The following is a 57,671-nucleotide window of genomic DNA, read 5'->3' on the forward strand; positions in this document are numbered from 1 at the left end:
AGCCGGCCGAGCTCGGGGTCGAACAGGATGTGCCCGGGATTTTCGGGCCGCCGCCAGGTCGGGCTGCCCGAGCCGTTGTCGCGCGTCTCGAGGTTGCAGCTGTGGAGCCGCTCGGGCGGGACCTCCGCGCCGCCGAGGCGCAGCCGCACCACCGGCGTATCGTCGAACCACTGGCCGCCGCCGGGCGTGCCGTCGCGCAGCCGGTTGAGGTCGCGGTGGAGCAGCCGGCGGTCGAGCGGTGCCGGGACCATCCGCATGTCGACCCGGCCGGCGATCGAGCGGTCGGCCTTGGGGCGGTTGAACAGCGCGCGGTCGGCGCCGAGCGGATCGAAGGTGCGGAACCCCGGCCCGATCGCGGAGACGCGCGGCATCAGTCCGCCGAGATAGCCTGCCGGCTCGCTCAGCACATAGCCGAGCGGCTGGGCGTCGAGCCGCCAGACGAACAGGCCGACATTGGGAATGGCGTAGCGCCCCTGCGTGCCGCCGGCGGCCCCGGAGCCGGGGGAGAAGCCGCCGGCGCCGAAGGCGCTGCCCGCGAGCCGGGCCGCCTCGGCATCGCGGATCGACACCGTGCCCACCGCGCCGGGGCGGACATGGTTGACGTTCTGCGTCCAGGCGAGCTGCTGGAAGAACTCGACCGCGACCACCGGCCAGCCGGTCACGTCGCGCGCGATCTGCTCGAGCGCCGCCGCCGTGCCCTTGGCCTGGCGATAGCCGAGCGTGTTGGCGATATAGCTGCGCAGGCCGACTTCGTTGCCGCCGAACGGCCGCATCGGCCGCGCCCCGATCAGCGCGCCGATATAGGGGATCACCCAGGGCTCGCAGCTCTCGATGAACCAATTGTCGTAAAGCTGGTCGAGGTCGCGCTCGACGATGCCGAGCTCGCCGGCGAGCACGCCCATCAGCGCCTCGAGCGCATGGCCTTCGGTGGCATCGCGGGTGCGCAGATATTGCGGCAGCAGCGCGAGCAGCGAGACGTCGGGGCGGTTATGCATGCGCGACCTCCACCGTGAGCGTGATGCCGGCATCGAACAAAGTGAGCAGCTCGGCGGGGGCGAATTCGTCGGGCGCGCCGGGCGGGGCGAGCGCGGCGGGCAGGGCGGGGAGCACGGTCGCCACCGTCGCGCCCGAGGGCGCGCCGCTGCCGTCGAGCAGCGCGAGCTGGTCGAGATCGACGCCGACGACGCCGGGCACCGCCTGCAGCGCGGCGATCACTTCGGCGGCGCTGACCGGCTGGCCGATCGACCGCGCCGCGAAGCCGAAGGCGGCGAGCAATGCGGCGCGCGCGGCGAGCTCGACATCCTTGGCGCGATAGTCGGGATCGTGGAACAGCCGCGCCGCCAGGCTGAAGAAGCGCCGGCTGGCGGCGCGCACGGCAAGCCGGCTGCCACGGTCGCGCACGGCATCGGCGGCGGCCTGGAGGTTGGCGATCACCGGGGCCGAGGGCGGCAGGATGGTGTCGCTGGTGCCGGTGATGCTGAGCAGCACCAGCCGGTGCTCGCCCGACCACAGCGCCGCCGCCTGCGCCTTGCCGACCCCGGCGAAGTTGGCGGCGAAGTCGCGATAGTCGATCAGCGAGACGATGCGGCCGAGCGTCTTCACGTCGCGGGGCGCATTGGTGCGGATATCGACCAGGCTCTCGGGCTCGGCGCTGCCGCTCGCGCGGCTGGGATTGACCGTCGAGCGGATGCCGAGCGGGCGCGTCTTAAGCTGGATGATCGCGCCCTCGGCCACTTCGCCGGCGATGCCGATCCCGGCGCGATAGGCGGCGGTGACGTTGAGCTGGCCGGTGGGCAGGCGGCTGCCGCGGATGCCGTCGCCGAACTGGACCCAGCAGCTGCCGTCATCCTCGCCGCGCACCATGTAGACGCGATCGTGCGGGCCGGCTTGGTAGAGCGTCGGGACTTCGTGCCACAGCAGCCCGTCGACGCGGATCGCCAGCGTCGTCGCGCGCCCGGTCCCGCTCTGCGCGCTGACATAGGTGAGCGGGCGCTTGGTCAGCTTGAAGCGCTGGAAGATCTGCGCGGCGTCGCCCGAGCCGAGCTGCTCCTCATAGGCCTCGCCATGCGTCGCCGGCGCCATGTTGGCGTTCACCTTCACGCTGGCGCGGCGATAGCTGTGCTCGGGGCCGCTCAGCAGCATCAGCCGGGTGAAGCCGCCGATATGGACGACGTCGCTCACCGTCAGCGTCTCGCTCGCGGCAAGCCCGTCGGCATCGCTGCGATCCCCGGCGACCGAGATGGTCTGGCCGTCGACCAGGTCGAGATAGAGCGATTCCAGGTCGATCGCATCGGCGCCCGCTGCCAGATCCTCGCGGATCGGCGTCCCCGCCAGCGGCAGCGGCACGCTCGCGGCGAAGATATGCGCGGAGCGGAAGCGGAAATCGTGGAGCGGCGACGTGACGCTATCGTCCGGGACCGTCAGCGCGCTGCCATCGGGCTTGCGGAATGCCAGTCCCGTGGCCTTGCCGGTCAGCGCGAAGTCGGCGCGCGACTGGGTTGCGGCGCCGGCGACGCGGAACACCATTGCCTCGCCCTCGGCGGTCTCGATCGCCGCCCAGCTGTCGGGCACGATCTCCTTGACCTCGCGCTCGAGAAAGGCGTGGACGCTGGCCGGCAGCGCGGCCTTCTGGCTGCTCTCCCAGATCGTCACGCCCTCGTTCGCGTCCCAGTCGACGCCGTACTTGGCCTTGAAATCGGCCCCCAGCGTCGCGTGCGCCGGCGCGCTGCTGCCAAGGAAGCCGCAATCCTCGCGCAGGATGTAGAGCCCAGGCTGCGCCGCCGAGGTCTCGGGCGCGTCGACCGTGCGCGGCCGGCGGATCAGGTGCATCAGCTTCTCGCGCGGCCAGGCCTGGCTGCGCACCAGCGCGGTGAGGGCAGGGCCGCTCCACACGGTCTGGCGGACGAAGGAGTTGATCGTCGGGCTGTCGAACGCCAGCCGGATCGTCGGCATGGGCAGGCGCTTGAGCCGCGGCAGCCGGCGCGCGGGCGGCCCGCGCACCGCGTCGGGCGTGCCGCCGCCGCGGGTCGCGACCAGCCGGGTGACGCCGAACGCGCGGTCGTCCTCGGCGCGGATCACCCGCAAGGTCGACGCGGCGACGTGGCGCGCGCCGTCGGAGCCGATCCGCACCCCGACGCTGACGATGCGCTGGCCGGGGCGCAGCCCGAGCCCGGTGCCGGCCAGGTAGATCTCGTCGACGGGCACCGCGCGCAGCAGCGGCTCGACCTCGGGATTGAGCGCGTGATCGGCGATCCGCTGCTCGAGCGCGGCGGCGAGGTCGGTCTCGGTATCGAGCGGGAGATAGTTCGCCAGCGCGCTTGTCGCGGTGAAGGTCACCAGGTGGGGATCGGCGAGCACTGCGTCGGCGAAGCTGTTGTCGAGGTCGAACAGGAAGATCCGGCCATTGTCGGCGTCCGCATCGCTCGCGGCGTTGTGGAACAGCGCGAGCGGCTGGTCGTAGAGCGTGCGCGCCGGCATCGCGTTCCACTCGGCCCGCGCGACGATCGGGGCGATCGTCTCGAAGACCTGGGGCAGCTCGCCCTTGCGCGTCGGCACCGACATCGCCTGCACGCCGGCCGGCACGTCGACCGCGCGATAGGGATCGTCGGATGCCTCGACGGTGAACGACAGCGCGACCGACGCCGCGACGCCCGGCGCGGGCTCGTAGCCGATGGTGCGCGCCAGCTCGACGAGCGAGCGCCGCTGCGTCGCGGTGCCGACATAGCCTTCGTTGGCGACGCGCTCGCTGTAGAAGCTGAGCACGTCGAGCGTCGCCGCGAACCCGTCGAGCAGCGCGATCGTCGGATCCTCGAGCGCGCGGGCGCGCAACGCGGCGAGCGGATAGAGCGTGTCGCCCGTCTCGGCGTCGGTGACCTTCTGGAGCGGCAGCTGCCATTGGAGCCTGCCGAAGAACTCGGGATAGGTGCCGATGCGATAGGCGAGCTGCGGCAGGCCAGGCCGGTTGTCGGGCCGCTTGGCCGCATCGTCGCGCGCGCCGCAGACATCGGCGGGGGGCTTGTGCGGCATCAGCGTCCTCCGCCCATGATGAAGGCGATCCGGCCATGATCGGGATAGGTCGGGCTGTTATCGAGCCGCGCGACCTCGTTCGGCGCGATCGGGATCTCGGCGTTGTCGGAATAGTCGACATTGGGCTGGTCGAGCCGGCCGAAGCGCCCGCGCAGCACGCCCGCGCCGTCGCGCACGCCGAGCCATTGCACCCCGGTCACCTGCATCGCGCGCGCGACGATCGGCGAGAGCATGACGTTGTCGCCGAAGCTGAAATTGTCGGGGTTGAAGAAGCCCGGCCGCCCGTCGCGCGTGGTGTGCGACGAGAACAGGTCGAGCAGATCGCGCTCGACATCGCCGGCATAATGATCGGGGCAGACGCAGACGAAGAGCTGGATGTCGAGCGGCACATAGCGTGGCGGCACCACTTCCAGGTCGTGGCCGGCGAGCCGGTAGCTTGCCAGATGCCCGCGCAGGCCGGTCTCGAACGCATCGTCGACCGCGCCGCCGCCGCGACGATCGATCGCCAGGAAGATCGTGCTCCAGCTGCCCGTCCAGCGGCGCTCGCCATAGGCGCGCTGGACGTCGCCATAGGCCTGGGCGGCGGCAACATAGTCGGCCGGAGTGACGGCGCGGCGCTGCTGGCGGAAGGCCTGGGGCGCCGCGACGCGGATCGCCGCCGCCGGCTCGCGGTCACGGCCGCCCGATGCGGGCAGCGGGTTGCGCAGCCCCGCGATCATCGCCCCGTCCGCGGTCACGACATGCGCGATCGTGCCAGCGGCGACATTGCCGCGCCGCCCGCCGCCCTGGCGGATCCGCGCCCGCATGTCGGTGATGTCGGTCGGCATGCGCCCGGCCGAGCCGTCCCCGAAGCGCGCATAATGCGCGATGTCGGTCGCCTCGACGCAGAATTCGGCGGCGAACGGGTCCGATGCGAGCAGGTCGGGCACCGGCCGCCAGGTGTCGCCGCCGCCCTCCAGCGTCACCGCGGCGAGCGGCTGACCCAGCGGCGCCAGCGCGGCGCGGGCCGATTGCCCGCGCGCCGCCGCCGCATCATAGGCCGGGGCGTGGACGATCTGGTCGACCGCCAGTCGGCAGCGCAGCAGCACGCCCGGGCCGTCATCGGGCAACAGTCCGGTACGGACGGGCACCGGGGCGCTGGGCTCCTTGCCGCCCACCGCGATATCGTCTTCGAGCTGCTGAAGTGGCCAGGACCGGTAGTCGACCGTCCGGCCCTCGTCGGCGAGCACGATGTTGCCGATCGCGACCGATCCGTCGACGATCCCGTCGCGCGCAAGGTTCAGCGGGAAGGCGAGCGCGTCGTCGGGATACCAGTCGATCCGCACCAGCGACACGCCCATCACCGGATCGTCGAGGTCGGCCGGATCGAGCGCGATCCGCACGAGCTGGCGATGCGCCGGATCGGGCGGCTCGAGCGCGGTGCCGCCGAACGGGATGCGCTCCTCGAACAGGACGAGGTCCCCGCGCGCCAGCCCGAGATTGGCGACGGTGCCGATCAGGAAGGCAGTCGTCGATCCCGCCGGCAGGCAGCAGGCTGCGTCCCCCCAATCGTGCAGGCGCATCTGGTTGCGCGCCACGCGCAGCGAGCGGAGCTCGTGCAGCGTCTCGAACACGATCGCGCCGGCGCCGACGAAATCCTCGAACACCACCGGATCGTGCGGCTGGACGACTTTTGGCATGCCCGCCATGCGTGGCGGGCGGGTGAGTAGCCGCGCGCCGGCGGGGAGGATCGGCGGTTGCGCCGGCGCCCGCTCGACGTTGAGCGCCGCGGCGACCGCGACTGCGACGCGGGCGTTGCACCCTTCCGACGTCGCATAGCCGAGCAGCCGCGCGTGCCGCACGATCGACTGGCGCAGCCGCGCGCGGCCGAAGAACGCCTCGGTCCCCACGGCGTCCTGGAACCAGCTGGTCTGGTCGGCCGCGAAGGCCAGCGCCTCGACCAGCGTGATGCCGAGATCCGCCGGGCTGCGCTCGGTCCAGCCCGGCAGGCTGACCGCCATGCGATCGAGCATCAGCTGGCGGAAGCTGTCATAGTCCTTGGCGAGATAGTCGATCGGCGGGCCGAAATCGCGCGGCGCCGGCGGCGCGTCCGGGTCGGCGCAGTCGAACGGCGAGGGGCATTCCGCCTTGAAGCTGAACTCGAGCGCGGCCAGCATCGGATCGAGAAAGGGCGGGACGGTATCGTTGACCACGCCCAGCCGGATGATCAGCCGATAGGGTGAATAGTCCCCCGCCGCATCGACCGTCAGCTGCAGACTGTGCGGAACCGGGCCGGCGGCGACGCCGGTCACGCGGATCCCGGTGACGCGGGTGCCGCCCTCGATCCGGAAATTGTCGGGGCCGAGCAGCGGCGTGGTGCCCGACAGCACGCCGTCGTCGCGCAGGAAGGCGAGCGTCAGCAGGCGCTGGCGCAGGGCCGGCGTCGGCGCGTCGCGGTCGATCACCTCGACATAGTCGATGCCGTTGAGCAGCACGCCGCCGCCGGTGTCGATCGCTGCCTCGGCGACCCGCTGTCGGCGCCGTTCGGTGCCGCAATATTGCAGAGCCCCGGTCAAAACGGCTGCTCCACGATGACGGTCTGTTCCTGCGTCTCGTCGAGCAGGCGGTAGCGCACCGCGATCGCCAGCCGGCTGTCCTGCGCCTGCGTCTCGACGCCGCGCACCTCGATGATGTCGGAGAGGAATTGTTGCAGCGCCGCCATCACCATGTGCTGCGCCGCCGCCGCGACTTCGGGCGCATTCTCGGAGAAGATCAGCTCGCCCACGCCGCCGCCGAATTCGGGGCGGTTCACGCGCTCGCCGCGGCGGGTGAACAGCAATTGCGCGATCAGCTCGCGGACATGGTCCTCGCGCTCGGCACCCGCGGTGACGCCGCCGGGGGCGATGCGATAGGGGAAGCCGAAATTGGTCATGCGATCACCTTCATCTGCACGCTGGCCCAGATGACGGGGCCCTGCGGCGCCTGCGTCGCGGCCTGGCCCATGTCGGACGGGTTCATCGTCAGCACCGGCTTGTTCTCGACCATCACCTTGGGCGAGGCGCCGGTGAGCATCAGCGTCACGCAGGGCGACGGGGTCGGCCCCGCCGGCAGCTGGAAGGGGCAGCCGGCGACCGTGCCCTTGTCGCCCATCACCAGCGCCGGCGCGCCCATCACCAGCACCTTGGTGGCGGACGAGATCAGCGTGCCGGGGATCGCATGCGGGCACTGCGCGACCGAGGCGATGGTGACGATCGGCGCGGTCATGGCAGCACCTTCAAATTGGTGCCGTTGATCGACACACCGTCCAGCGCCAGCTTCACGCTGCTGGCGCCGTGGGTGAGCGTCATCCCGTCGGGCCCGGCCTCGATCTTCGCGGCGCCGGTGGCGGTGGTCAGCTCGAGCTTCAGCGTCGGCGCGCCGGGGATGTCCATGATCTCGAGGCTGAAATTGTCGCCCTTCCAGGCCTTGGTCAGGAAGCCGGTCGGCCCCGGCGGGGCCGGGGTGTCGCCCAGGTCCCAGAAGCCGCCCGACCAGATCGGATAGTCGGGGTCGCCGGCCTCGAACTCGACCCAGACCTTCCCGTCCTTCGGGGGGATGGCGTAGAAGCCGACGCCGCTTCCGGCGCCCGGCAGGCAGGGCATCGCCCAGGCGAGCGTGCCGTCGCCGAGCACCGAGGGGACGCTGACCTGGATGCGGCCCAGCCCCTGCGGATCGGCGGGGTTCTGCACGATGCCGCGATACTTGCCGTAGAAGGTCGGGCTGGTCATGGCATCACCAGCGGGGTCATCGGCCCGCGCTCGCCGCGGCGCAGCTTGAAGCCCTGCTCATAGCCGCCGGGCTTGATGCGGTGGCGCACCTCCGACACGGTGTAGAGCCCGTCCTGCATCAGCCCGGTGCCGCGCAGGAAGACCATGTCGCGCGCCTTGAGCGCGGCGTTGTAGGCCGTCGAGTTGAGCGTGCCGGACACGGTGAAGGCATCGCGCGCGCCGCGATCGACCTCCGCCTGGGCGCGCCCCATCGCCTGGGCGGCGTTGAGCCCGGTGGTGGTGATCGGCACCTTGCGCGTCTGCCCGAACCGCGCGACGGTCTCCGGCACCGCGCCGAGCGGCGGATTGCTTCCGACCAGCGCGATCACGGGCATTTCCTGCCCGGTGAAGCGGTCCACCACGCTGGTCTCCACCGTGGTCAGCCCGGTGTCGCTCTCCGACGCAGTGACGTTGAACGCGTCGCTCGCGGGCCCCATGTCGACCGTTATCGTCCGCTGCGGGACGCCGGGCCTGTTCGGCGGGCCCCAATAGAGCGTGTTCACCCCCGGCACCGGGCCGGCATCGATATAGGTCTCGTAGCCGTGGCGCTGCGCCATCTGCTGGAGATAGCCCCAGTCGGAGGCGTTCTGCTGCGGCACCCGGTCGATCGGGATCGGCGGATCGACGAACAGCGGCGGCAGCACCATCGGGATCATCCCGAACTGCGGATAGGAGGCGGCGATCAGCATCGCGATCATCGTCTCGTCCATCGCCGGGTGCTCGGTCTGCCTGACTTCCTTGTCGAGCTCCCAGCTCAGGTCGCGGGCGAGCAGGGTCAGCGTGCCCGAGCGCGGCTCGCTGCCCGGCGCGATATCGCGGGTGGTGACGATGCCGTCGAAGATGACATAGGGCGTGATGTCGAACACCATCGTCACGATCACCCGCGCGCCCTTCTGCAGCTGCGGATGGGCGATGAAGGGGGACATGAGGAAGTCGAGCGGCCCCGATCGGGCGGCGTTGATCACCAGCCGCAGCCCGGAATCCTCGCTGTCCGACAGCTTGATCTCGAGCTCGACGATCGCGTTCAGCACATCGGCAGGCGCCGGCAGCGCGACCGGGCTGGGCCCGATCAGCAGGTTCATCCGAACCCCCAGCATGTTGCCGAGCAGGCTCATCCCGCCACCTTGCCCAGGCCCGGCACCGGGATGATCGTCACGTCGCCTGCCTTGCCCGGCAGCGCGGCGGGGTGGGTGACGCGGTTGGCATCGGCGATCATCCACCAGGCGGTGGGGCTGGCGAGGTTGCGCCAGGCGAGCAGGTCGATCCGCTCGCCATCGATCGCGCGGTGGCGCGTCGCGACGATCTGGTCGCCGGGATCGGGCAGCATCCGCGGCAGGACGTAGCGCACCACCTGCCCGTCGCCGCGGTCGGCGGCGAGCACCGGCTGGGTGGCATAGCGGCTGGCGAGCGTGAACATTGCCGGTCCCTCCCTCAGAACAATTTCGTGCTGCCGCCGAACACCCCCGCGGCATTTTCGACGCTGGCGACGGTGGCGAGCACTTCCTTGATCACCTGGTGCGCCATGAAGGCCCAGTAGCCGGGGTTGGTGATCGCCAGGTCGTTGTAGGTGAGCACCTTCATCCCCACCGACACCTCGGCGCGGATCGGGTTGAGGTCCGGGTCGTGCATCGTCTCGGTGATCGACAGGCTCTGGATCTTGACCGGGACGACGCGCTTCCAGCCATAGATGAACAGCGTCAGCGGGGCGACCGGCGGGATCACCTCCATCGTGCCGAGCTGCATCAGGATCTGGTTCGCGGCGACGAGCAGCGACTTGGGATAGACCAGCATCTCGAGCGCGGCGAGATAGCCGGTGATGCCCGCGCCGAGCGGCCCGGAATCGCCCTGTTCCATCTGGTCGATCAGGTCGATCGTCAGGTTCGCGCTGATCGTCTCGGCGGGCGGCCCCGCCAGCCGCAGCGCCTCGGCGCGCCCACCGCCGGCTTCCGAATATTGCGGGGCGAGGCTGCGCGAGATCTGTTCCGGATTGTACTGGAAGATCGCCACCGACGAGAGCGGGTTGAACAGGTCCAGCCCGACGATCGCGCCCTTCAGCACCTTGGGGGAGCCCGGGAAGCTGCTCATGTGCGCGCTCCGTCACGGTCGGGCGCGGCCCAGAAGCGGTCGAGCGCCTCGCGCGGCCCGAAGACCGGGAAGTCGCGGCCATGGGCTTCGTCGAGATGCTGCAGATAGGCGCGCACCGCATCGCGCTCCGGACCGGTCAGCAGCGCGACGCGTTGTTCGAACGCTTCGTCCGCCCCCTCGTCGCGGGCAAAAACCCAGCTCGCCGAGTCTTCGTCCAGGAAGCCCGGCTCGAGTTCTTCGAAGTCGCGCTCGAGTTGGGCCATGGTTTCGATGTCGCTGTCGTCCTGCGGCGTCAGGCAGGTCAGCAGCATCGAGGTAAGCGCGCCGCATTTGGCATAATGCGCCAGCGACGCGCACATGCAGGCGGGCAGGAGATAGGCGAACGCCGCCGGAGTCGCGAAGGCCAGCGCCGCCGAATTGGCGCACAGCGCGTTCCAGGGCAGCACCTGCCAGCCGCCCTGCTGCGCCAGCGCGGCCAGGCCCGCGGCGTCCAGATCCGGCGCGCCGCCCGCGAACATCGGTTCGTCCGGCGGGAGCCCCCGTTCCGCAAAGGCATCCGCGATGCGGGCCAGGATATCCTTTTGCCGATCGGCCATCATGGTGCCCTCGCCGCTGCGGCCAGGGCGGGCGGCCCGAAGATCAGCGCCCGCACGGCTACCCATTCCAGCGCGGCGATGATCGGAACCAGGACGTCGTCGGCAATGCCGATGATCGTCGCATCGTCGGCGATGAGGCCGATGATCGCGCCCACGCCCGCGCCCGCGATGAACGCCGTCAGATTGGGGTTCTCGGCGATGAACCGCTCCGCAGCGGCGATGGCGCCCTCGCCGCTGGTGGCGACCCGCCGCGCCCAATCCGAGATGATCTGGCGGGTCGATCGGGGCGGAGCCGAGGTGATCGGCGGCGCCATGACGGGCGGAGCGATAACGGGCGGGGCGATGACTGGAGGTGCCACGACCGGCGGGGCCACGACTGGAGGTGCCACTACCGGCGGTGCTACCGGCACCCGCACCGGGCTGCGCTCGCGGCGCCCCTCCGGCACGGTGACAGGCGGTGCCACCGGCACGCGCACGCGCTCGCGCTCCCGGCGGCGTTGGCACTTGCTGCGATAGATCTCCATGCAGTTCGCCTGCCCGCGCCGCACGCTTCGCACTTGGTCCCGATGCCCCTGGTCGCCGCCGCCAAAGCAGATATCGCCAAGCTCCTGCCGCACGCGCGCGCACATCTGGAACTGCCGTATTTTCAGGCGAAGCTGGCCGCAGGAATCGCTCTCCTCACATCGGTCCAGCCCCTCGGGTTCCTTGCACCAGAACACGACCGCCGCCCGCAACGGGATATATTGGGATTGCGTACAATCGCCGGGCGGCGTCATTCCCACCCGCCTGATCGTCGGCGCGGCGGCGTGGGCGTGCGCACCCCTGGCCAACCGGCGCTGCGGACCGACCGGCCCTGGCGCGGTCTGCTGCATCACGTGCGCGAGCTCGTGCGCCATGGTGAAGCCGGGACCGGCGGTCTCACTGGCGCCGAGCCAGACATGGTTCTTGTAGGTGAAGGCGCGCGCCGAGATGCTGGCGTTCTTCGCGCTGGCGTCGCCACCCTGATGGACGCGGACCCCCGAAAGGTCGCGGCCCATCCGCCCCTCGAAATAGCTGCGCGTCGCCGCCGGAAGCGGCGCGCCGCCGCGCGTCAGCTCGGCATCGGAGGCCGCCAGCGTCTCGGGCCCGGCATCGCGGCGCGCACGCGGCTCGGCCGGCGACGCCCCGCAACTGCAGGCGCGCTGCACCGCGCCGCCCGCGGGCGGCGTCGTCGTCGCACCCAGCGCCGCCCCCGGATCGGGCATCGCCATCACGCGCGCCGCGATGCTGTCGGCTTCCCGCTCGAAGCGATCCCCGGCCGGGCCGACCGCGAGCCGCGGCTGGATCGGGTGGCTGCGGTCCTTCTCCTCGCACGCCGCGCATTTGCGCTGCACCGCCGGCACCGCCGACAGCGAGGCGACCGGCGGCAGCACATGGCGGCTTGGCAGGGACTCGATGCTACGCATCACCGGCGGTGCGGCCCGCTGCGCTGCGTGTCCGCGGACGGCGGTGGCATGCTGCCCACTCATTTGACCAGGTCCTCGATGCCCTTGCGGAATTCGCCGGCCTTTTCCTTGGCGTCGTCGAGCAGCTGGCCGGGCGAGGAGATCGCCGCGGCGCCCAGCGCCATCAGGCAGGTTCCGGAGGATGCGCGCGGCGTCGGCGTCGGGGCCGGCCCCTTCACCGCCAGCGTCGCGGCCGGCTTCTTCGTGCAGTCGACCAGCGCATCGACGAACATGCTGCCGATTTCCTGCGAGGCGCCGACGATGAAGTGCGAGGCCTCCTTCGCGGTCTTCAGGTTGATGCCGCCATTCTGCCGCATGAAATTGACCATGTACCAGCAGGCGAAGCTCTCGATCTCCTTGGAGACGAAGGTTTTCACCGCGGCGGTGTTGGTCAGCCCGCTCGCGCCGAAGCTGCCGCCCATGGCGGTGAGGAAGTCCGTGCACCGCGTGTTGCGGCCGGCGGCGGAGCCCTTGGCGCCGATCAGATAGTCGCTGACGGCATCGGCGACGCCCTTGCCCGGCGCGATGTTGAGCGACGGGACGGATCCCGAGCTGACGGTTCCCGCGCCCACCGCATAGCCGGCGACGTCGCCCTCCAGGTTGATCGGGCCGCCATAATCGGTGCCCTTGAAATAGGTGAGCGCGCTTGCGGTCGGCTTCTTGACCCGGTCGACCGACAGGCGCGCGGCGCCGCCGCCCAGGTCACCGACCCAGGTCGAGGCCTCGACGCCGGGCACCGCGCCGACCGGCTGGGGAGCGGTGCGCGCAAGGAAGCTCCGCCGCGCATCCATCCCGATGAGCATGTGCCCGACATCGACCTTGCCGGTCGGATCGGTGACGTCCTGGCTGGCGCCGATCGACAGGAACGTGCCGCAGTCGAGGCATTCCATCGCATATTTGGGCTGGGTCGTGCCGGCATAGACGTTGAACATCTGGTTGCGGACATGGCTCTGCTGCGAGGTCTCGAAGTCCTTGCTCCACGGGGTACCGTAAAAGATGCCGCGCAGCATGTTGAGCTGCTCGCCGACGGCGGTGACCCCGCATGCCGTCATCTGCTTCTCGGCGGTGCGCAGCAGCGCGACCAGTTCCTTGAAATTGGCGGCCTTCTTCACCGGCTTCGAGCATTTCGTGCTGCCGGCGGTGCGCGCGACGCGCGGCGGCTTGGCGCGGTCGCCCGGATTGGAGAGGTAGAAGCCCCAGCCCAGTGCTCCCGCCGGGGTCGAGATCGAACTCGTGCCGATCCCGGCGCGGTCGAGGATCCATTCGGCGAAGCTGTTGCTGTTCGGCCCCGGCGGCGCGTTGTAGACGACATCCAGCGCCTCATATTCGCTCGCAGCCTTGTTGACCGCGCTCACCTGGGCGCAGGTCGCGGGGATGGTGATGCAGGTCGATCCCGTGCCGTGTCCGCCGGCATGTTCGACATGGCTGTGGGTGCCGGTGGTCCGCCCGCCGGCGCTGAGCGAAGCCGGATCCGCGACGCCGCTGTCGCTGCCCGGCTGCACTTCGACATGCGACTTGCCGCCGGCAGAGTCCGTCATGTTGACCTTGGCGTGCACGAAACCCGCCTTGCCCAGGCCGGCCACGCCGATCGGGGCGAAGCACAATTCGAGCGCGCAGGATTTCGCCTTGGTGGGCCCCGGCGGCGGGGCTGCTCCGCCCTTCTTTTTCTTCTTGGGCTTGCGCATCACCGTCGGCGCCTGGCTCGGCGTCGCGTCCAGCGATCGGCGCTGTGGTCCAATCGGCCCGGGCGCGGTCTGCTGCATCACATGGGCGAGCTCGTGCGCCATGGTGAAGCTGGGGCCGGCAGTTTCACGGGCGCCCAGCCAGACATGGTTCCTGTAGGTGAAGGCGCGTGCCGAGATGCTGGCGTTCATCGCGCTCGCATCGCTGCCCTGGTGGACGCGCACGCCCGACAGGTCGCGGCCCATCCGTCCTTCGAAATAGTCGCGCGTTCCCGCCGGCAGCGGCGCGCCGCCGGTGGTCAGCTCGGCATCCGAGGCCGCCAGGCTTTCGGCGCCGCCTTCGCGGTGCGCACGCACCTGCTCTTCCGATCCGGAGCAGGCACAGGCGCGCTGCACCGCCCCGCTCGCCGGGGTCGCCTCGCCCTGTGCGGCCGAAGCCGGGCCGGGCATCGCCATAACCTGCGCAGCGATGCTGTCGGCCTCGCGCTCGTAGCGGTCGCCGGCGGGGCCGACCTCGAGCCGGGGCTGGACCGGGTGGTGCCGTTCGGCCTCTCCACAGGCTGCGCATTTCCGCTGCACCGAGGGCACCGCGGACAGCGACGCGAAGACCCGCGAGGCCTGGCGGCTCGGCGGCGGCGCGCTTCTGCGCATCACCGTGCCCGGCCGCCCGGTCTGGCTGCGGACGGCGCTGGCCTGCCGCGCGCTCATCGGCGCGCTCCCGTGATCTGGCGCGCAAGCGCGCGGCCGGCGGACTGGCCGAGATCGGCGGCACCCGCGACCGGCGGCACGCTCAGCGACAAGCGGCCACGATCGCCGCCCAGCGCGGCCGGATCAGCGCTGGCGAGCTCGGCGGCGATCGCCCGGCTCAGCGCGCCGCGCACCGCTGCGGCATCGCCTGGCGCGACGCCGACCAGCGTCAGCCGGTCGATATGCACATGGATGCGCGCGGGCCCGCTCATGCTTCCCACCCGCGCAGCTCGGCCGCGGTCAGCGAGCGGCCGAGCTTCTCATATTCGAGCCGCGACGCCGCGCGCACATCCTCCATCGTCAGCCGGGCATCGCCGCCGCGATTGGCGGCGAGGAAGGCGGCCACCATCGCCACGTTGCGGATCGAACCGCCGGCGATGTTGAGCTGGGCAAGCTGGCCGAAGTCGAGCGCCTCGCGCGGCATGTCCTGGGGCAGCATCCGCTTCCAGATCTCGATCCGCTCGGCCGCATCGGGAAAGTCGAAATCGAGGATGAAGCGCAGCCGGCGCAGGAAGGCCGGATCGATATTGGCGCGGAAGTTGGTCGTCAGGATCGACAGGCCGCGATATTCCTCCAGCCGCTGGAGCAGATAGCTGACTTCGATATTGGCCATCCGGTCGCGGCTGTCGTTGACTTCGCCGCGCTTGCCGAACAGCGCGTCGGCCTCGTCGAACTGGAGGATCGCCGAGCCTTCCTCGGCCGCGTCGAACACCCGGCGCAAATTCTTCTCGGTCTCGCCCACCCATTTCGACACCATCGAGGCCAGGTCGATCCGGTAGACATCGAGCCCGAGCTCGGCGCCCAGCACTTCGCCGGCGAGCGTCTTGCCCGTGCCCGACGGCCCGGAGAACAGCACGCTGACCCCGAGCCCGCGGCCGCCCGCACGGTGCGCGAAGCCCCATTCCTCATAGACGGTGGCGCGGTTGCGCACCTGCGCGGCGATCGCCTCCAGCACCGCCTTTTGCCGCGGCGGCAGCACCAGGTCGTTCCAGGTCGCCTCGCTCTCGACCCGCCGTGCCAGGTCGTCCATGCGCGGCCGGGCGAACCGCCGCGCGGCGTCCCAGGCGATCCCGCCATAATCGGGCGCCGGCGCCTTCTTGCCCTTCTTCGCCGGCGCGGCCGGCTGGGCGAGGACGTCGAGTTCGGCGGCGACGCTGTCGGCCAGCTCGGGCGACACCGCGAACTGGCTGGCGAGCCGATCGAGCGTGCCGTTGAGCTTGCCGGCATAGCTCCCGAGCCGATCGCGCCACACCGGCAATTGCTCCCTGGCGGTCAGCCGCGGCATGTCGAGCCGCACGGTCGGTCCCGCGCCGAGCAGCAGCGCGTCGGGCGCGGCGATGATCAGCGGCAGGCGCACCAGCTCGGCGAACAGCACGAGCGGCGCCGGGTCGGCGATGCGCGAGGCGTCGACGAACAGCTCGCCCCCGGTCAGCAGCAGGTCGCGGTGCCAGGTCTGTGCCTGGCGCGCGATGTCCGACGGCGCATTCGGCAACATCGCCGCGTTGATCGCGAACATCGGCCGGTCGCCGCCGATCGCCGCCGCCGCCGCCTGCTCCTTGCCCGCGGGATCGAGGCCGCAGAGCTGGATCGTCGCGCGACTGTCTGCCGCGAGCCGCAGCGCGATTGCATCGGCCAGGCGCCGGCGCGACGGCGACAGGTCCTTGCGCGGCGCGACCGTGCGCGCCTCCATCGCCAGCTCCTCGGCGAGCGAGGGCGCGTCGAGCAGGGCGAGCAGCACCGGCTCGGCCAGCGCGAACGGCGCGCCGCCAAGCCCGTCGCGTGCGTCGATGCGGATGAGCGCCATCGCGCGCAACGGTGCGCCCGCGCCCAGCGCCGACCAATGCGCGTCGGGCAACTGGCTCAGCGCCAGCCCGACGCTGGGCGCGGTGCGGCGAGGGTCGCCATGCAGCGCCGCGATCCGCTCGCCCGCCTCGGGCTCGAGCGCGGCATAGGCGCCGAGCAGCAGCAGGTTGCGGCCGAAATTGTCGAGCCCGAACTGTGCCGCGATGTCGTCGGCGCGGGTTTGCGGCAGCTTTGGCGCACGCTTGCCGTCGAGCCAGGCGGCGACGGTCGGGAAGCCCGCGGCGAGCGGCTGGAGGGCCGGCGCGGCGTTCATGTCAGCGTCACTAGCGGGCCGGTGAGCTGGCCGAAATCGGGCTGGTTCGGATCGCTGCCGACCTCGGGCGCCGAGGCATAGCCGTCGACGTCGAGCCGGGCCAGGTACGATCCCGCGCCGAGCTGGCTGCAATCGAACACCAGGCTGCTCGCCGGGAAGGCGGCGGGCGGGATGGCGGCGATCGCGGCGCTGGCCGGGGAAGTGGTGCTCCGCGCGTTCAGCAGCAGCGTGGCCACCTGGCCCTCCTGCAGCGGCGGGGCGACCGTCACGCTGACCTGCCCGGCGCCCGGCCCCGGCGCGATCGCGGTCACGCTCGGCGCGATGACCAGCGCGACCATGTTCGAGCGGCGGCGCAGATGCGCGGGGGTTGCCGGATCGGCCGGCGCGGCGACGACCTGCAGCCGGTGCGCGCCGATCCGCGGGGTGATGCCGCCGAACAGCGCGGGCTTCATCGGCAGCGCCAGGTTGCCGCCGGCCACCCAATCGTCGGCGATCGGCTGCGCCGCGTCGTCGAGCCACAGGCCATTGCCGATCCGCGCGATGCCGGACCCCGATAGGTACAGCGTGCCGCCCCAGGCGACGGCGCCCATCTGCCGGGGCGCGGGCCCGGCGCTCTCGATCACGAACGGCCCCATCGGCGCGGCGTGGAAGGTCGGCGACGCCACTGGCGCGGCCCCGCCCGGCGCGTCCTGCGTCTCGATGACGACATTCTCGACGATGCATGCGGTGGAGAGCGTGTAGGGCACCTGGAAGAAGACCGACCACAGCTTCGACCAGTCGTCGAGCGAGGGCTGCTCGCGCCCGATGCGGATCGTGCGCCCCTCGGCCGCGAGGTCGGCATGGTCGAGCGCCGGCGAGTTGGCGGAATCGGTGCTGGCGGTCTCGATCGCCGCGACGGACAAGCCAGGCGCCGCGCCGAGCGCCAGCGCGCACGCGCCGTAGAGCCGCTCGGGCTCGAACTTGGCGGGGTTGCCATAGAAGCTGAGCAGATAATGGAGATCGAGCGCCAGCCGGGTGCGCGCGCGCGATTCCCCCGCGCCGTCGCGCGTCGCCACATAGGCGTTGCTGTGCGCGGCGTTGGGGACGATGCGGTACAGGCAGAGATTGACCAGCGGCTTGTTCTCTTCGGCCAGCTTGGCGGTCGGCGCCCCGATCCGGACATCGCCCTGGCTGACGGCCTGGTTCACCGCGTCCTGCAGGACGTGCTCGAGCGTGGCGGTGACCACGGCGACCGACCGGAAATTGCTCATCGCCCGTGCCGCCCGGCGAGAAAGTCGTCGAGCGTCCGGGCGGCCGGACCGGAGGGCGCGGGGGGAAGCGCTGCCGGCTGGGCGGCGCGGATCTCGACGCTGCCGATGTGCACCTCGACGATCGGCTGGACGATGGGCGGGGCGGGAGGGCTCGGGGCGCGCGGGTGCGGCGTCGCCGGATAGGTCGCGGCATGGATCGCGGAGGACGCGGGCACGGCGTCCGCGTGGTGCGGGCGGGACTGAGAGGCGCGTTCGGCTGGCGCGGCCTCGACGCGCACGCTCTCGACCTGGGTCGGGCTGGTGCCGGGTGCGGGGGATGCCGCTGTCGGCGTGGAGACAGGTGGGGCAGCGGCCGGTGCGACGGCGGAGGGCTGCGGTCCGCGTGGGTCGGCACGGTGCTCGATCGGGCCGGATGCGCCGACCGGATCGGGTGGAGATGCGACGAACGGGGCAGGCGCCGCTTCCACCGCTGACGCCGGTATCGCTACCTCGATCGCGGCGATGTGCGCCGCTTCAGGCCGCCGCGCACTTGGCGCGGGCGCGGATGCAGGCGCCGCGGCGGGCACGGGCGAAACCCGTCGATCGCTCTCGACGGGAGGCATGCTGGAAGGCGCTGCCGGCGGGGCCGACAGGGCGGGCGCCGGGGCGCTGTCACCGCCCGGCATCGACGGCGCATCGAGCGCGCGCCGCTGGATGACCGCGGGCTGTGCCGGCGGCGATGCGGCTGCCGGATGTGCGGCGAGCGGCGTTCCGGCAATCGCGGTCGACCAGCTCGGCACAACACCGCCCTGCGTCTCGCTAACTGGAGAAACGCGCGCCGGCTGGGCCGCTGCCGGTGGCGCGGAAAGCGACATGAGCGCCGATGCCTGGGGCGGAGAGGCCGCCGGCGCACGCGGCGGGCTCGCCATGTCGGGCTGGAGGGGCGCCCCGGCATCCGCTGGAACCGCGGGCGCCGGCTCGGCGAAGCCGGCTTCCTCGGGCAGGGGTTCGAAGCGCGTCGGCACGCGCGGCCAGGCGAGCCCGGGCGGGCTGCCGGCGACGCGCATCGCGAGGCGATCGAACAATCCCCTCATTGCCCCGCCGCCGCCAGGTAGAAGCGCCGCCGCGCGGGCGGGAGCAGCAGGATGTCGCGTTCCGACCAATGGTTGATCCGCGCGAGGTCGGCGACCTGCTGCAGCAGCCGCGGCACGCGAAACTCGATCTCGCGCCAGAAGAAGCTGGCGATATCGAGCAGGATCGACTGATCTGCGCCGCATTCGGGGCAGCGCGCAGCGATGGCCACCTCGGCATCCGGATCGAGCGTGTCGAGCGCGGCGTCGAGCGCGGCGGCATCCAGTGCGGCACCGTCCGGCGCGATCCGCTCGCGCAGGGCTGTCCGTGCGAGCGGGCCGAGGCCCTCGCACGCGGCGAGGTCGCCCGCGGTCACCGCGCGCACCGCGACGCCGTCTATGTCCAGCGAAGCCGGCGCGTCCGCGGCGGGCAAGGCGGCTCGGTCGATATCCGTGGCAGCGAGGGCGAACTCGAAACCCTCGCCGCAATCGCTGCAACGATGCGCGACTTCGATCCGCGCGCCGAACTGCATCGCGCGGAGCGCGAACAGCCAGCGGTCCCGCATGCCGAGCGGCAGCGAAGCCGCCGCGTCATAGGGCAGGCCGGCACCCGACACGAGCAGCAGCAAGGCGCGTGCCGCCGGTCCGAGCGCCGCACCGTGCTCCGCGATCTCGATCAGATCCAGGGCGCTGAATCGGCGCACGAGGCGAACCCCTACAGTGCCGGTTCGGTGAAGCTCGGCTCGTTGGGTTCGGGCACGTCATAGTCGCGCTCCCAGCCCTCATTCTCGAGCTTGAGCGTCTGGATCGCCACCGCGCTGGCGGAGGCGTCGAGATCGGGAAAGGCGGTGAACTCGGACGGCCAGCAGCGGAACAGCTTGTAGGCGAGTGCCAGCTGCCCCGCCTCGTTGTAGATTTCGAGGACCAGGTCCTTGCGGAAGTCCTTCAGCGAAACCTCGCTGCCCAGGCCGGAGCCATAGTTCCACACCTTGTTCGCCCATTGCTCGAACGTCGTGTCGTTGGTGACGCCGCGCTCGAGCGTGATCGCCTCATATTCGGTCTGGCCGGGCGACTTGCGGTGCGTCGAGGGATCGCCGCCCTCGCGGAACTTGACGACCTCGGTATGCCGCTTGAGCGCGCTCATCTTGCTCAGCCCGGCGACATAGTCGCCATTGGGATAGCGCAGGCGGAACTTGTAGGTCTTGTACGGATCGTGCCGGTCGGGATTGGCGGTGAACGGTGGTGCCATGATCGATCTCCCCTGAATCAGGCCGCGTTGCGGATTTGCTGGATCGACAGGATGACGAATTCGGCCGGCAGCAGCGGCGCGAACCCGACGACGATGTTGACGATGCCGCGGTTGCGGTCGTCCTGCGTGGTCGTGCTCCCGTCGCACTTGACGAAGAACGCGTCGCGCGGGCTCGATCCCTGGAAGGCACCCTGCGCGAACAGCCGCTGCATGAAGGTGCCGACCGACAGCCGGATCTGCGCCCAGAGCGCTTCGTCATTGCCTTCGAACACGACCCATTTGGTGCCGCGATACAGGCTCTCCTCGATGAACAGCGTCAGCCGCCGCACCGCGAGATACTTGTAGTCGTCGGACAATTGGTCCGATCCCTTCAGCGTGCGCGCCCCCCACACGGTCAGCCCGGTGCCGGGGAAGGCGCGCAGGCAGTTCACGCCGAGCGGATTGAGCAGGCCGTTCTCGTCGTCGGTCATCTTGACCGTGAGGCCCTCGGCGCCGGAGATCGTCGCCGACATGCCGGCCGGCGACTTCCACACGCCGCGATTGGTGTCGGTGCGCGCGATCACGCCGGCGATCGCGCCGCCGGGCGGGAACACGTCCATCTGGCCGGCCCGCAGCGGATCGCGGCGCAGCAGCCGCGGGAAGAACAGCGCGGCATAGTCGGCATAGGTCAGCGAGAGCACCTGGTCCGCGGCGCTCAGCTGCTTCGCCTTGACCAGCGCCGGCGCCTCGGCCGGGTTCTGGTCCCACAGCGCGGGCGGGTCGACCAGCAGCACCGCGCGCTTCTCCTTGCAGAACTGCGCCGCCGCTTCGTTCACCGTCCGCGGCAGGGTGCCGCCGCGCACATCGGGCGGGATGTTGAGCAGGTTGAAGATGTCGGCCTTCTTCAGCGCGTAGATCCCGGTCTTCTTGTCCGGATCGCCGATGAAGTCGGTATCGCCGAGCGCCGCGCCGTCATTGCCGCCGGTGGCCGTGCCGCTGACATTGTTGGCCGGGCGATTGCCGAGCTTGGGCGTGTTGTCCGCGTTGCGCTGGCAGCTGACCAGGTTGGATTGCTCGTCGAGCACGCGGTCGAAGCGGCGCTCGCCGCCATCGGCGCGCACGGTCAGGTTGCGGATCACCTCGACTGCGCCGGTCGCCGTGTCGGTGATCGTCAGGTCGAACAGGTCGTTGACCGCCAGCCCGTATTTCGCCGCTGCCGCCGCTGCCCCGCCCGGATCGATCGTGTCCGGATGTACTGCGGTGCCGGTCAGCTGGTTGCCCCAGGCGCCCGGGCTCGCGGCCTGGAGTGCCAGTGCGCCGATGTTCAGCGTAGCGATGCCGGTGTCGGTGGCGTCATTGGGCTCGAACAGGCGGACGATCTCGCACTGGCCGCCCCCGTTCGCGTAGAAATCGTCGACGGCATAGGAAAGCGGGCCGTTCGACCAGAGCCCGCCGAAGCGGCGCGTGAACTCGCCATAGTTGAAGCACGCGACCGGTTCGTTGACCGGCCCGCGCAGCGCGCGTCCGACAAAGGCCGCGATCGACGTCGCGACCCCGCTTACCGTGCGCACGCCCGAATCGATTTCCTGGATATAGACGCCCGGATAGGTCGGTGAGACAGGCATGGCGGCCTCCTTGTGCAATGGACGGGAATCGACGCAAGGGGCTCAGCCGAGCTTCAGCCCCATCAGGATCTGGATGTCGGCGACGTCGGTCGCGTTGGTGTTCTTGAGGCTGATCTTGTCGAGATCGCCTGCGAACAGCTTCACCGCCGCGCCGTGGAGAATGAGCGGGCCGGTGAGCTTGGTGCGCGTCGCGGTGTCAGCCTTCACTTCGACCGAGCCGTCGTACAGCGACGAGGCGAGGACGAAGAAGGCGAGCTTGTCGACATCGTCGATCTGCAACGCCAGATCGCGATCGACGGCCATGCCCTTGGCGAGCTGGACGCCGGCAGTAACGATTGCGTCGACATCGACGCTGCCGCCGACATTGACGCCGGCGCCGGCTGGCGAACCGCCGCTATAGGACCATGAATAGTTCTGAGGCATGACGACACTCCTCCTGCATCTGCTAGAAGCATGAGCTACGAAGTTGTGCGACCGAACTTTTTTGTTCGTATTACATGGATTTAGGTTACTGGACCGCCAGATATGGCGATAATCCCCCGCAAACAACGCGGACATCGTGCATGAGTCCGGATCGGCTGCTTGCAATGACTCTAGTGCAGCATGATTGCAGCGTAAAGCGGGAATAGCGCCAGAATCGTCCTGTAGGTAATTTTGGTGATTTACTGATAGTTAACTACATCTAATGGTTGTCTATATTTACGTGTCATCTTCCGTGTCCAGGGTGTCTGGTCCCGCCCGTCGGCGCGCAGCGAATTACCCGACCGGGTAGACTCTGGCGCCCGGCCCGGCATTGAGCTCGGGCCGTATTGGACGAACATTGGCGTCCGAAATCGACCGGAGCCTGCGGGCGGGAGAAGCACCAATGTTCAAGTCTCTACTCATGGCAGCGGCGGTCTGCGTCGCCGCGCCGGCAATGGCCCAGGTCGCGCCGTTCCCCGCCGGCTTCAAGTCGCAGGACATCGTCACCAACGGCACGACCATCCATGTGCGTGTGGGTGGGCATGGCCCCGCGGTGCTGCTGCTCCACGGCTATGGCGAGACCGGCGACATGTGGTCGCCGCTCGCCGCAGCGCTCGACGACGACCATACCGTCATCGTCCCCGATCTGCGCGGCATGGGCCTGTCGTCGCACCCGGCCGGCGGCTTCGACAAGATGACCCAGGGCCGCGACATGCAGGGCGTGCTCGCCAAGCTCGGCGTCGACAAGTTCGACCTCGTCACGCACGACATCGGCAACATGGTCGGCTTCGCGCTGGCAACCCAGGTGCCCGATCGCGTCACCCATTTCGTGCTGATCGACGCGCCGGTCCCGGGCGTCGGGCCGTGGGAAGAGATCCTCAAGAACCCGCTGCTCTGGCATTTCCGTTTCGGTGGCCCCGACATGGAACGCCTGGTCGCCGGGCGCGAGCGGATCTATCTCGACCGGTTCTGGAACGAGTTCTCGGCGCATCCCGCGCGCTTCGACGAGCTTTCCCGCCAGCATTATGCGGCGCTCTATGCGCGGCCCGGCGGGATGCACTCGGGCTTCGCCCAGTTCGCCGCCTTCGATCAGGACGCGGTCGACAACCGCGCCTGGCTCGCCACCGGCAAGAAGCTGGAGATGCCCATCCTCGCGCTCGGCGGCGAGAAGTCGTTCGGCTTGACGATGGCGGCGGTGATGCGCGCCGGCGCCACCCACGTGACCGAGGGCGTCGTCCCCGATTCGGGCCACTGGATCATGGAGGAGAACCCCGCCGCCGTGGTCGCGCTGGTCAAGCCGTTCCTGGCGACGGGCAAGTGAGGATGCGCACGCTAGTCGCCACCCTCGTGCCGCTCGCGCTCGCGATCGGCCTTCCCGCCCATGCGCAGCAGGTGCGGCTGACGCCGACGGAGATCGGCGCGCTGGCCAAGGGCGGTGCCGGCGCCGGCACCTCGGGGGTCGAGGGCATCCGCACCACGATCCTGCTCGGCGATCCGACCAGGCCCGGCCCGTACACGATCGAGATCCGCGTGCCGGCGCACACGCGCATCCAGGCGCATACCCACCGCGACGCCCGCAGCGCGGTGGTGGTCAGCGGCACCTGGTATTTCGGCTATGGCACGCTCGCCGAGGAAGCGAAGGTGAAGGCGCTGCCGCCGGGCAGCTTCTACACCGAACCCGCCAGCGATCCGCATTTCGCGCTCACCCGCGACGAGGCCGCCATCGTCTATATCAGCGGCTGGGGCCCCACCGACACGGTGTACACCGCCAAGCCGTGACCTCCGCGCCACGCCGCGAACAAGGACCTGCCATGACCTCGCCCGCCACCATCCGCGATCCGCTGACGGACGACCTGCTCACCCCGCAGAACGCGGCGCTGGTGATCATCGACTTCCAGCCGGTGCAGGTCGCTTCGATCGTCTCGATGGAGCGGCGCGAGCTGATCGCCAATGTCGTCGCGGTGGCGAAGGCGGCGAAGCTCTACGGGCTGCCGGTGGTGCTCTCCACCGTGAACGTCGCGACGGGCCGCAACACTCCGACCATCCACCAGCTCCAGGAGGTGCTAGAGGGCGTGGAGGCCATCGACCGCACCTCGATCAATGCCTGGGAGGATGACGACTTCGTCGCCGCGGTGCAGGCGACGGGGCGGCGCAAGCTGATCATGGTCGCGCTGTGGACCGAGGTCTGCCTGGCCTTCCCGGCACTCGACGCCTTGCGCGAGGGCTTCGAGGTCTATCCCGTTGTCGACGCGGTCGGCGGCACGTCGAAGCTGGCGCATGAGGCCGGGCTGCAGCGCATCGTCCAGGCAGGCGCGCGCCCGATCACCTGGATCCAGCTCGCCTGCGAGCTCCAGCGCGACTGGAACCGCGCGGCAACCGCGCCCGGCTTCGCCGAGATCGTCTTCTCGTCGATCCATCCCTGATATCGGGCGGCCGACGCCTTAGCGCTCGATATAGCCGCGGCGGCTCGCCACGGTCACGGCGTGGGTGCGATCGTGGACGCCCAGCTTCTCGAAGATTGTCTTGAGCTGTGCCTTGATCGTGTCGACCGACAGGCTGAGCCGCCAGGCGACCTGCTTGTTGGGATGCCCCTCCGCCACCAGCTTCAGGATGGCGATCTCGCGCTCGGTGAGGGGCTCGTCGAGCGCATGTTGCGCCAGCGCATGGGCGATGTCGGAACAGACCACGCGGCGGCCGGCATGGACGGCGCGGATCGCATCGAGCAGCTCGCTTCGGATGCAGTTCTTCAGCAGATAGCCCGAAGCGCCGGCGCGGATCGCCCGGATCGCGTTCGCGTCGCCCGCATAGGTGGTCAGCACCAGGATCCTGGCGTCGCGGGACAGGGCGCGAATCTCCTGGATCGCTTCGATCCCGCCGGTGCCCTCCATCTGCATGTCCATCAGGACGACATCGGGTGCCAGTTCGCGGAATCGCGTGACCGCCTCGGCGCCGTCCGACGCCTCGCCGATCGCTTCCATGTCAGGCTGGCGGACGAGGAGCCCGGTGATGCCGTCGCGCACCATCGGATGATCGTCGACGATCAGGACGCGGATGGGCGAGACACTGGTCGATGCAACCGTCATCACGAGCTCCGCAACCGCGCGAGCAATCCGCGCCGTTCTGCCTTGTACGCAAGGGTACCGGGCACCGTTAGCACCAATTCGGTACCGTGATCCCGCAGCGGCGCGATGACAAGGCTGGCGTGCAATTTGCGCGCACGTTCCCGCATCCCCGAAAGCCCGAAATGGCCCGCCTTGCCCCGCGTGGCGAGTTCGGGGTCGATGCCGATCCCGTCATCGGCAATGCGCAGGATGAAGCTCGCGCCGTGGCAAATCTCGACGGTGACGCGATTGGCGCAAGCATGGCGCCAGATGTTGAACAGCGCTTCGCCGGCGATGCGCGTGACTTCGTCCAGCGTCAGCGGGTCCATGCTGCGTGGTGTGCCGGTCGCGGTGATCGCGATCGCGACGTGCGGGGCAAATCCCTGCCGGGCGACCAGGTCGCGCACGATCTGCTCGATATCGCCGCCCTGACGCGCGCGCAGGTCGTGCACGCGGTCGCGCCCCTCCGCGATCACCCGGTCGGCCGTGTCGATCGCCTGGATCAGCGCGGGGCGGCCGGGTTGCTTCGCGGGCAGGTCGTCGACCGCCAGCTGGAAACGCAGCGTCAGCGACTGGACCGATTGCAGCAGCGTGTCGTGCAGCTCGCGGGCGATCCGCTCGCGCTCCTCGATCCGCTCGGCCATTCGCAGGCGGATGCGGCCCGCCACAACGCGCATCCGCATCGAATAGGCGAGCCAGAGCAAGCCGAGCAGCGCGGCGGCACACAGCAGCTTGAACGGCCAGCTTTGCAGGAAGGTGGGACGGATCTCGAAGGCGAGGGTGGCGCCCGCCTTGTTCCAGACGCCGTCGTTGTTGGCGGCGATCACCTGAAACCGATATTGGCCGGGCCCGAGATTGGCATAGGACGCCATGCGTCGGCTGCCCGCCTCGACCCAGCCGTCATCGACTCCTTCGAGACGATAGCGAAAGCGCACCCGCTGCGGCACGGCGAGGCTGAGGCCGGCATAGGCGATGTCGAGCGCGCGCGTGCCGACGGGCAGGACGAGGCTGCCGGGATCGCGCCAGACCTTGCCGCCGCTGGCGAGCGAGCGGATCGAGACGGGCGGGGCCTGGGTGTTCCGCTGGAGCGTGGCGGGATCGAAATAGGCGGCACCCTGGCGATTGAGAAACCAGACCCTGCCGTCGCCGCCGACGACGCTCTGCGTGCCGGTGAAGCCGCCATGCTGCGTCGCGCTGGCCAGCCCGTCCTGCCCGTTGAACAGCGTGCGCTCGAGCGGCGCGCGGGGATCGTCGAAGGCGCGATCGAGGTCTGCCGTGGCGACTCGCGATATCGCGTTGCGGCCGATCATCCAGGTCTCGCCGCGCGGGGTCTGCACCAGGCTGCGCTGCAGCGCGACCCAGGGGAAGCGGCTGTCGCTGATGCGCCGGACCTGGCCGTCGCGAATCCGCACCAGGCCGCGGCCATCGCTCAGGAAGATGTCCCGCGCGCCCGCGGCGATCATCGGCGTGCCGATATCCTTGGTCACGGTCAGCCGATCGCCGCGCAGGGTCACTAGGTTCGGTGGACTGGTGAAGGCGAGGTCTCCCGAGCCCGTGAGGATCATGTCCCAGGCTGGCCTGTGGGCGAGCGCCCCGCCGGCGGGATGCCACCCCCGGGCATCGCGCCAGACCAGGTCCCGGTCGAAGAGCGCGACCCATAGCCGCCCGAGCCGATCCTCGGCGCAGTTGGTCGGGATCTCCCCGCCCGGATAGCCCGGCACCGGCTCGGCGCGATCGCCGCGCACGCGCAGCATTCCCTTTGGCTGGACGATCCAGATGCCGCCATCCCGTGCGGCGCACATCGCCAGGTCGCCGGCTCCCAGCACGCGTATCTGGCGCGGTACCCGGTTCGGCTCGGCACGGAAGAGCGCCTGGCCGGATTCGATATAGACGCTGCCGTCATTGGCGGCGGTGATCGCCAGGCCGTGGATGGGATCGGCCGGAATCGCCGTTTCCTGGACCGCGCTCGTGCGCCGGAACTGGTCGATGCCGCCTTCGGTCGCGACCCAGACGCTGCCTTCGCGATCCACGAAGCTGCCATAGGCGAAGTCGGAGGTGAGGCCGTTCACCGCGCCGAACACCGGCGGCGGGTTAACGGCGCCGCCGGCCGCTATCGTGGCGGGAGGAATATGGACGACGCCGACCGACGCGGTCGTGCCCCAGAGTCCGCCGCTGCGATCGAAACTCAGCGTTGCGGAGCGGATGTTCGGCGGGGCGGCGAAGCGGATCGGGCGGGCGGGAGCCCTGCCGCGCGCATCGACGATCATGCGCGTGCCGGTCGTATCCGCAAGCCACAGCGCGCCGTTTCGATCGATCGCGATATCCGGCCTGCCGGAAACCTTGTCGGGCACAAGCTGGAAGCGGCTGGCCCCGGGCGCGAGATAGGCGAGGGCGCCGCTGTCGCCGCCCCGGTGCGTCAACGCGATCCACATCGTGCCGCCGGGCGCGAATGCCATCGCCATGATCGCCCCTTCGGGCCGTTTGAGGGCGTCGCCCACCGACTCCCAGTGGCCGCCGCGAAACCGCCATAGCTGCCCGTCGAATATGCCCGATGCGGCCCAGATCGTGCCGTCCGGCGCCTGGGATAGCTGGAAGATCGTACGCGGCGGATCGGGCATGCGCATGTCGCGCAGCTCGCCTCGGCGGTACACCGCAACGCCGCCACTGCCGCGCATGCCGACCCAGAGCTCGCCGCTGCGGCTCACCATCAGCCCGGTAGGCGAGGCGCGACGCTTGCCCGAGCCGGCGGGCCAGTCGATCCGCTCGAAGTTCGTGCCGTCGAACCGGTAGAGATATTCGCCCGCGAGCCATAGATAGCCGTCGGCCGTCTGGACGATCTGGTCGATGCCGTCCGGTGCGCCCTCGTCGGCGCCCCAGCGGACATGCTTGAATGCCTCGAAGCCCGGGGGCGAGAGCTGGGCGATGCCGGGCCCGGCGGCGAGCATGCCGGCAAGGCCGATGAAGAGCGACAGGGCGGCACGGATCATGGGCGCCGCGCGGGCAGCCCATTCACCCCGCTTCCGTCGACGCGAATATCCCATCGCTGCGTACCGCCCCCGGCTCCCCTATGCCCTTGTGGTAGCAGAGGAAGGAGGGGGTCTCCAGTTGCCAGGCGCGGACGAAATGTTTCAGCGGGCGGAGAGATTCTTCCGCACGATCGCGAACAGGATAAGCAGATAGGCGACGAGGCGGATCAGGTAGAGCCAGCTCCGCTCCTCGGCCGGTACCCCGCCGATCGACAGCAGGATGTGCCCGAAACCGAGCAGCCCGAAGGCGAGCGCGAAGAGCAGGAACAGCTCTTCCTCGGTGTTGCGCCAGAACCGCAGGAAGAACAGCGCGGCGACGAAGAACCCCATGGTAGTCGCGCCGGAGACGAAAGCGAGGATCACTGGTCGCCTCCCTGGTTCCATACGAAGCCGAACAGCAGGACCGCGACCGCGCCGAACGAGAGCGTTGTCCTGACCGGGGAAAGGTCGATGTCGTGGATGACGAGCATGTCGAGGATGAGGACGACGTTGTTGAGCGCGAGCAGTGCGAAGCACAGCGCGCTCCAGAACAGCATCGGCATGCGCGACCGCCGCCAGGTGCGCCCGAGCAGCCAAGCGCATGCAACGCTGGTCAGGAAGCACAGGCCATAGACAATCGTCGGCGCGATCTCGCCCAAGCCTCAGTCCTTTCGCACGCGAAACGCGTCGGCAAACGCGTTCAGCCCCCCGCTTGACGACGACACGATCAGGCGCCGGACCTTGTCCGGACTGCTGGCATATTGTGCTTCGGCCGCGCGCGCCAGCGCGTCCAGCGCCGCGCTCGCCGGCTGATAGTGCACACGATCGGGCAAATGCAGCACGACGAGGCCCGCGGCGACGAGCGCGTCGAGGCTCTGATCCACGACCAGTTCGCTGGCGCGGAGGCCGGCGACCAGCTCGGCGCGGCTCCAGTCACGCTCGGCGCCCTTTCGCAGGAAGCAGAGCAGCTCGAGCGCCCAGACGGATCGGAAGGTGGAACGGATGAAACCGGATAGGTCGTGCCGCGCGGGCATTGCCCTGCTTTTCTCCCTGGACGGCCCCCACCGGTCCGGGCTTCCTAACCCTTGATCTCGATTAGGCAACCCCTGGGACAGGTGGCTGCGACGGGCCGAGATTTTCTGCGCGCGAAAGCCGAAAGCTCTGCTATGTCAGGGGCTAGCGACCGGGGGGTCGTCTTTTTCAAGCGGGGTGGGAGATGCTTGGAGCTGTGAGTGCACGCAGAGAATTTCCCGGAGACGCTCGATCGCCGTCGCCTGGTATCGGCGCTCCGTAGCCTAAGGCGCGGAGATTTCTCGGTCCGGCTGCCGGAGGATCTCCCCGGGGCCGATGGCGAGATCGCCACGCTGTTCAACGAGGTCGTTGCCCTCGAGGAGCAGATGACCGGCGAGTTCGAGCGGCTGTCGCGAGTCGTCGGCAAGGAAGGCAAGATCAACCAGCGTGCCCATGTCCGCGGGGCGACCGGCGGCTGGGAAGTGAAGCTGCGCGCGCTGAACGAGCTCATCGAGGACATGGTGCAGCCGACCGCCGAGGTCGCCCGCGTGATCGGGGCGGTGGCGAAGGGCGACCTGAGCCAATCGATGACCGTGGAGATCGACGGGCGGCCGCTGCGTGGCGAGTTCCTGCGCATGGGCAAGGTGGTGAACACCATGGTCGAGCAGCTCGCTTCCTTCGCTGCGGAAGTGACGCGCGTGGCGCGTGAAGTGGGCACCGAGGGCAAGCTGGGCGGCCAGGCGCGCGTGAAGGGCGTCGCCGGCACCTGGAAGGATCTGACCGACAACGTCAACGCGATGGCGACCAACCTCACCGGCCAGGTGCGCAACATCGCCGAGGTGACGACCGCGGTGGCCTCGGGCGATCTCTCCAAGAAGATCACCGTGGAGGTGAAGGGCGAGATCCTCGAGCTCAAGAACACGATCAACACGATGGTCGATCAGCTCAACGGTTTTGCAAGCGAAGTGACGCGCGTGGCGCGCGAGGTGGGTACCGAGGGCAAGCTGGGCGGCCAGGCCCAGGTGCCGGGCGTGGGCGGCACCTGGAAGGACCTTACCGACAACGTCAACCTGATGGCGGCGAACCTCACCGGCCAGGTGCGCAACATCGCAGAAGTGACGACTGCGGTGGCACGCGGCGACTTGTCGAAGAAGATCACCGTCGACGTGAAGGGCGAGATCCTGGCGCTGAAGGACACGATCAACACGATGGTGGACCAGCTCAACGGCTTCGCCTCGGAAGTGACGCGCGTGGCCCGCGAGGTCGGTTCGGAAGGCAAGCTCGGCGGCCAGGCGCAGGTGGAAGGCGTCGCTGGCACCTGGAAGGACCTCACCGACAACGTCAACCTGATGGCCGGCAACCTGACCGGCCAGGTGCGCAACATCGCCGAGGTGACGACCGCGGTGGCACGCGGTGACTTGTCGAAGAAGATCACCGTCGACGTGAAGGGCGAGATCCTCGAGCTCAAGAACACGATCAACGTGATGGTCGATCAGCTCAACGGCTTCGCCTCGGAAGTGACGCGCGTGGCACGCGAGGTCGGCACCGAGGGCAAGCTCGGCGGCCAAGCGCAGGTGCCGGGCGTCGCGGGCACCTGGGCCGATCTTACCGACAATGTGAACCTGATGGCCGAGAATTTGACCGGCCAGGTCCGCAACATCGCCGAAGTTACCACGGCCGTGGCGAAGGGCGACCTGTCCAAGAAGATCACCGTCGACGTGAAGGGCGAAATCCTCGCGCTCAAGGACACGATCAACACGATGGTGGACCAGCTGAACGGCTTCGCCTCGGAAGTGACGCGTGTGGCGCGCGAGGTGGGTTCGGAAGGCAAGCTCGGCGGCCAGGCGCAAGTGGAAGGCGTCGCCGGCACCTGGAAGGACCTCACCGACAACGTCAATGCGATGGCGACCAACCTGACCGGCCAGGTCCGCAACATCGCCGAGGTGACGACTGCGGTGGCATCGGGCGACTTGTCCAAGAAGATTACCGTCGACGTGCGCGGCGAGATCCTCGAGTTGAAGAACACGATCAACACGATGGTCGATCAGCTCAATGGTTTCGCTTCGGAAGTGACGCGCGTGGCGCGCGAAGTGGGCTCGGACGGCAAGCTCGGCGGCCAGGCGCAGGTGCCGGGCGTAGGCGGCACGTGGAAGGACCTCACCGACAATGTGAACGCGATGGCCGCCAATCTGACCGGCCAGGTCCGCAACATTGCCGAAGTGACCACCGCGGTGGCGCTGGGGGATCTCTCCAAGAAGATCACCGTCGACGTGAAGGGCGAGATCCTCGAGCTGAAGAACACGATCAACACGATGGTCGATCAGCTCAACTCCTTCGCTTCGGAAGTGACGCGCGTGGCGCGCGAGGTGGGCACCGAGGGCAAGCTGGGCGGCCAGGCGCAGGTGCGCGGCGTGGCCGGCACCTGGAAGGACCTGACCGACAACGTCAACCTGATGGCCGACAACCTGACCGGCCAGGTGCGCAACATTGCCGATGTGACCACCGCCGTGGCGCGCGGCGACTTGTCGAAGAAGATCACCGTCGACGTGAAGGGCGAGATCCTCGCGCTGAAGGACACGATCAACGTGATGGTCGATCAGCTCAACGGCTTCGCCTCGGAAGTGACGCGCGTGGCGCGCGAAGTGGGCACCGAGGGCAAGCTGGGCGGCCAGGCGCAGGTGCCGGGCGTGGGCGGCACCTGGAAGGACCTGACCGACAACGTCAACCTGATGGCGACCAACCTCACCAACCAGGTGCGCGGCATCGCCGACGTGGTGACCGCGGTGGCGCAGGGCAACCTCAAGCGCAAGCTGACCGTGGATGCCAAGGGTGAGATCGCCGCGCTCGCCGAGACGATCAACTTCATGATCGACACGCTCTCGGCGTTCGGCGACCAGGTGACCAACATGGCCCGCGAAGTGGGCATCGAGGGCAAGCTGGGCGGCCAGGCGCGCGTGCCTGGAGCCTCCGGCCTGTGGCGCGACCTCACCGACAACGTCAACGAGCTCGCCGCCAACCTCACCAACCAGGTCCGCTCGATCGCCGACGTGGCGACGGCGGTGACTAAGGGGGACTTGACCCGCTCAATCGCGGTGGAGGCGTCGGGCGAAATGGCGGCGCTCAAGGACAATATCAACGAAATGATCCGCAATTTGAAGGAACAGACGCTCAAAAATGCGGAACAGGACTGGCTGAAGACCAACCTCGCGCGCTTCTCGCGCATGCTGCAGGGCGAGCGCGACCTTTCGACGGTGTCGAACCTGATCATGTCCGAGCTCGCGCCGCTGGTGAACGCGCAGTACGGCGTGTTCTACGTCACTAATCGCGACGGCGACGACACTATCCTCGAGCTGGCGGCGAGCTATGGCGCGGAACGCCGCGAGGCGCTCAAGCCCGAGTTCAAGCTGCGCGAGGGCCTGATCGGCCAGGCCGCGGCGGACAAGCGCGCAATCCTGCTCGAGGACGTGCCCGCCGACTTCGTCCGCATCGGCTCCGCTTTGGGCGAGGCGCGGCCCGCCAGCGTCACCATCCTGCCGGCGCTGTTCGAGGACGAAGTAAAGGCAGTGATCGAGCTCGCCTCGTTCAGCGAGTTCAACGAGACCCACCAGAGCTTCCTCGACCAGCTGATGGAATCGGTCGGCATCGTGCTCAACACGATCGCCGCGACGATGCGCACCGAAGGCCTGCTCAAGCAGTCGCAGTTGCTCACCCAGGAGCTCCAGGCGCGCCAGACCGAGCTGACCACCAAGCAGGAAGAGCTGCACAACACCAACGAGGAGCTCGAGGAGAAGGCCCAGCTGCTCGAGAACGAGAAGAAGCAGGTGGAGGCCAAGAATCTCGAGATCGAGATGGCGCGCCGTGCGCTGGAGGAGAAGGCCGAGCAGCTGGCGCTCACCTCCAAGTACAAGTCGGAGTTCCTGGCGAACATGAGCCACGAGCTGCGCACCCCGCTCAACTCGCTGCTGATCCTCTCCAAGCTGCTGTCGGACAATCCGCAGGGCAACCTCAACGAGAAGCAGGTCGATTTCTCGCGGACGATCAACTCGGCGGGCTCGGACCTGCTCAACCTGATCAACGACATCCTCGACCTGTCGAAGATCGAGTCCGGCACCGTGTCGATCGAGATCGGCGAAATGCCGATGGCCAGCCTCAAGCAGCACATGGAGCGGACCTTCCGCCAGCTCGCTGCCGACAAGAACCTCGATTTCAACGTCGAGTTCGACGGCGCGCTGCCGACCACGATCCGGACCGACGAGAAGCGGCTGCAGCAGATCGTGCTCAACCTGCTCTCGAACGCTTTCAAGTTCACCTCGCACGGCTCGGTCACGCTCGCGGTGCGCACGGCCGAGGGCGGGTGGAGCACCAACCACCCGGTGCTACGCGGGCTCGACAGCGCGATCGAGATCTCCGTCACCGACACCGGCATCGGCATCCCCAAGGACAAGCAGAAGCTGATCTTCGAGGCCTTCCAGCAGGCCGATGGCACCACCAGCCGCAAATATGGCGGCACTGGTCTCGGTCTCTCGATCAGCCGCGAGATCGCGCGCCTGCTCGGCGGCGAGCTGCAGGTGCGCTCCACCCCTGGCAAGGGATCGACCTTCATCCTGTTCGTGCCGCCCCAGACCGTCGCCCCGGCGACGCTGCCGGGCGAGGGCAGCCAGCCGCGCTACGACAATAGCGGCGCGATCGCGCCGCCGGCGCTGCCGGTCGCCTTCGAACTGAGCGACGATCGCGACGCGCTGGAGGGTGCGCCCTTCGTACTCATCGTCGAGGACGATCCGACCTTCGCCTCGATCCTGCTCGACATCGCGCGCGGTGCGGGGTTGAAGGGGGTGATATCGGCGGCGGGGGCGGGGACGCTGGCGCTGGCCCGCAAGCTCCAGCCCGATGCAATCACGCTCGACCTCGGCCTGTCCGATATCGACGGGTTCGTGCTGCTCGACCTGCTCAAGCACGATCCGCAGACGCGCCATATCCCGATCCACGTCATCTCGGGTGCCGACAAGCTCGCCCAGGCGATCAGCCTTGGCGCGGCAGGCGTCACCGAGAAGCCGGCCGACACCGAGGCGCTGGCGGCTGTCTTCGGCCAGCTCGCCGCGGCGATGGGTGGCGGCAAGACGGTGGTGGAGCTGCTGCCCGAGGCCGAGCTCGCGATGCGGACGGTGCCCGAACTGGCCGGCGCGCGGATCCTCATCGTCGATGACGACATCCGCAACATCTATTCGCTGACCAGCGTGCTCGAGAGCTACGGTGTCGAAGTGCTCCATGCCGAGCGCGGCGCGGACGGCATCGTGATCCTCGAGCAGACGCCGGGCATCGACATCGCCCTGATCGACATCATGATGCCGGAGATGGACGGCTATGAGACGATGCGGCAGATCCGCCAGCGTTCGCAGCTGGCGACGCTCCCGCTGATCTCGGTCACCGCCAAGGCGATGAAGGGCGACCGGCAGAAATGCCTCGATGCGGGGGCATCGGACTATATCGCCAAGCCGGTCGACATCGACTTGCTGCTCGCCCTGCTGCGCGTGTGGATCGCCCGCTCGCGCGAGGCCAAGCAGGCGGCGGACCTGATCGTCGTGGAGCATGGCTGAGATGACGCGAACGGTGGTTCCGATCTCTCCCGCGGTCGTGATGGGGCCGGTGGAGGCCGTGCTCTCCCCGGATCCGCTGCCGGTGGATCCGGTGCGCGTGCTCCTGGTCGATGACGACGAGCGCAATCTCATCGCCATCTCCACCGTGCTGGAGGATGTCGCCGAGATCGTCGTCGCCAAATCGGGCGAAGAGGCGCTGCGGCATTTGCTGCGCACCGAATTCGCCGTGATCCTGCTCGACGTCTACATGCCCGGGATCGACGGCTACGAGACCGCCAGGCTGATCCGCGAGCGCGAGCAGACGCGGCGCGTGCCGATCGTCTTCCTCTCCGCGGTCAACAAGGAGATGGAGCATCTGCTGCGCGGCTATGCGAGCGGCGCGGTGGACTATGTGTTCAAGCCGGTGGAGCCGACGGTGCTGCGCTCCAAGGTCGCGGTGTTCGTCGATCTCTATGCGATGCGCAAGGAAGTGCAGCGCACCGCCGAGCGCCAGAAGCGCCTGCTCGACGAGAATCTGCGCGCCAATGCCGAGCGGCTTCATGCCGAGCAGCAGCTGCGCATCGCCGAGCAGCGCCAGGCCGCGATCATCGCCTCGCTGCCGATCATCCTCTATCTCGAGGAAGTCGGCGCCGAGCAGCGCGTGCCCAAATATGCCAGCGGCAATTTCGAGGCGCTGACCGGCTACACGCTCGACACGGTGCGGCGCACTCCGGGCCTGTGGGCCGACCGGCTGCATCCCGAGGACCGCGAGCGCGTACTCGCTGCGCTCGCCACCCGGTCGCAGGGCGGGGCGCACTCGGTGGAATATCGCTGGCGCTGCGCGAACGACGAATATCGGCATTTCCTCGACCAGGCAGTGCTGGTGCGCGACGGCACCGGCGCGCCGCTCGAATATGCCGGCACGTTGCTCGACATTTCCGATCGGCGCGAGCTCGAGAGCCAGCTCAACCATATCCGCAAGATGGACGCGATCGGCCAGCTGACCGGCGGCATCGCGCATGATTTCAACAATTTGCTCGCCGCGGTGCTCGGCGGCATCGGGATGATCGAGCGGCGCATCCCGCTCGATCCCGCGCAGAAGAAACTCGTCGAGATGTCGCGCCACGCCGCCGAGCAGGGCAGCGAGCTAGTGCGGCACCTGCTCGCCTTCTCGCGGCGCCAGAAGCTAGAGCCTGCCGCGGTCGACGTGGCGAAGCTGGCCGAGGCGGTGGGCAATCTGCTTGCCCACACGCTGGGCGGACGGGTCGAGCTGGCCTGGCAGCGCGAGGACGGGCTGCGCGACGTGTTCGCCGACAGCGCCCAGCTCGAGCTGGCAATCATGAACCTGGTAATCAATGCGCGCGATGCGATGCCGGATGGCGGCACCGTGACCGTGGAGGCGAGCAACCGGACGATCGATACGGGGCAGGAGCTTGCCGGCCTGCGGCTCGATCCGGGCGACTATGTGCTGCTCACCGTGGCCGACACCGGCTGCGGCATCGCCGCCGAGCAGATCGAGCAGGTGATGGAGCCCTTCTTCACCACCAAGCCGGTGGGCAAGGGGACGGGGCTCGGGCTCAGCATGGTCTATGGCTTCGCCAAGCAATCGGGCGGCGCGATCCGGCTGAGCAGCGAGCTGGGCATCGGGACCCGGGTCGAGCTGTGGCTGCCCGCCGCGTCGGCGGAGAAGGGCGCGCAGATCGACCAGGGCGCGGAGCCGCCGGCCACCGCGCAGGGCGATCCCGCGCCGCTGCGGATCCTGCTCGTCGACGATCATGAGGGCGTGCGCAGTACCACGGCGGCGATGCTGGAGGACATGGGGCACCATGTCTCCGAAGCCTGTGAAGGCGCGATCGCGCTGGAGATGGTGCGCGAGAACCCGGAAGGCTTCGACCTGGTCCTCAGCGACTATGCCATGCCGCGGCTCTCGGGGACCGAGCTGGTGCGCGCACTGCGCGCGCTGCGGCCCGAGCTGCCCGCCGTCCTCATCACCGGCTATGCGGAGCCCAACCTCCATTCCGAGGAGCAGCGGGACCTGCCGGTGCTGATCAAGCCCTTTACCGTGCAGGCGCTGGCGGCAACGCTGCGGGAAGCGAGCGACGCGCCCTAGCTTTCGGGCGATTTTGCGCATCGCCAGGCGGGCAGGGCATCGCTAATCCGGGCCAACCACTGGCAGGAAGAAATCGATTCCATGACTGCTTTCAGCGAAGCATCTCCGCGTGGCGCCGAGCGGGGGCGCCGGGTCCGCTCGGTCGTCATCCTGGGCGGCGGCACCGCCGGGTGGATGACCGCGACCGCGCTGGCCAGGCAGTTTGGCGGCACGCTGGATATCACGCTGCTCGAATCCGAGGAGATCGGCACCGTCGGCGTCGGCGAGGCGACGATCCCGACGATCCACTGGTTCAACCAGCTGATCGGCCTCGACGAGGCGGCGTTCCTGCGCGAGACCAAGGCGAGCTTCAAGCTCGGCATCGAGTTCGTCGACTGGGTGCGGCCGGGCCATCGCTATTTCCACCCGTTCGGCACGTTCGGCGTGCAATTCCCGGGCGTCGCCTTCCACCATCGCTGGATGAAGGCGCGGGCCGAGGGGCTCGACCTGCCGCTCTCGGCCTTCTCGCTGGCCGACGAACTGGCGCAGCAGGGGCGCTTCGCCACGCCGGCGGGCGACGCGCGCTCGATCCTCTCGACGCTCGGCTATGCCTATCATTTCGATGCGAGCCTCTATGCCCGGCACCTGCGCGGGATCGCCGAGGCGGGCGGGGTGACGCGCATCGAGGGCAAGCTGCAGGATGTCGAGCGGGACGGCGAGAGCGGGCTGGTGACCGCGCTCACCACCCAGCGCGGCGAGCGGCTGGAGGGCGACCTGTTCGTCGATTGCTCGGGCTTCCGCGCGCTGCTGATCGACGGCGCGATGGGCGGCGGGTTCGAGGACTGGTCGCACTGGCTGCCTTGCGACCGCGCCGTCGCGGTGCCCTGCGCACGGCTCGACGATACGACGCCCTTCACCCGCTCGACCGCGCGCCCGGCGGGGTGGCAGTGGCGCATTCCGCTCCAGCACCGGATCGGCAACGGCCATGTCTTCGCCAGCCGCTTCATGGGCGAGGACGAGGCGACCGCGATGCTGATGGCGAACCTCGACGGCGAGGCGCTCGCCGAGCCGCGGGCGCTGCGCTTCACCGCGGGCACGCGGCGCAAGGCGTGGATCGGCAATGTCGTGGCGCTGGGGCTGTCCTCGGGCTTCCTCGAGCCGCTCGAATCGACCTCGATCCACCTGATCCAGAGCGGCATCGCCAAGCTGCTGACGCTGTTCCCGGACCGCGACATGGATCCGATGCTGGCCGAGCGCTACAACGGGCTGCTCAACGCGGACATGGACAATATCAAGGACTTCCTGATCCTTCACTATCACGCCAATCCGGGACGTACGGAGCCGTTCTGGGTGGAGCGTCGCGAGATGGAATTGCCGGAGAGCCTGGTGGCGCGCGAGGAACAATATCGCCGCTCGGGCCGCCTGATGCTGGGCGGCGAGGAGCTGTTCCGCGACGCGAGCTGGCTGGCGGTCCTCAACGGCCAGGAGATCGTGGCAGGGGACTATAATCCGCTCGCCGACGTCCTCGACAGCGCCACGAATATCGCCCAGGTCCGCCAGGTCGCCGAGGTGATCCAGCGCGCGGCGCCGACCCTGCCGCTGCACGATGCGGCACTGGCAGCGGCGATGGCGCAGGGGTGATCCGGCCGGACATCAGCGCGCGGCGGATCGGGGCGGAGGGCCAGCCGATCGCGATCGTCGATGGCTTCCATCCCGATCCCGACGCGCTGCGTGCGGCGGCGCTGGCCGCGGCGTTCGCGCCGGGGCGGCACCATTATCCGGGGATCCGCGCGCCGCTGCCGGGCGACTATTTCGCGCAGGTGCGGGCGGGGCTGGTGCCGGTGCTGCGCAACGTGTTCGGGCATGGATCGGGCGTCGAGCTGCTCGATGCCAGCTTCTCGATCGTCACCACGCCGCCAGAGGCGCTCGCGGTCGAGCAGCGGCTGCCGCATGTCGATGCGGTGCAGCCGGGGCGGATCGCGCTGGTGCATTATCTGTCGCCGGGCGACGGGACGGCGTTTTTCCGCCACCGTGCCACGGGGTTCGAGACGATCGATGCGGGGCGCTCGGCCGCCTATCTCGCCGCGCTCAATGCCGAGCTGCGCGCCGATCCGCCGGCCGCGGCCTATCCCTTTGGCGACACGAGGCTTTTCGAGCGGATCGCCCAGGTTGACGCGGGCTACAACCGCGCGGTGATCTATCGCAGCGCGCTGCTCCACAGCGGCGCGATCGCGCAGGATGCCGCGCTGGCCAGCGATCCCGCCACCGGGCGGCTCACTGTCACCGCGTTTCTCTCCGCCTCGTAAAAGATGCCCGTCATCCCCCGGGAAGGCGGGATGACGGGCGAGGGGGTGATCGGTTAGTGTTTGCGCGTCTTCGCCGGCGCTGCCTTGGGCGGCTGCACCGCGAGATAGACGGTGCTCCACAGCTGCGCGGCATTGGACTCATCGACGTCCGCCTTGCCGGCGCCGAACGCGACGACCTTGTAGCGGCCATTCTCATAGGCCCAGGACCAGAGCTCGGAGCTCTGCGTCGCCCGGGTCGCCTGGATCGCGCGCCACAGCCGGGCCTGGGCATCCTTGAGCACCGCGCGGGTGGCGGGGGGCAGGTCGGTGCGGGCCAGCTGGCGCTCGAGGCCGGCGGCGAACAGCGCCTGCTGCCACGACCACACCACCGCGCCGTGATAGGCGGCGGGGGTGAAGCGGTCCTGCACTTCGGGGCTGGCCAGCGCCGGGTTGGCGACGAGCAGCCCGATATCGGTCATCAGGCCCGCCGGGAACGGTCGCGCGAGCGCGCCGACATAGGTCTGCAGATCGGCCGGATCGGGATGGCCGAAGAGCAGCGAAAAGCCTTCGTCCGAATTGATGATCGGCACCGGCTTGCCATGATCGTCGAGCGCGATCGCGTGGTAGCGAAGCGGCTGGCCCTTGAGCGCGGCAAGCGCCGGGCCGGCGGGAACGCCGACGCGGGCGGCATAAGCGCGGACCTGGGTGGCGGCGTCGGCCGGCTGGGTTTCCACTGCGAACATGCCCGGCACCTGGCTCCGCCAGGTCGCGGCCATGGCATGCGCGCGGGCAAAGGCGGCGCGGTCGCCGGCCTTTAGATAGCTGTCGAGCAGGCCGGCGCGGAACAGCTTGTCCGTCGCCTCGAGCGCGGCAGGGATGAGGATCGCGTTCACGTCATAGGGATAACGGCCGCGGCCGAGCCCTTCCTCGCTGTCGCGCCATTCGCCGGTCAGCCGCCCGGCCTTGACCGCGACCAGCTTGCGCCAGGCCGGGTCGCGGACGAAGGGCTCGGCCTGGTCGAGCACGAAGCGCAGGTTACGCACGAGCAGGACGCCCGCGGTATCGGTGGTGCCGGGGCGGGCGACGCTCGGCACGTTGCGCGCGAGGAAGCTGCGCGCCGCGGCGCGGTTCGCGGGGTTGAGCAGATATTCGGCGGCTACGGGCGCGAGCATATAGTCGTCGTCGATCATCGCATAATCGAGCGTCGGCGTGTCGCCGCTCTTGTCGCCATGCGCCTTGTGATCGACCAGCGCGAACTCGGAGAGGCCTTCCTCGTGCGCGACGTCGCCGTCCGGATCGAGCCGGGCGAGCACCGCGCCGAGCCCGGCCTCGACCGCCGCGCCCTTGAGCGCGGGCATCAGCAGCCGGACCGACATCAGCGTGTCGCGGCCGAAATAGGTGTCGAAGCGCCACGAACCGGCGAGGAACTTCTCGCGGTAGCTAAGGAACGCCAACGCGTTGCGCGCGGCGGGATCGGCTGCGGCGTGCGTGTTCAGCAGCTCGGCCTTGCTGAGGCCGGTCAGCGGCGTGTCGCCGGTCGCCGCGACGATCCGCAACCGGATGCGCCCATTCGCGCCGGCGACGATCTCGCCCTTCTCGATCCGGCCGTCCAGCACCTGGATCTCCAGGCTGTAGCCCGGCGCGCCATCCACCCGGTCGCGGGCATAGAGGATGCGGTTGCCGTCGACACGCATCGGCGCCGCTACTTCGGCAGGGAAGCGGCTGACCGACTGGTAGTCGCGCAGGAAGCGGACATTGGAGAGCACCGCCCGCTTGGGCGAAAGCCGGGCCGCGTCGATCGTGGCGATCGCCTCGATCCCGTGGAGCGGGCGGCCCTTGCCGTCGGCGAAGGTGACCGGGCGCGGCGCCTGGTCGAGCTGCCAGCTGGCGGGGCGGGCGAGCGGCTGAAACCACAGGCCGACGCCGCTATTGCCGGCCGGGAACGCAACGAGGATGCGCGGATCGCTGCCGTTACGCAGCAGCAGATGCGCCGCGACCTTGCCGTCGCGCACGAACGCGTTGAGGTTCTGCCCCTCGGTCAGGCTGTAGGCCAGCTCGGGCGCCTTCACTGCGCGCTTCTGCGCCAGCGCCGCCGTGCTCGTGCCCGCGAGCAGCAGCCCGCCCGCCAGCATCAACCGCATCGAACCTCGCATCCGTCTCTCCTCTTGCTTCCGAATATGGAAAGGCGCGGCGAACCTTTCAGTTGCCGCGCCCCCCGTTTTACGACCCTTGCGGGTTATCAGAACTTGAACGTCACCGAGCCGCCATAGGTGGCGCCGACGATGCCGCGGGCGTAGAAATAGCCATCGGTGATCGCCTGCGTCTGGCCCTGGCGGGGGTTGCCCTCGGTCAGGCCGATGACGTTGAAGATATTGTCGGCATTCACGCTCACCTGCAGCTGCTTGCTGAGGTTGAACGAGGCGCCGACGCTGGTCACGCCGTAGCTCGGCAGCGCCACGCCGTTGCCGGCATCGGCGTAGATCTTGCCGATATACTTGTAGCGGCCATAGATCTCACCGAGACCGTTCGGCAGCTTGAAGCTCGGCGTGATCGTGAACAGGCGCGCCGGGGTGCGCTCGGGGCGATTGCCCTCGAAGCCCTGCTGGTTGGCGCCGTTGATCGCCAGGTTGACGAGCTTCGGATCCTGGAACACGCCCTGGAAATCGATGCTGAAGGCAGCGACCGGACGGAAGTTCAGGTCGAGCTCGACACCGTTGGTGCGCAGGTCGGCGTTGATGTTGCTCTGGACCGACGGGTTCACCGGATCGGCGAAATTGTAGTTCTGGTTCTTGAAGTTGGTGCGGAACACCGTCGCCGAGCCCGAGAACATCCGGCCCATCTGCGCGCGCACGCCGGCTTCGTACAGCTCGATGCCGGTGATGGCATCGACGTTGTTCATCTGGAAGCCGTTGGCGTAGCGGGCATAAACCGACAGGTTCGGCGTGATCAGATAGTTCGCGCCGACGGTGTAGGACACCGCCCGCTTCTTCGCCTTGCGGACGGTGTAGGTGCCGTCCCAGGTCGAACCGACCGTGGTCAGAACGCCTGCGGTGCCGGCCGGGACGAGCTGCTCGAACGAGCCCGACGGGGTCTGGACGATACGGTTCGCGGCACTGGCGGCGGTCGGCGAGTTGCCGTCCCACGCCGTTGCGTTGTCCTGCTCCCAGCGCACGCCGGCGTCGACGTGCAGGTTGCCGATCGAGAGCTCGTCGTTCGCATAGAGCGAGAAGCTCGAGTCCTCGCGGCTGCGGATGCCCGCACCCCAGTCGCCGTACGAGACCAGGCCGTTGTCCGACAGCGTGCCGACCACCTGGTTCGTCGCGTTGAGCGCCACGATGTCATAGACGTCGCTGTTGGTCTTGACGTCGTTGACCACGCTGGCGGTCGCCGACTGATCCTGATCGCGCTTGGTCTTGTAGTACATCACGCCGGCAGTCAGCGAGTTCTTGAAGCTGCCGCTCTCGAAATTCCAGCGGCCGCCGATGTTCATGCCGAAATCATAGGCATCGATCGCGTCGTGGTTGAGCGTAGTGCGCTGCAGGAAGCCGTTGCCGTTCAGCGCGTTGAGCACCGCCGTCTGGTCCGAGCCGATGATCTGGCCGGTGCGCAGGTTCTTGATGCCGAAGTGCGTCGTCGTCGGGAAGGCGACCTGGCCGGCGGCAAGCAGCGAGCCGATCGGCGAAGCGGCGCCTGGGGTCAGGTAGTTGACTGCGCTGGTCAGGCCGGCATTGCCGGTGCCCGAGCCCGGGAACAGGCCGTTGAAGTCGTAGCTATAGTCGAGATAGCGGCCATGGCCGAACAGCGTGAGCGAGTCCGAGACGGGCTTCTCGAAATCGAGGCGCGCCTGCCAGGTCTTCGAGACGATGCCGTCGTCATAGTTGAACTCGCGGGTACCGCTCGAATGCGCGAAGGTCGAGACCGGCACGGCGATGTTCGAGAAGGCACGGCCGCCGACATTGCCGAACTGCGTGTCGAGGCTGGGGATGCTGCCAGGCTCGCCGTCGGTGAACTTGTACGGCTGATCGGCATAATAGGCGTTCTTGATGTCGCCGCCCTTGCCCGACAGGCGGATATAGCCGCCATCGTCGAACTTGTATTCGAGCGTGCCCTTGAGGCGCCAGCCAGCATAGTCGTTGGTGTTCTTGCGAACGCCCGGGCTCGACTGGATGTAGCCGCCGACGCTGAAGGCCAGCTTGTCGGTGATCGGCTGCGAATAATAGCCGTCGGCGCGCTTCAGGCCGTAGTTATAGCCGGTGAAGCGGACCACGCCCTCGGGGGCCTGGTGGTTTACGGCCTTCGAGATGAAGTTGATCGTCGCGCCCGCGCCGTTGACGGTGAGCACGCCCGACGAGCCGCCCTTGACCGCTTCGAGGCGATCGATGGTCAGGTCCTGATCGAAGAAGAAGTCGGCGCCGCCGCCGCCGTAGAGGATCGGCATGCCGTCCTCTTCGAGCTGGACGAAGCGCTGGCCGCCGCCCTGAAGGCCGCGGACCGAATAGTTGTTCGAGACTGCACCGGCGGTCGCCTCGACGAAGATGCCGGGGACCATTTCGAGCATGTCCGCCGTCGAGCGCGGCGCCTTCTGGTCGATCAGCTCGCGATTGGCGAGCGTGATGTCGGCCGAGGCGGTGATCAGCGGACGATTGGGCGTGGTCTGGCCGGTGACGACGATCTGGCCTTCATCGGCGGCATCGTCCTGCGCAGCGGGGGTGGCCGCGCCAGTGGTGGCCGTCTGGGCCTGGGCGGCGAGCGGCAGCATGGCGGCACTGGCCAGCAGCGCGGCGCGAACGCCAGCGCGAACGGAAAGCAACATATATCCTCCCCAACCGAGTTATGCCGGAGTGTCCGGCGGGTTGATCCCGCTCGACTAATCGCGACGCCGTCATAATGAAATCGTTTTCTGCAACTGTCACGCGGAATTTGCCAACCAGTGGTGCGCCGGTGCAACAGGTCGGTAATCGAGTGAGATCCGGGCGCCTCCGTACGGGGTGTCGGCGTGGGAGAGCGTAGGTGAAGCAGGCGGAAATGGCGGATGCCGTAGCGCGAATCGACCGGCGGACGTTGCTGGCGGGATCGGCACAGGCTGCACTGCTCGCGCTGCTGCCGGGCACGGCGCGGGCGGCGTCGGCGCGGGTCGAAGCGCTGATCGCGCGGATGACGATCGCGGAGAAGGCCGGCCAGCTCAGCTGCTTCAACGATGAGATCCGCCCGGTGGGCGCGGTGTTCAACCCCGTGGTCGATCCGCGGGGCGCGGAAGCGATGCTCGCCGATATCACGGCCGGGCGCGTGGGCATGCTCTTCAACGGCTATGGCGTGGCGGGCGCGCGGCGGGCCCAGGCGGCGGCGCTCAGGAGCCGGCTGGGCATCCCGCTCGTCTTCGCCGCCGACGTGATCCATGGCTGCCGGACGATCTTTCCGATCCAGTTGGCCGAGGCGGCGGCGTTCGATCCCGAGCTTTCCGAGCGCGCGGCGCGGGCAGTGGCGGAGGAAGCGAGCGCCGGTGGGCTGCACTGGACCTTCGCGCCAGTGGTCGATGTCGCACGCGACCAGCGCTGGGGGCGGGTCGCCGAGGGGGCGGGAGAGGATGTGCTGCTCAACTGCCAGCTCGCCGCGGCACGGGTGCGCGGCTTCCAGGGCAGGGACCTGCGCCGGCCCGACAGCCTGCTCGCGACACCCAAGCATTTTGCCGGCTATTCGGCGGTGCGCGGCGGGATGGAATATGCCGCGGTCGACATGAGCGTGGCCGAGCTGCGCGAAACCTACCTGCCCGCCTTCGCCGCGGGCTTCGGCGCGGGCGCGGGCGCGACGATTGCGTCGTTCACCGATTTCAACGGGGTGCCGGCGACGGCGAACCATTGGCTGCTCACCGAGATATTGCGCGGCGGGCTCGGCTTCGCCGGCGTCTGCGTCTCCGACTATGACGCCGACCGCGAGCTGATCGCGCATGGCGTGGCGGCGGACGAGGCCGATGCGGCGCGGTTGGCGATACTCGCCGGCATCGACGTCTCGATGCAGAGCGGGTTCTACAACAAGCACCTCCCGGTGCTCGTGGCTGAAGGCAAGGTGCCGATGGCGCGGGTCGACGAGGCGGTGCGGCGGGTGCTGGTGCTCAAGGAAGCGCTCGGGCTGTTCGACGATCCGTTCCGCTCGCTCGATGCGGCGGCCGAGAAGAAGCGCACCGCGACGCCGGCGATCAAGGCATGCGCCCGCGACGTGGCGACGCGCGCGATCGTGCTGCTGCGGAACCGGGAGGGCCTGCTGCCCTTGCCACGGACGGGCAAGAAGGTCGCGCTGATCGGCCCGTTTGGCGCGGACAAGGCCAGTCTCAACGGGCCCTGGTCGTTCGCCGGGGATGCCAGGGACGGGATCGACCTGGCGACCGGCATCCGCGCGCTGCTGGACGGGCAACTGGTGGTCGAGGCCGGAAGCGGGGTGCACGACGCGCTGCCCGGCGGGATCGGGCGCGCGGTGGCGGCGGCGCAGGCGGCGGATGTGGTGCTGCTCGCGATCGGCGAGGCGGGCGACATGTCGGGCGAGGGCAACAGCCGGGTCGAGATCACCGTGCCCGCGGCGCAGCAGGCGCTGGCCGAGGCAGTTGCCGCGACCGGCACGCCGGTGGTGGTGCTGCTCAAGAGCGGCCGGGCACTGGCGCTCGAAGGCGCAGTGCGCGATGCGCCGGCGCTGCTCTGCACCTGGTTCCTCGGCGAGCAGACCGGCCCTGCCGTCGCCGACATCTTGTTCGGCATCCGCGAGCCCACCGGCCGCCTGCCGGTGAGCTTCCCGCTGGCGACGGGGCAGCAGCCCTGGTCGTACGATCATCGCAGCACCGGGCGGCCGGCGGGCGACGGTGACCCGATGGAGCCGGGGCGCAGCCATTGGCGTGACGCTCCGGACCGCGCGCTGTTCCCGTTCGGCAGCGGGCAGGGCTATACCCGGTTCGCGCTCTCCAGCCTCGATGTGCCGCGGCAGGTGACGAAGGGCGAGGCCGTGGTGGTGCGGGCGAGCATCACCAATGTCGGCAAGCGGCGGGGCGAGGCGTTCGTCCGCGCCGATATCCACGACCGGGTCGCCAGCCGGACGCGGCCGGTGCGGCAGATGAAGGCCTATGCCCGGGCCGTGCTCGATCCCGGCGAGCACCGGGTGGTGACGCTCTCCATTCCCTACCAGGCGCTGGCGCTGGTCGCCGCCGATGGGCAGTGGCGGGTCGAGCCGGGCGCGTTCGACCTGTGGGTGGTCGCAGGGGATGCGGAACTCCACAGCCAATTCGAGGCGGTGTGACGTGCGCATTGAAATGCATTGCACGATCTGCTTGGCTCGCGCGTGACAGAGAGACGGAGAGGATCACAATGAAGCGCGCAGCCTGGGCGGTACCCGCCCTGATCACCAGCTACGCCCTGCTCGGGCTGCTGATGAACAGCGTCGGCACGGTGATCCTCCAGTCGATCGCGCATTACGGCGTGACCAAGCCGCACGCCGCGACGCTCGAGGCGTGCAAGGACCTGTCGGTGGTCGTTGCCTCCTTCCTGTTCGCGACGACCTTGCCGCGCTTCGGCTTCAAGCGCGCGCAGATCGGGGTTATGCTCGCAGTCGCCGCGGGCGCGGTGGCGATCAGCTTCGCGAACAGCTTCTGGACGATGCAGCTCTTCTTCGTGCTGGTCGGGCTGTGCTTCGGCATCGCCAAGGTCGCGACCTACAGCTCGATCGGGCTGGTCCGCCCCGATCCGGCGCGCCACGCCAGCCTGACCTCGCTGATCGAAGGCGTGTTCATGGTCGGCATCCTGGCGGGCATCTGGCTGTTCGGCTGGTTCATCGGCCAGGACACGACCGGCCAGGGCTGGCTGGGCGTCTACCGGGTGATCGCGGTGCTCGCCGTCCTCGCCGCGATCCTCTGGTGGTTCGCCGACCTCGACGAGGGCGCAGCGAAGGCGGTCGAGGGGCAGGCGCCGGGCTACCGCGACGCGCTCGCGCTGATCGCGCTGCCCTCGACGATCGCGTTCCTGACGGCGATCTTCCTCTACGTCCTTGTCGAGCAGGGAGTCGGCACCTGGCTGCCGACCTTCAACAACCAGGTGCTGCACCTGCCCGGCGCGATGAGCGTGCAGGCGTCGAGCATCTTCGTTGCGGCACTTGCGGTCGGCCGGCTGAGCGCGAGCGGGCTGGTCGCGCGGCTCGGCTGGCTCAAGCTGCTGCTCGGCTGCCTGGCGCTGATCGCGGCGCTTGTGCTGCTCACCCTGCCGACCACGCGGGGGCTGCAGCCGCGCGCCGAGATGGGCTGGTTCGATGCGCCGATCGCTGCGTACATCTTCCCGTTGATCGGGGTGTTCATGGCGCCGATCTACCCGATCGTCTCCTCGGTGGTGCTGAGCGCGCTGCCGCGGGAGCGCCACGCCGCGATGGTCGGGCTGATGGTGATCTTCTCCGCGCTGGGCGGGACGATCGGATCGATGATCACCGGCTTCGTGTTCGACCGCTTCTCGGGCCAGACCGCCTTCTACCTGGTGCTGGTGCCGCTGGTGCTGATCGCGGCGGCGCTGGTGCGGCTCGAGCGGCTGACGCGGAAGCAATCCTACGCGGCGGGCTGAGGCGACTCGGCAAAGTTCACGAAATACACGCCAAGGACGCGTTTTCGGCGTGCTTGCGTTGACACAGTTCCCGGGAACGCTGCGCATCTCGCAACATCCTTGCGCGAGCGGGATCCTATCTTTCCAACATTCAAAGAGCGGCCAAGGCGAACCTCGACCGAGCGAGCCAAGCAGACGAAATCCTACATTTCAAGAAGATGGTTCCCCGGGGAAGGCCGGGCCAGGCAAGCGGCCCGATACGGGGCCCTCACCGGGGAACTGAGTTCCGCCACCCCCAGGGTATGGGGGAAGGGTGGCGGGAGGGAGCGGTCAGGCCGAATAGTCGGCGAGGTCGAAATCGGCGATCGCGGGGATCTGCCAGTCGGCATCGGGCAGGTCGCCGACGCCGACGGCCTTCATGCCCGCGGCGTGGATCGCCTGGACGCCGGCCGGGGCATCCTCGACCCCCAGCGTCTCGGCGGGCCGGATGCCCAGCGCCTGCGCGGCCGCGAGGAAGATGTCCGGCGCGGGCTTGCCGGCGGCCAGGCTGGCGGGATCGATGATCGCGTCGAAAAGCTCGGCGACCTGCATCCGCGCGATCAGCAGCGGCGCATTGCGGCTGGCCGAGGCGAGCGCGATGCCGAGCCCGGCAGCGCGGCACTGCTCGAGCGCGTCGCGGGCGCCGGGGAACAGGTCCGCGGGGCCGAAATGGGCGATTTCCTCGAGATACCAGTCGTTCTTCAGCGTCGCGAGGCGGATGCGCTCGGCCTGGTCGAAGCCGGGCAGGTCGCCGAGGATCAGCGCGAGGCTGCCCATCCGGTCGACGCCCTTCAATGCCTCGTTCGCTTCCTCGTCGAACGGGATGGCGAGCATGTCGGCGAGCTTCTTCCAGGCGCGGTAATGCGCGCGGGCCGTGTCGGTCAGCACGCCGTCGAGATCGAAGGCGGCGCCCTTCAGCATGCCAGCGGCCCGGTCCAGCTCTCACCGGCGGCCAGGGCGATGGCCGCGTCGTGGTGGCCGATCACGATGTCGGGCCCCGAGACGGCGCGGTAGGTGATCCGGTCTTCCGCCACCTCGACGCGGACCAGCGTGCCACGCCAGGTGAGGCCGAAGCTGTAGCCGGGCCAGGCGGCGGGGCGAGTGGGGCGGAAGCGGAGCGCGGGGCCATCGGGGCGGAAACCCGCGAACCCCCAGACCAGCGCCAGCCAGGAGCCGGCCAGCGCGGCCATATGGACGCCGTGGCCGGTGTTGCCGTGGCGATCGTCGACATCGACCAGGCTGGTCTCGGCGAAGAACTTCAGCGCCTGCGCCTCATGCCCGACTTCGTTCGCCAGGATCGCGAAGGTGGAGGCGGAGAGGGTGGAATCATGCGTGGTGATCGGCTCGTAATGGTCGAACACGCGGCGCTTGCGCTCGGGCGAGACGCCCTCGCCGGCCAGCACCATCGCGAGGACGATGTCCGCCTGCTTGGAGACCTGATGCCGGTAGAGCGTCATCGGGTGATAGTGGAGCAGCAGCGGGAACTCGGCCGCCGGCGTGCCGGGCACGTCCCAGCGCGGCTTGTCGAGGAAGCTGGCGTCCTGCGCGTCGAGGTTGCGCGCGGCGTCGAAGGGCAGGTGCATCGCATCGGCGGCGCGGGTGAACTCGGCGAGCTCGTCCTGCCCCAGCGCCATCTCGGCGGCGAGCGCGGTCCAGGCTTCCGGCGCCAGTTCGGCGACGCGGGCAGCACTGGCGACCGCAAGGCGCAGATGCTTTTGCGCCATGCGGTTGGTGTACCAATTGTCGTCGATCAGCGCGGTATATTCGTCCGGGCCGGTGACGCCGCGCAAGTGGAACTGGCCGTCCGCCCAGTCGCCGAGCGCGAGCCAGATGCGGGCGGTCTCGACCAGCATGCGGGCGCCATGCTCGACCAGGAAATCCTCGTCGCCGGTGGCGTCGACATAGGCACCGATCGCAAAGGCGATGGCGGCGTTGATATGATATTGCGCCGATCCGCTCGGGTAGTGCGCCGAGCATTCGCGGCCCTCGATCGTCCGCCAGGCATAGAGCGCGCCCTTGCGGTGATCGAGCGCGCGGGCATTGGCGAAGGCGGCGTCGAGCGTGCTGGCGCGGTAGACGAGCATCGCGCGGGCGATGTCGGGCGCGAGCACTGAGAGCACCGGCAGCATGAACGCCTCGGTGTCCCAGAAATAATGGCCCTCATAGCCTTCGCCGGTGAGACCCTTGGCGGCGGCGCTCGAGCGGCCGTCGCGGCCGGCCGAGGCGAAGAGGTGGAACAGGTTGACGCGCAGCGTCGCGGCGAGACGCGGCTCGCCGGCGATGGCGAGATCGGCGCCGGCCCAGAAGCGCGTCAGCAGCCCGGCCTGCGCCTCGGCCATGGCGGGGAAGCCGGCGGCGAGCGCGCTGTCGGCGAGCGCGGCGGCCTGATCGGCAAGGACATCGGAGGCGTTGCGCCCGGTGGCGAAGCCGGTGGCGACGAGCAGCCAGCCGTCCTCGTCGCGGCTGCGCTGGACGGCGGCGACGCCGATGCCGCTGCCGGGCAGGCGCTCGACCACGATATCGTCCGCCGCCTGTTCGGTGGCGAAGCCGCGCGAGGCGAGGTTCACGCCGATGCGCGGGTCGTCGGACTGCTTCGCGCCGCTGGGGGCGGGGGCGAGGCGCGGGTGGAGCGTGACCACGCCTGCGCCGTCGAACTCGGCCTGGAAGCGGCGGAGGAGCAGCGTGTTGCCGCACAAGGGCACGAGCCGCTCGCTGCGGATGCGGAGCAGCCGGCCATCGGGGAAGGACCAGCGCGTCTCGCGGCGCAGCATGCCGGCGCGCAGGTCGAGCGTGCGGCGGGTGGCGGAGCGGAGTTCGCTGAAATCGATTGCTTTGCCGTCGAGCCGGACCTCGATCCCCAGCGCCTCGGCGACGGGGACGCGCGAATCGGAGGTGGCGGCGAAGCCCTTCAGCTTCTCGTGATAATGGATCGGTGCCTGCTCATAGGCATGGGCGAGGAAGGTGGTGGCCTCGGCACGCTCCTCGATGGCGCCGCGCACACCCAGCGCGCCGTTGGAGAGGGCGAGGATCGTTGCGGCCCAGCCTTCGCGCGCGGGGTCGTCGCCGATCACATCGAGCGACCAGCCATCCTCCGCGAAGAGCACGCCATCGTCCACGCCGTTCAATACTCGAGCCAACACCCGCTCCCCAACTCTTATGGAAATTGCGATACGCGCCCTTTGATATCGTTTTCAAGGATAAAGGATCAGGGGCGGCTGCGGCGGTTGTCGGTTTCAACTATTCTTGTCCGACAGGCTGCAGTTTGAGCGCCCGAAAGGGAGGGGCTGGGGTGGGTTGTGAGCGCAGCGGGCTCAGCCGACCGGCAGGTGGAACAGAAAAGACCGGGCCTCGAGCCCGGCCTTTTCTAACCCACCCCTAACCCCTCCCTTGCAGGGAGGGGCATAAGTCCGGCGTTTCAGCGACTAACCCAGGATCCCGGCTTTCGCCGGGATGACGGATATGAGGCGGGATGATCGGCATGGCGCCCTAGGTATCGCGGACGACGATCTCGGTGGGGAGCGTGGTCGAGCGCGCGCGGCCGCCATCGACCTGCTGCATCAGCTTCTCGACGAGCAGCGCGCCGGCGACGTCGGTCTTCTGGTTGATCGTGGTGATCGCCGGGCTGAAATGCGCGGCCGGCGGGATGTTGTTGTAGCCGACCACCGAATAATCGCGCGGCGCGGCGAGGCCGCGCTCCTTGAATGCGCCGATCACGGCCATGGCGGCGGTGTCGGAGAAGGCGAAGACGGCATCGGGCTGGCGGCCGGCGGCGAGATAGGCAGTGACCGTGTCGGCGGTGGCGTGAAAGGCCATCGAGGCGATCGGCAGGAAGTCGATCGTGACCTCGTCATGCCCCTTGGCGGCGGCGCAGAGCCCCTCGTAGCGCAGGCGCAGCTCCTCGTGGCGGATGTCGCCGACGAACAGCCAGTGCTTGCGCTGCTTCGCCAGGAAGTGCCGGCCCGCCAGCTCGCCGCCGAGGAAATTGTCGCTGCCGATCGCGCAATAGCCCGCATCGCCGGCAACCGCGCCCCAGACGACGAGCGGCACGTCGGCGCGGCCGAGCTCGCGCAGCATCGCGTCGCGCGTGCCCTGGCCGAGAACGATGAACCCGTCGGCCCCGCGCGCCTGGTAGAAGTCGCGAAAGGCGCGGACGTCCTCGAGGCCGGGCGGCGAGAGCAGCAGGTCCTGGTTGCGGATCGACAGCGCCTCGGACACGCCAGCGAGCAGCTCGAAGATGAAGGGATCGCCGATCGCGCCGTGCCGGTGCGAGCCGAAATCGAGCATGACGGCGACGGTGTTGGTGCGGGTGTGGCGCAGCTTGGCGGCGTTGCGATTGACCGCATAGCCATGGGCCTGGGCCACCGCCATCACCCGCTCGCGGGTCTCCTCGGTCACCAGCGGGCTGCCGTTGAGGACGCGCGAGACGGTGGGCGTGGAGACCTGCGCCAGCCGGGCGATATCCTGCATGGTGAGCCGAGCGCCAGGCTTGGCGGGGCGTTCCCGGGTGGCGTTCTTCTTCGTCATCGTAACGCCTTATTGCCTGACAATCGCGCCGCATCAAACGGAACGCGTGCGATCTGCAAGAAAGGCATTTCAGACAGGGCGAGCTTGCCCGCCTTCCTGGAATACTGACTTACTCGAAAGTCAGTATTGACTCCTTCCCGGCGCCGATGCCATGTTTCGCCCGATCGCGGAACAGCGCCACCAAAGGCGCGGCGGCGACAAGGAGGGGATATGAACCGATTGGCCTACACGACCTCGCTGCTTGCCCTGGCGGCAGCGGCCACGCCCGCTGCCGCGCAAACCGCGGCCACAAATGCTACCGCGCAGACTGCCGCGCCGGACCAGACTGCACCCGCATCCAAGGACCAGGCCGGCGAGGCGCATGATCCGGACGGAATCATCGTCACCGCGACGCGGCGCAACGAGCGGCTCCAGGACATTCCGCTCAGCGTCACGGCCTTTTCGCAGGAAGAGCTGACGCAGAAGGGCATTGTCGGCTTCGAGGGCATCGCGCGCGAGACGCCGGGCGTCGCGCTCAACAAGGCGAGCGACAACAATGCCCGCTTCACCACGCGCGGCATCTCGACCAATGGCTGGGGCGCGGGGCTGCAGACGACCACGACGGTCTATCTCGACGAGCTGCCGCTCACCACGATCGGCAACTCGATCACGCTCGATTCCAACCTGTACGACGTCGAGCGGGTGGAATTCCTGCGCGGACCGCAGGGGACGCTGTTCGGATCGGGCTCGCTCTCGGGCGCGCTGCGCATCCTGACCAAGAGCCCGAATTTGAAGGACTTCGACGCCTCCGGCCTGGTCGATATCGGCTGGACGCCCGATGGCGGCGGCATCCGCCAGCGCTACAATGGCATGCTCAACGTGCCGCTGGTGACCGACAAGATCGCGCTGCGCGCCGTCGGCTATTACCGGCACGAGGACGGCTATATCGACAATATCGGCACCGGCCAGAAGAACGCCAACACGCTCAAGGGCTATGGCGGCCGCGCGGCGCTGCTGTTCAAGCCCAGCGACCGGCTCAGCATCAAGCTGATGGGCGCATACGAGAATAGCGGCCCCGAGGACGCCTCGATGGTCACGCCGTCGCTGGGCGACCGCAAGCGCTACAGCCTGCGCCCGGACCGCTACACCTCCGAGACGCAGATCTACAACGGCACGATCGATTACGACTTCGACTTCGCGCATCTGGTCAGCTCGTCGACCTGGTCGGTGAACAAGGGCGATTTCGACGTCGACCTGGGCGGCACCTTCGGCGCGACGCTGCCGATCCCGTTCCTGATGGACGACGACTACCAGACCAAGACCTTCGTCCAGGAGACGCGGCTGGTCTCCAAGTCGAGCGGGCGCGGGCTCGATTGGGTGATCGGCGGCTTCTACATGCACCGCGACCTCGATCTGGCCGGGCGCTACCAGTCGACCCCGGCGTACCTCACCGCCAAGGGCATCACCGGGCTGACCGATTCGGTGTTCCAGGCGTTCGGCAGCAACACCAAGAACTACGAGCTCGCCGGCTTTGGCGAGCTGACCTATCACCTGACCGACCAGCTCTCGGTCAGCGGCGGGCTGCGCTACGGCAAGTACGGCGCGACGGTGACGACCAATCCGGGCTTCAACACCGCCTATTTCACCTATGCGCTGTTCGGCATCGCCGGGCCGCTGGCGATCGTGCCCAATGGCGCGTCGACCGCCAAATACCCCTCGGCCGAGCGGGCATCGTGGAAGGCGAGCCTGACCTGGCGCCCATCGCGCGACCTGACCACCTATGCCACGGTCTCGACCGGCTATCGCACGCCGGTGTACAATGCGCGGGCCGGCAGCGTCAGCGTGATCAATCCCGCCGACCTGGTGATCCCGACCGGCGCGACCTCGGACAACCTGACCAACTACGAAGTCGGCGTGAAGGGGCGCTGGCTGGGCGGGCGGCTGACTGCGGCGCTGGCCGCCTATTATATCGACTGGCGCAACATCCAGGTGCAGGCGAACCGGCTGTCGGACTCGGTGCAGTTCGCCACCAATGTCGGCGCGGCGCGCAGCCAGGGCCTGGAGGCGGAGATCAGCTTCACCCCGACCACGGGGCTGACCTTCGGGCTGAACGGGTCGCTCAACGACGCCAAGGTGACCAAGCTCTCGCAGCAGGAATCGCAGATCTCGGGCGCGGTGCTCGACCAGCGGCTGTCCTCGCCGCATGTCCAGGGCTCGTTCTTCGGCACCTACAGCTACGGTTTGGGCGGCAGCGCCAAGGGCTTCAGCAGCTTCCAGATCCAGCATGTCGGGTCGTTCCCCAACATGTTCCCCAACACGCCGGGGACCCTGGGGGTGCGCAGCCCGCTCTACGACTTCACCGACACCTATACGGTCATCGGCCTGCAGACCGGCGTGACGGTGAAGGACGTCAACGTCACGCTCTATGTCGAGAATCTCGGCAACAGCCGGGCAGTGACCTACATCCATCCCGAAGCATTCGTGTACAGCCGCTATGCGATCCTGCGGCCGCGCACCTTCGGCGTGCGCCTTGGCTACAACCTGTGGTGAGGCGCGCGCGCATCGGCCGGGGCATCCGCCCCGGCCGCGCAACTCCGGGGAGCAGGCGTTGACGCATATGTTGCGGGACGGCACCGTCCCGAAGATGAGCAGCATCGATCGAGCAGAGCCGGACGCGGCCCCGGCAGCCCCGCGCCCGCGCAACCACAAGGCGCGCGTGCGCGAGGAATCGATCGAGCGCATCCTCGATGCCGCCGAGCAGCTGTTCGCCGAGTTCGGCTATCACGGCGTGACGGTGAAGGACGTCGCCAAGCGCATCGGGGTCAGCTCGGCGCTGATCCACTATCATTTCGACGGCAAGGAAAGCATCTACGAGGCGATCTGGGCCCGCAAGGCGCCGATCTCCGCGCACAACCGGCTCGCGGCGATGCGCCGCTATGCCGAGGAAGCCGGCGACAACGTCACCGTCGAAGGCGCGCTGGCCGCCTGGATCGAGCCGGACCTGAACGTCCATATCGAGAATCACGACTATTGGGCGGCGATCGGCAAGATCAGCGCGCAGGCGAACAGTGCCGCGGGCTGGGGCGCCGAGAAGATGACCAAATATTACAACCCCGTCGTGCTCGCGCTGATCGACCTGCTCAAGAAGGCGATGCCCGATTGCGACGAGGCGACGATCTTCTGGGGCTATCACTTCCTGTCGGGCGCGATGACGCACAACATGGCGCAGACCGGACGGCTCGACGAGCTCTCGCACGGCCTGTGCACCTCGGACGATTTCGCTTCGATCAAGCGGCACATGGCGAAGTTCATGGCCGCCGGCTTCCACGCCATCTGCCAGGGGCCGTCCCAGGGCAGATAGGCACGCACAACCCGACCCGGCGCTCCCCTCTGCAGCATGGCGCTGCGGGGAACGGCGTGCTGCGTCCCGAAGAGGTACCGAATGACCACCGCCCTGCACGCCGGCACGATGCAGCCCTATGCGCTGACGCTGGACCAGTTCATCGATCATGCCGCCAAATGGCATGGCGCCGCCGAAGTGGTCACCGGCGGCATTGGCGGGGTGACCGCGCGGGTCGGCTATGCCGGCCTGCGCGATCGCGCCAAGCGGCTCTCCGGCGCCTTCCGCGCGCTCGGGCTGGCGGCGGGCGACAATCTGGGCGTGATGGCCTGGAACAGCCAGGCGCACATGGAATGCTGGTACGGCGCGGTCGGGATCGGGATCGTCTGCCACACGCTCAACCCGCGACTGGCGCCGGCGCATCTCGCGACGATGATCGCGCGGGCGGGCAACCGCGTGCTGGCGGTCAGCCCGGACCTGGTGGCGCTGGCCGAGCAGCTGGTGCCGCTCTGCCCGAGCCTCGCGCACATCATCGTGCTCGACGAGCCCGGCGTGGCGAGCGTGCTGCCGGCATGCGGCGGGGTGACCGGCTGGCGCTACGAGGAATTGCTCGACCGCCACGGCGCGGAACTGCCCTGGGGCGGGTTCGACGAGAATGCGCCGGCCGGGCTCTGCTTCACCTCGGGCACCACCGGCATGCCCAAGGGCGTGAGCTACACGCACCGCTCCAACTATCTCCACACGCTCCACCAGCTCCAGACCGATGCGAGCGGGCTGAGCGGGCGCGACACGCTGCTGGTCGCGGTGCCGATGTTCCACGCCAATGGCTGGGGCTTTCCCTTTTCGGGCCCGGCATGCGGCGCGAAGCTGGTCTTCCCGAGCCGCTACCAGGACGGCGCCAGCCTTGCCCGGCTGATCAACGACGAGCGCGTGACGATGGCGGTGGGCGTGCCGACGGTGTGGCTCGGGCTGGTCGATCATCTCGACGCCACGGGCGGGGAGGTGCCGTCGCTCGAGCGGGTGATGCTCGGCGGATCCGCGGTGCCCCAGGCGCTGATGGACCGGTTCGAGCAGAGGCTGGGCGCGATCGTGCAGACGAGCTGGGGAATGACCGAGCTCTCGCCGCTCGGCACCACCACCCCGGCGAACGTTCCGGTCCGCAGCGCCACCAAATCGGGCCGGCCGCCGCTCGGCGTCGACCTGCTGCTGACCGATGCCGAGGGCGTGGCGCTGCCAGAGCAGCGCGGGCCGGAAGGGCGGCTCAAGGTGCGCGGTGCGAGCGTGGTCGAGCGCTATTTCGGCGAGGACGCGCCGGCGGTGGACGCTGCCGGCTGGTTCGACACTGGCGATCTGGCGGTGATCGATCGCGACGGCAATGTCAGCATCACCGGGCGGGCCAAGGACCTGATCAAGTCGGGCGGCGAATGGATCAACCCCGGCGAGATCGAGGCGATCATCGGCGCGCTACCCGGGATCGCCCAGGTCGCGGTGATCGGCCGTGCGCATCCCAAATGGGGCGAACGGCCGATCCTGGTGATCGAGCCGGGCAAGGGCGCCGCGATCGCCGACGAGGCGCTGCTCGAGGCGTTGCGCGGACAGGTCGCCAGCTGGTGGCTGCCCGATGCGATCGTCCGGCTTGCGGCGATGCCGCTCGCGCTGACCGGGAAGATCGACAAGGCCCGGCTGCGCGCCGAGCATGGGGCGGCAGCATGAGCGGGGCGCTTGGCGGATTGTTCGACCTGACCGGCCGCGTGGCGATCGTCACCGGCGGCTCGCGCGGGCTCGGGCTGCAGGTCGCCCGCGCGCTCGGCGAATATGGCGCATCGCTGGCGATCGTCGCGCGCCGGCAGACGGAGCTGGATGCCGCGGTCGAGGCGCTGGCTGAAGCGGGATATACCGCGAGCGGCTTCGCCGTCGATCTCGGCACGCCGGCCGCGGCAGTGGAGCTGACCGAGCGCGTGCTCGCCCAGTTCGGGCGGATCGACGTGCTGGTGAACAATGCGGGGGCCACCTGGGGCGCGCCTGCGGA

At 69.1% G+C, this 57,671-nt stretch carries 43 protein-coding genes (2 of these 43 cut by a window edge); 13 read left to right on the plus strand and 30 right to left on the minus strand.

Annotation, left to right across the window (positions count from 1 at the left end; translation table 11 throughout):
* The 20 genes in view from ABLE38_RS12380 to ABLE38_RS12475 are tightly spaced (at most 59 nt apart) and all read right to left on the minus strand, a layout consistent with a single transcriptional unit that may run on beyond the window.
* Positions 1-995, minus strand: partial view of a hypothetical protein gene (locus ABLE38_RS12380; RefSeq protein WP_348974532.1) — the 5' portion only. It extends 1,285 nt beyond the left edge of the window; only the first 995 of its 2,280 coding nucleotides appear in the window; its start codon is at positions 993-995; its stop codon lies beyond the left edge, outside the window.
* Complete coding sequence (locus ABLE38_RS12385; RefSeq protein WP_348974533.1) at positions 988-4,026, minus strand: putative baseplate assembly protein; 3,039 nt, start codon at positions 4,024-4,026, stop codon at positions 988-990. The genes ABLE38_RS12380 and ABLE38_RS12385 overlap by 8 nt, the downstream gene beginning before the upstream one ends.
* On the minus strand, positions 4,026-6,581 hold the full coding sequence (locus ABLE38_RS12390; protein WP_348974534.1) for a putative baseplate assembly protein: 2,556 nt from the start codon (positions 6,579-6,581) through the stop codon (positions 4,026-4,028). The genes ABLE38_RS12385 and ABLE38_RS12390 overlap by 1 nt, the downstream gene beginning before the upstream one ends.
* The gene (locus ABLE38_RS12395; RefSeq protein ID WP_348974535.1) at positions 6,578-6,937 is read right to left on the minus strand and encodes a GPW/gp25 family protein; all 360 of its coding nucleotides are present in this window, start codon (positions 6,935-6,937) and stop codon (positions 6,578-6,580) included. Before ABLE38_RS12395 ends, ABLE38_RS12390 begins: the two co-directional genes overlap by 4 nt.
* On the minus strand, positions 6,934-7,269 hold the full coding sequence (locus ABLE38_RS12400) for a hypothetical protein (protein WP_348974536.1): 336 nt from the start codon (positions 7,267-7,269) through the stop codon (positions 6,934-6,936). The genes ABLE38_RS12395 and ABLE38_RS12400 overlap by 4 nt, the downstream gene beginning before the upstream one ends.
* Positions 7,266-7,772 carry a phage baseplate assembly protein V gene (locus tag ABLE38_RS12405; protein WP_348974537.1) on the minus strand — a complete coding sequence of 169 codons (507 nt, stop codon included), beginning with the start codon at positions 7,770-7,772 and terminating at the stop codon, positions 7,266-7,268. The genes ABLE38_RS12400 and ABLE38_RS12405 overlap by 4 nt, the downstream gene beginning before the upstream one ends.
* Entirely contained in the window at positions 7,769-8,926 is a 1,158-nt protein-coding gene (locus ABLE38_RS12410; protein ID WP_348974538.1) for a hypothetical protein, read from the minus strand. The genes ABLE38_RS12405 and ABLE38_RS12410 overlap by 4 nt, the downstream gene beginning before the upstream one ends.
* Complete coding sequence (locus tag ABLE38_RS12415) at positions 8,923-9,228, minus strand: hypothetical protein (protein WP_348974539.1); 306 nt, start codon at positions 9,226-9,228, stop codon at positions 8,923-8,925. The genes ABLE38_RS12410 and ABLE38_RS12415 overlap by 4 nt, the downstream gene beginning before the upstream one ends.
* A 14-nt stretch (positions 9,229-9,242) precedes the next feature.
* On the minus strand, positions 9,243-9,896 hold the full coding sequence (locus tag ABLE38_RS12420) for a hypothetical protein (RefSeq protein WP_348974540.1): 654 nt from the start codon (positions 9,894-9,896) through the stop codon (positions 9,243-9,245).
* Complete coding sequence (locus tag ABLE38_RS12425) at positions 9,893-10,495, minus strand: hypothetical protein (RefSeq protein ID WP_348974541.1); 603 nt, start codon at positions 10,493-10,495, stop codon at positions 9,893-9,895. The genes ABLE38_RS12420 and ABLE38_RS12425 overlap by 4 nt, the downstream gene beginning before the upstream one ends.
* Complete coding sequence (locus ABLE38_RS12430; protein ID WP_348974542.1) at positions 10,492-11,937, minus strand: DUF4157 domain-containing protein; 1,446 nt, start codon at positions 11,935-11,937, stop codon at positions 10,492-10,494. The genes ABLE38_RS12425 and ABLE38_RS12430 overlap by 4 nt, the downstream gene beginning before the upstream one ends.
* 59 nt (positions 11,938-11,996) lie before the next feature.
* Positions 11,997-14,366: a DUF4157 domain-containing protein gene (locus tag ABLE38_RS12435; protein ID WP_348974543.1), complete on the minus strand. Its 2,370-nt coding sequence runs from the start codon at positions 14,364-14,366 to the stop codon at positions 11,997-11,999.
* Complete coding sequence (locus ABLE38_RS12440; RefSeq protein ID WP_348974544.1) at positions 14,363-14,617, minus strand: hypothetical protein; 255 nt, start codon at positions 14,615-14,617, stop codon at positions 14,363-14,365. The genes ABLE38_RS12435 and ABLE38_RS12440 overlap by 4 nt, the downstream gene beginning before the upstream one ends.
* Positions 14,614-16,521, minus strand: a complete 1,908-nt coding sequence (locus ABLE38_RS12445; protein ID WP_348974545.1) for an ATP-binding protein — start codon at positions 16,519-16,521, stop codon at positions 14,614-14,616. The genes ABLE38_RS12440 and ABLE38_RS12445 overlap by 4 nt, the downstream gene beginning before the upstream one ends.
* Positions 16,518-17,771, minus strand: coding sequence for a Pvc16 family protein (locus ABLE38_RS12450; protein ID WP_348974546.1), 1,254 nt, complete (start codon positions 17,769-17,771; stop codon positions 16,518-16,520). Before ABLE38_RS12450 ends, ABLE38_RS12445 begins: the two co-directional genes overlap by 4 nt.
* Positions 17,768-18,844 (minus strand): hypothetical protein, encoded by a 1,077-nt coding sequence (locus ABLE38_RS12455; protein WP_348974547.1) that lies wholly within the window; start codon positions 18,842-18,844, stop codon positions 17,768-17,770. Before ABLE38_RS12455 ends, ABLE38_RS12450 begins: the two co-directional genes overlap by 4 nt.
* Positions 18,841-19,524 carry a hypothetical protein gene (locus ABLE38_RS12460; RefSeq protein ID WP_348974548.1) on the minus strand — a complete coding sequence of 228 codons (684 nt, stop codon included), beginning with the start codon at positions 19,522-19,524 and terminating at the stop codon, positions 18,841-18,843. The genes ABLE38_RS12455 and ABLE38_RS12460 overlap by 4 nt, the downstream gene beginning before the upstream one ends.
* An 11-nt stretch (positions 19,525-19,535) precedes the next feature.
* Entirely contained in the window at positions 19,536-20,069 is a 534-nt protein-coding gene (locus ABLE38_RS12465; protein WP_348974549.1) for a phage tail protein, read from the minus strand.
* A 17-nt stretch (positions 20,070-20,086) separates the two neighbouring features.
* Complete coding sequence (locus tag ABLE38_RS12470; protein WP_348974550.1) at positions 20,087-21,673, minus strand: phage tail sheath subtilisin-like domain-containing protein; 1,587 nt, start codon at positions 21,671-21,673, stop codon at positions 20,087-20,089.
* A gap of 42 nt (positions 21,674-21,715) precedes the next feature.
* On the minus strand, positions 21,716-22,096 hold the full coding sequence (locus tag ABLE38_RS12475) for a hypothetical protein (protein WP_348974551.1): 381 nt from the start codon (positions 22,094-22,096) through the stop codon (positions 21,716-21,718).
* A 442-nt stretch (positions 22,097-22,538) separates the two neighbouring features.
* Here ABLE38_RS12475 and ABLE38_RS12480 point away from each other — a divergent pair, with 442 nt between their 5' ends.
* From ABLE38_RS12480 to ABLE38_RS12490, 3 genes are read left to right on the plus strand one after another with little or no spacing between them, the layout of a single operon-like run.
* A complete protein-coding gene (locus ABLE38_RS12480; RefSeq protein ID WP_348974552.1) occupies positions 22,539-23,456 on the plus strand; it encodes an alpha/beta hydrolase in 918 nt (305 codons plus the stop codon).
* 2 nt (positions 23,457-23,458) lie between these two features.
* Positions 23,459-23,914, plus strand: coding sequence for a cupin domain-containing protein (locus ABLE38_RS12485; RefSeq protein WP_348974553.1), 456 nt, complete (start codon positions 23,459-23,461; stop codon positions 23,912-23,914).
* A gap of 32 nt (positions 23,915-23,946) precedes the next feature.
* Positions 23,947-24,558 (plus strand): isochorismatase family protein, encoded by a 612-nt coding sequence (locus ABLE38_RS12490; protein ID WP_348974554.1) that lies wholly within the window; start codon positions 23,947-23,949, stop codon positions 24,556-24,558.
* An 18-nt stretch (positions 24,559-24,576) separates the two neighbouring features.
* Here the strand turns inward: ABLE38_RS12490 and ABLE38_RS12495 are convergent, their stop codons facing one another.
* The 5 genes from ABLE38_RS12495 to ABLE38_RS12515 form a co-directional block, all read right to left on the minus strand.
* On the minus strand, positions 24,577-25,218 hold the full coding sequence (locus ABLE38_RS12495; RefSeq protein ID WP_348974555.1) for a response regulator transcription factor: 642 nt from the start codon (positions 25,216-25,218) through the stop codon (positions 24,577-24,579).
* Entirely contained in the window at positions 25,218-28,223 is a 3,006-nt protein-coding gene (locus ABLE38_RS12500) for a triple tyrosine motif-containing protein (RefSeq protein WP_348974556.1), read from the minus strand. Before ABLE38_RS12500 ends, ABLE38_RS12495 begins: the two co-directional genes overlap by 1 nt.
* A 141-nt stretch (positions 28,224-28,364) precedes the next feature.
* On the minus strand, positions 28,365-28,625 hold the full coding sequence (locus ABLE38_RS12505; RefSeq protein ID WP_348974557.1) for a DUF5985 family protein: 261 nt from the start codon (positions 28,623-28,625) through the stop codon (positions 28,365-28,367).
* On the minus strand, positions 28,622-28,900 hold the full coding sequence (locus tag ABLE38_RS12510; protein WP_348974558.1) for a DUF5985 family protein: 279 nt from the start codon (positions 28,898-28,900) through the stop codon (positions 28,622-28,624). The genes ABLE38_RS12505 and ABLE38_RS12510 overlap by 4 nt, the downstream gene beginning before the upstream one ends.
* A gap of 3 nt (positions 28,901-28,903) precedes the next feature.
* On the minus strand, positions 28,904-29,275 hold the full coding sequence (locus ABLE38_RS12515; RefSeq protein ID WP_348974559.1) for a hypothetical protein: 372 nt from the start codon (positions 29,273-29,275) through the stop codon (positions 28,904-28,906).
* A gap of 198 nt (positions 29,276-29,473) precedes the next feature.
* Here ABLE38_RS12515 and ABLE38_RS12520 point away from each other — a divergent pair, with 198 nt between their 5' ends.
* From ABLE38_RS12520 to ABLE38_RS12535, 4 genes are all read left to right on the plus strand, one after another.
* Entirely contained in the window at positions 29,474-34,846 is a 5,373-nt protein-coding gene (locus ABLE38_RS12520; RefSeq protein ID WP_348974560.1) for a HAMP domain-containing protein, read from the plus strand.
* Positions 34,839-36,935 carry a response regulator gene (locus tag ABLE38_RS12525; protein WP_348974561.1) on the plus strand — a complete coding sequence of 699 codons (2,097 nt, stop codon included), beginning with the start codon at positions 34,839-34,841 and terminating at the stop codon, positions 36,933-36,935. The genes ABLE38_RS12520 and ABLE38_RS12525 overlap by 8 nt, the downstream gene beginning before the upstream one ends.
* 81 nt (positions 36,936-37,016) lie before the next feature.
* Positions 37,017-38,555 carry a tryptophan halogenase family protein gene (locus tag ABLE38_RS12530; protein WP_348974562.1) on the plus strand — a complete coding sequence of 513 codons (1,539 nt, stop codon included), beginning with the start codon at positions 37,017-37,019 and terminating at the stop codon, positions 38,553-38,555.
* Positions 38,552-39,220 (plus strand): DUF6445 family protein, encoded by a 669-nt coding sequence (locus tag ABLE38_RS12535; protein ID WP_348974563.1) that lies wholly within the window; start codon positions 38,552-38,554, stop codon positions 39,218-39,220. Before ABLE38_RS12530 ends, ABLE38_RS12535 begins: the two co-directional genes overlap by 4 nt.
* Before the next feature lie 53 nt (positions 39,221-39,273).
* Here ABLE38_RS12535 and ABLE38_RS12540 read toward each other — a convergent pair whose 3' ends face one another.
* Both ABLE38_RS12540 and ABLE38_RS12545 read right to left on the minus strand, forming a co-directional pair.
* Positions 39,274-41,352 carry a hypothetical protein gene (locus ABLE38_RS12540; protein WP_348974564.1) on the minus strand — a complete coding sequence of 693 codons (2,079 nt, stop codon included), beginning with the start codon at positions 41,350-41,352 and terminating at the stop codon, positions 39,274-39,276.
* An 86-nt stretch (positions 41,353-41,438) separates the two neighbouring features.
* A complete protein-coding gene (locus ABLE38_RS12545; RefSeq protein WP_348974565.1) occupies positions 41,439-44,012 on the minus strand; it encodes a TonB-dependent receptor in 2,574 nt (857 codons plus the stop codon).
* Positions 44,013-44,209: 197 nt separating this feature from the next.
* Between ABLE38_RS12545 and ABLE38_RS12550 the strand changes: the two genes are divergently transcribed.
* Both ABLE38_RS12550 and ABLE38_RS12555 read left to right on the plus strand, forming a co-directional pair.
* Entirely contained in the window at positions 44,210-46,477 is a 2,268-nt protein-coding gene (locus ABLE38_RS12550; RefSeq protein ID WP_348974566.1) for a glycoside hydrolase family 3 N-terminal domain-containing protein, read from the plus strand.
* A gap of 68 nt (positions 46,478-46,545) precedes the next feature.
* A complete protein-coding gene (locus ABLE38_RS12555; protein WP_348974567.1) occupies positions 46,546-47,781 on the plus strand; it encodes an MFS transporter in 1,236 nt (411 codons plus the stop codon).
* Between the two features lie 309 nt (positions 47,782-48,090).
* On the opposite strand, the gene pgmB is transcribed toward ABLE38_RS12555, so the two are convergent.
* From pgmB to ABLE38_RS12570, 3 genes are all read right to left on the minus strand, one after another.
* Complete coding sequence (gene pgmB / locus ABLE38_RS12560) at positions 48,091-48,720, minus strand: beta-phosphoglucomutase (RefSeq protein ID WP_348974568.1); 630 nt, start codon at positions 48,718-48,720, stop codon at positions 48,091-48,093.
* Complete coding sequence (locus ABLE38_RS12565; RefSeq protein WP_348974569.1) at positions 48,714-50,936, minus strand: glycosyl hydrolase family 65 protein; 2,223 nt, start codon at positions 50,934-50,936, stop codon at positions 48,714-48,716. Before ABLE38_RS12565 ends, pgmB begins: the two co-directional genes overlap by 7 nt.
* Before the next feature lie 349 nt (positions 50,937-51,285).
* A complete protein-coding gene (locus ABLE38_RS12570) occupies positions 51,286-52,323 on the minus strand; it encodes a LacI family DNA-binding transcriptional regulator (RefSeq protein WP_348974570.1) in 1,038 nt (345 codons plus the stop codon).
* Positions 52,324-52,533: 210 nt separating this feature from the next.
* Here ABLE38_RS12570 and ABLE38_RS12575 point away from each other — a divergent pair, with 210 nt between their 5' ends.
* The 4 genes from ABLE38_RS12575 to ABLE38_RS12590 all read left to right on the plus strand — a co-directional run.
* Positions 52,534-54,852: a TonB-dependent receptor gene (locus tag ABLE38_RS12575; protein WP_348974571.1), complete on the plus strand. Its 2,319-nt coding sequence runs from the start codon at positions 52,534-52,536 to the stop codon at positions 54,850-54,852.
* 67 nt (positions 54,853-54,919) lie between these two features.
* Positions 54,920-55,663 carry a TetR/AcrR family transcriptional regulator gene (locus tag ABLE38_RS12580; RefSeq protein WP_348975208.1) on the plus strand — a complete coding sequence of 248 codons (744 nt, stop codon included), beginning with the start codon at positions 54,920-54,922 and terminating at the stop codon, positions 55,661-55,663.
* Between the two features lie 81 nt (positions 55,664-55,744).
* Entirely contained in the window at positions 55,745-57,355 is a 1,611-nt protein-coding gene (locus ABLE38_RS12585) for an AMP-binding protein (RefSeq protein ID WP_348974572.1), read from the plus strand.
* A protein-coding gene (locus ABLE38_RS12590; protein WP_348974573.1) for an SDR family oxidoreductase crosses the window boundary here: on the plus strand, positions 57,352-57,671 show its 5' end (the start). Its footprint extends 463 nt past the window's final position; 320 of the gene's 783 nt are visible here — the first part of the coding sequence; the start codon lies at positions 57,352-57,354; its stop codon lies off the right edge, out of view. The genes ABLE38_RS12585 and ABLE38_RS12590 overlap by 4 nt, the downstream gene beginning before the upstream one ends.

The sequence above is a fragment of the Sphingomonas sp. KR3-1 genome, assembly GCF_040049295.1.
Classification (GTDB): Bacteria; Pseudomonadota; Alphaproteobacteria; order Sphingomonadales; family Sphingomonadaceae; genus Sphingomonas.

Excerpts from the sequence above, each read along its gene's own strand:
- ABLE38_RS12540 (WP_348974564.1), bottom strand. The coding sequence starts at position 41,352 with ATGCGAGGTTCGATGCGGTTGATGCTGGCGGGCGGGCTGCTGCTCGCG.
- ABLE38_RS12515 (WP_348974559.1), bottom strand. The coding sequence starts at position 29,275 with ATGCCCGCGCGGCACGACCTATCCGGTTTCATCCGTTCCACCTTCCGA.
- ABLE38_RS12570 (WP_348974570.1), bottom strand. The coding sequence starts at position 52,323 with ATGACGAAGAAGAACGCCACCCGGGAACGCCCCGCCAAGCCTGGCGCT.
- ABLE38_RS12485 (WP_348974553.1), top strand. The coding sequence starts at position 23,459 with ATGCGCACGCTAGTCGCCACCCTCGTGCCGCTCGCGCTCGCGATCGGC.
- ABLE38_RS12490 (WP_348974554.1), top strand. The coding sequence starts at position 23,947 with ATGACCTCGCCCGCCACCATCCGCGATCCGCTGACGGACGACCTGCTC.
- ABLE38_RS12445 (WP_348974545.1), bottom strand. The coding sequence starts at position 16,521 with ATGAACGCCGCGCCGGCCCTCCAGCCGCTCGCCGCGGGCTTCCCGACC.
- ABLE38_RS12500 (WP_348974556.1), bottom strand. The coding sequence starts at position 28,223 with ATGATCCGTGCCGCCCTGTCGCTCTTCATCGGCCTTGCCGGCATGCTC.
- ABLE38_RS12405 (WP_348974537.1), bottom strand. The coding sequence starts at position 7,772 with ATGACCAGCCCGACCTTCTACGGCAAGTATCGCGGCATCGTGCAGAAC.
- ABLE38_RS12465 (WP_348974549.1), bottom strand. The coding sequence starts at position 20,069 with ATGGCACCACCGTTCACCGCCAATCCCGACCGGCACGATCCGTACAAG.
- ABLE38_RS12545 (WP_348974565.1), bottom strand. The coding sequence starts at position 44,012 with ATGTTGCTTTCCGTTCGCGCTGGCGTTCGCGCCGCGCTGCTGGCCAGT.
- ABLE38_RS12385 (WP_348974533.1), bottom strand. The coding sequence starts at position 4,026 with ATGCCGCACAAGCCCCCCGCCGATGTCTGCGGCGCGCGCGACGATGCG.
- ABLE38_RS12585 (WP_348974572.1), top strand. The coding sequence starts at position 55,745 with ATGACCACCGCCCTGCACGCCGGCACGATGCAGCCCTATGCGCTGACG.
- ABLE38_RS12440 (WP_348974544.1), bottom strand. The coding sequence starts at position 14,617 with ATGAGCGGGCCCGCGCGCATCCATGTGCATATCGACCGGCTGACGCTG.
- ABLE38_RS12410 (WP_348974538.1), bottom strand. The coding sequence starts at position 8,926 with ATGAGCCTGCTCGGCAACATGCTGGGGGTTCGGATGAACCTGCTGATC.
- ABLE38_RS12395 (WP_348974535.1), bottom strand. The coding sequence starts at position 6,937 with ATGACCAATTTCGGCTTCCCCTATCGCATCGCCCCCGGCGGCGTCACC.
- ABLE38_RS12530 (WP_348974562.1), top strand. The coding sequence starts at position 37,017 with ATGACTGCTTTCAGCGAAGCATCTCCGCGTGGCGCCGAGCGGGGGCGC.
- ABLE38_RS12495 (WP_348974555.1), bottom strand. The coding sequence starts at position 25,218 with ATGACGGTTGCATCGACCAGTGTCTCGCCCATCCGCGTCCTGATCGTC.
- ABLE38_RS12470 (WP_348974550.1), bottom strand. The coding sequence starts at position 21,673 with ATGCCTGTCTCACCGACCTATCCGGGCGTCTATATCCAGGAAATCGAT.
- ABLE38_RS12435 (WP_348974543.1), bottom strand. The coding sequence starts at position 14,366 with ATGAGCGCGCGGCAGGCCAGCGCCGTCCGCAGCCAGACCGGGCGGCCG.
- ABLE38_RS12475 (WP_348974551.1), bottom strand. The coding sequence starts at position 22,096 with ATGCCTCAGAACTATTCATGGTCCTATAGCGGCGGTTCGCCAGCCGGC.
- ABLE38_RS12430 (WP_348974542.1), bottom strand. The coding sequence starts at position 11,937 with ATGCGTAGCATCGAGTCCCTGCCAAGCCGCCATGTGCTGCCGCCGGTC.
- ABLE38_RS12420 (WP_348974540.1), bottom strand. The coding sequence starts at position 9,896 with ATGAGCAGCTTCCCGGGCTCCCCCAAGGTGCTGAAGGGCGCGATCGTC.
- ABLE38_RS12425 (WP_348974541.1), bottom strand. The coding sequence starts at position 10,495 with ATGATGGCCGATCGGCAAAAGGATATCCTGGCCCGCATCGCGGATGCC.
- ABLE38_RS12525 (WP_348974561.1), top strand. The coding sequence starts at position 34,839 with ATGGCTGAGATGACGCGAACGGTGGTTCCGATCTCTCCCGCGGTCGTG.
- ABLE38_RS12555 (WP_348974567.1), top strand. The coding sequence starts at position 46,546 with ATGAAGCGCGCAGCCTGGGCGGTACCCGCCCTGATCACCAGCTACGCC.
- ABLE38_RS12575 (WP_348974571.1), top strand. The coding sequence starts at position 52,534 with ATGAACCGATTGGCCTACACGACCTCGCTGCTTGCCCTGGCGGCAGCG.
- ABLE38_RS12450 (WP_348974546.1), bottom strand. The coding sequence starts at position 17,771 with ATGAGCAATTTCCGGTCGGTCGCCGTGGTCACCGCCACGCTCGAGCAC.
- ABLE38_RS12415 (WP_348974539.1), bottom strand. The coding sequence starts at position 9,228 with ATGTTCACGCTCGCCAGCCGCTATGCCACCCAGCCGGTGCTCGCCGCC.
- pgmB (WP_348974568.1), bottom strand. The coding sequence starts at position 48,720 with ATGCTGAAGGGCGCCGCCTTCGATCTCGACGGCGTGCTGACCGACACG.
- ABLE38_RS12480 (WP_348974552.1), top strand. The coding sequence starts at position 22,539 with ATGTTCAAGTCTCTACTCATGGCAGCGGCGGTCTGCGTCGCCGCGCCG.
- ABLE38_RS12455 (WP_348974547.1), bottom strand. The coding sequence starts at position 18,844 with ATGAGGGGATTGTTCGATCGCCTCGCGATGCGCGTCGCCGGCAGCCCG.
- ABLE38_RS12580 (WP_348975208.1), top strand. The coding sequence starts at position 54,920 with ATGTTGCGGGACGGCACCGTCCCGAAGATGAGCAGCATCGATCGAGCA.
- ABLE38_RS12400 (WP_348974536.1), bottom strand. The coding sequence starts at position 7,269 with ATGACCGCGCCGATCGTCACCATCGCCTCGGTCGCGCAGTGCCCGCAT.